We start from the raw sequence: 56,653 nt of genomic DNA on the forward strand, positions 1-56,653 counted from the left end.
TCCGGCTCGGCCTCGAAGCGGGACCACCCGCCCGTGCGCAGATGCTCGAGGAACCGGACGACCCAGTCACCCTGCACCTCCGCGGCAGTCGGACCATTGGAGAAGCCGGACGGGCTCTGCGGGCCGTAGAGGAACACCATGTTAGGGAAGCCCGAAACCGCGTAGCCGAGATGCGTGCGTGCGCCTTCGCCCCACGCGTGCGCCAGCGTCGCCCCGCCGCGCCCGCGAATGTCCATCTGCATCAGCCCTCCCGTCACTGCGTCGAAACCGGTCGCGAGCACCAGGACGTCGTGTCGGCGCTCACCGACGCTCGTGGCTATGCCGTCGGGCAGGATCCGTTCGATCGGCTCTTCCCGCAGGTCGACGAGTTCGACGTTCGGCTGGTTGAAGATGTCGTAATAAGTCTGCTCGAGCGACGGCCGCTTGACCCCGAACGGATGCGGCGGGTCGCTGGGTGCGAGCTTCTCCTGCAACGCTGGGTCGGTGATCCGCTCGCGCACCTTGTCTCGCCAGAAATCGTAGGCCAGCCGGTTGGCGCGCTCGTCCACCAGGATGTCGGCGTAGTTGCCGACCCAATAGTGGAAGCCGCCCGCCGCCCACAGCCGCTCGAACGCCGCGGTGCGCTCCTCGCTTGACACCTCGAGCGCGGACTGGTCGAGCCGCAGGATCTCGAACCCGCCGCTGCTCAGTCGGCGTTGACGGAAGATCTCGGGGTAACCGGGCTTGGCCTGCTCCTGCTCAGCCGCGGTCAATGGGCGCTGGCGCATCGGCAGAGCCAGTATAGGTGTGCGCTGGTAGATCGTCAGCTGCGCAGCCTCGCGTGCCGCCTCCTGAGCGACCTGCACACCGCTCGCGCCGGTCCCGATGATCGCGACGCGCTTGCCGCCAAAGTCGATGCCCTCCTGCGGCCAGTGGGCGGTGTGGTGGGCCGGGCCGGCAAAGCTGTCGAGTCCCGAAAGTGACGGGATGTACGCCTTGGCCGCAAAGCCGGTACACGGTAGCAGATAGCGGGTGGTCAGCCGCTCTCCATCGGCGAGTTCCACTCGCCAGAAGCCGGCATGTTCGTCGAACACGGCGGAGCGCATCCTGACGCCGAGCGTCATTGCAGGCCAGAGGTCGAGAACGTCGCAGGCATGTCGGAAATAGCGACGCAACTCGCGCCAGCCTGGGAAGCGTTCCGACCAGGTCCAGTCGCGCCACACCCGCTCGTCCGAGAACTCGTAGATCGGAACATGCGAATCGACTCGCGCGCCAGGGTAGCAGTTCCAGTACCAGATGCCGCCCGGCTCCGCCGCCGCATCCACCAGCCGAACGTTGAAGCCGTTCTCGCGCAACTTCCCGAGCAGGTAGATCCCGCTGAAGCCCGCGCCGATCACCAGCGCGTCGATGTCGGGCACGCCCGTCATCGCGCAGCGACTGCCGCGACGGCGATGTCGGTCGCCGCCTTGTAATCCGCCTTGCCGTTCGGCGCGCGCAGCGGTCGGTCCGTGACGACGATCGCTTTGGGCGTCTTGTAGCCGGCGAGCGCGGCGCGCACGTGAGCGCGCACCGCCGCCTCGTCTACTGTCGCCCCCGGTGCGGCATGGACCACCGCCGTCACCGCCTGGCCCCATTTCTCGTCGGGCACGCCGACCACAAGCGCGTCCGCGACCGCTGGATGCGTCTTCAGCACCTCCTCCACCTCTTCCGGATAGACCTTCTCACCCGCCGTGTTGATGCACACGCTGCCGCGCCCGAGCAGCGTCAGCGTCCCGTCCGCGGCGACGGTGCACCAGTCGCCAGGCATCGAGTAACGGACGCCGTTGATGGTGCGGAACGTCTTCGCGCTTTTCTCCGGATCCTTGTAGTAGCCGATCGGGATCGCGCCCTTACGCGCGATGAAACCGGGCGTGCCGCTGCCCGGCACGACCGGCCGGTCATGCTCGTCGAACACGTCGCACAGCCCGCCGATGGTGAAGCGTGCGGTCGCCGTCTCGCCCGCCGCGCTGGTGACCGACAGGCCGAACCCCAGCCCTTCCGACGCGCCGAAGCTGTCCATCAGCACGACTTGCGGGATGTGCCGGATCAACCCAGCCTTCACCTCGCGGCTCCACATCACCCCGGATGAAACGATCGTGACGAGGCTGGACGTGTCGTAGCGCCCGGGCGCGGCATCCAGCGCGGCCAGCATCGGCTTGGCGAAGGCGTCGCCGACGATCGCGATCGATTCGACGCGGTCGCGATCGACCGACCGCCACAGCTCGTCGGCATCGAACGATTCACCGCCGAGCGTCACGATGCAGCCGCCGCTCATCAGCGTGCCGATGGACGTGATGAAGCCGGTGCCGTGCATCATCGGGCAGGCGGGCATCGTACGCCGGCCCGGTCCGTCGCGCGCGGTCAGCGCCGCGGTTTCTGCAAGGTCGGCGGGCGTCGGCCCCATCAGCCGCTGCGCGTCGAGTTGCGCCTCGCGCATGTCGGTGTGCCGCCACATCACGCCCTTCGGCATCCCCGTCGTGCCGCCGGTGTAGATGAACAACTCGTCGTCGGGCGAGCGCGCGATGCCGAGCGGCGCGCCGTCGCCCTCCCGCGCGAGCGCCTCGTAGGGCAGCGCGAACGAGGCGCGCTCCGCCTCAGGACCGATCTCCACGAAGGTATGCACCTTGCCGAGCCGGCCGTGCAGCTCCTCGATGCAGGCGCGGAACTCGGCGCTGTAGACCACGACCTCGCTGTCGCTGTCGTCGAAGATGTAGAACACCTCGTCGGGCCGATAGCGGTAGTTGATGTTGACGTGGGTCAGGCGTCCCTTGAAGCACGCCGCCATCAGCTCGCCGTATTCGGGCCGGTTGCGCATATAGAAGGCGACCTTGGCGCCCGGTCCCGCGCCCCGCGCACGCAGCGCCCGCGCGATGTTGTTTGAACGGCGCGCCATCTCGGGCCAGGTGATGACCCGGTCGCCGTGGATCAGCGCGGGGGCGTCGTGGGGCATTACGGGCTCGATCGCGTCGAGGATGTCGCCCAGGTTCCACTGCGTCATGCCTGCTGCTCCTCGTCTCAGGCGGCGCGTTTGCCCCAGCCCTGCAGCGCGGCCGCCTCCGCGCGCACGATCTCCGGCCCGCCGAGCAACTGCCGGTCGAAGCCGATGCGCTTGAACCAGTAATGGAGGCCGAGCAGGTCGGTGAACCCCATCCCGCCGTGGACCTCCGTGGCGGTACGCGCGACGAATCGGCCCACCTCCCCGGTGTGAGACTTGGCATGACATGCCATCAGCAAAGCCTCATCCGGGACCGCGTCGAACGCATGCGCCGCGTACCAGACGAGCGATCGGCACGGCTCCAGCCGCGCCGCCATCTCGGCGCACATGTGCTTGACCGCCTGGAAGCTGCCGATGACGCGCCCGAACTGCTCGCGCTCCCCGGCATAATCGACCGCCCGCGCGATCATCACGTCGCCCGCGCCCACGCTGTCCGCCGCGAGCAGCACGCGGCCCGCGGCGACAAGCCGGTTGGCGGTCCCGCCGTCGTCCTCGCCGAGCGGCTCGGCCGCGACGCCGTCGAGCCGCAACTCTCCCACCGACCGCGTGAGGTCGATCGTGGACAGCGGAAGGCGTTCGAGCCCGTCCGCCTCGCCGGCGACCAGATGCAATTGGCCGCCCTGGTCGGCGATGACAAAGGCATCGGCGTCGGCGCTGTCGAGCACGAACAGCGCGGAGCCGCTGAGCGTGCCGTCCGCGGCCGTGACGCCGCCGCCGTCGCGACGGTTGACGACCTCGGTCAGCCCGACGCCGAAGCGCGCGCTGCCGTCGGCAATGCGCGGCAGCCAGCGCGCCTGCTGCGCCGGCGTGCCGGCAAGCCGCAGCGCAAGCGGGGCGAGGACGCAGCGCGCCACGAACGGCACCGGCGCCACCGCTGCGCCGAGCGCCTCCGCCACTACTAAGGCATCGAGCAGGCCCAGGCCGAGGCCGCCGTGCTCCTCGGGCACCATGATGCCGGAAAGGCCAAGCTCGGACAGCGCCGCCACCACCGCCGCACTGACGGCATGGCCGCCCTCCGCGACCTCGCGGACGTGATCGAGCGGGCAATGTTCGCGCAGCAGCCGATCGACCGCGTCGCGCAGCATCCGCTGCTCGGGGGAAAGACCGAAATCCATCTATGCCGCCCCCGCCTTGGGTGCGCGCGCGTGCTCCAGCTTCGGCTCGCGCGGCATGCCGAGCCCCCGCTCGGCGATGATGTTCTTCTGGATCTGCGCGGTGCCGCCGCCGATGATGAGGCCGAGCTGGAACATGTAGTTCCACTGCCAGCTTCCGCCCGCCCGCTCGCGCCGGCTGCCGCCGTACAGCAGGCCGAGCTCCCCCATGGCGTCGATCGCCAGCGCCGAGATCTGGTGCGCCAGTTCGCACGACTGGAGCTTGACGATCAGCTTGGCGAGGCCGCCGGGTTCGCCCTTCAGCGAATTGGACAGCAGCCGCAGGCCGTTGAACTTCATCGCCGCGACTTCGGCCTGCAGCGCCACCAGCCGGTCGCACAATGCCGCGTTGTCGATCGCGCGCACGCCGTCGATCCGTTCATCGTGCATCAGCTGCACGAGCGCGGCGAGGCGATTCTCCAGCGCCGCCGGGTCGCCCAGCATGCCACGCTCGTAACCGAGCGTGGCGTTGGCCACCATCCAGCCCTGCCCGCGCTGGCCGACGATCTGGTCCACGGGCACGCGCACGTCGGTGAAGAAGGTTTCGTTGAACTCGGCGTGGCCCGTCATCGTGCGCAGCGGGCGCACCTCGATCCCGGGTGTTTTCATGGAGAAGATGAGGTAGCTGATCCCCGCATGCTTGGGCGCGTCCGCTTCCGTCCGCACGAGGCAGAAGATCATGTCCGCCTGATGCGCGGTGCTGGTCCAGATCTTCTGCCCGTTGATGACGAACTCGCCGTTCTCCTCGCGCGCGCTGGTGCGCAGCGCCGCCAGATCAGAGCCCGCGCCCGGTTCCGAATACCCCTGGCACCAGACGATCTCGCCGCGCAGCGTCGGCGCGATCCAGCGGCGCTTCTGCTCCTCCGTGCCGAGCTCGAGCAGCGTCGGAACGAGCATCGAGATGCCCTGGTTCGACAGCCCGCCCGGCACGCCCGCCGCGGCGAACTCCTCGGCGATGATGCGCGAGGTGAGGATGTCGGGTTCGGCGCCGAAGCCGCCATATTCGCGCGGAATGGTGCGCGCGGTGTAGCCGTGTTCGAGCAGCAGCTGCTGCCACGCGACCGCGTCCGCCCCGGCGCGCTGCGCCGCGCCGGGCGCGGCCGGGGCACGGTGGCGGTTCTCGGCGATGAACGCGCGCAGCTCATCGCGGAACGCCTCGTATTCCGGGCCGTAACTCAGGTCCATCGGTTCACGCTCCTGCAGCTGGTGTGAAGACGGGCAGCCGAAACCCGTCGCCGATCGTTTCGAAGGCCAGCGCCACCGGCATGTCGAGCGCGAGCGTGGCAGGGTCGGCGCCGGTCAGCCGGGTCGCCATGCGGACGCCCTCGTCCAGCTCGACCACCGCCGCTACATACGGCACGTCGGCCGCGAAGGCGGGGTGAAGCGCCTGGTGCGTCACCGTCCAGGAAAACAGCCGCCCGCGCCCGCTGCTCGGCTCCCAGGCGAACGACGGCGAGCCGCAGCGCGCGCACATGTAGCGGGGCAGGTGGCGCCACGTCCGGCACTCGCCGCACCGTTGGAAATGGAGCGTGCCGCCCTGGCAGCGCTGCCAGAACTCCTGCTCTACCGGATCCTGCGGGTGCGGCAACGGCTTGGGCGGCGAGACGGCGGGTGCCCGCAGCTTGGGCGCAATGTCGTCGTCGTTCATGCGAACCTCCGCAGGATGGCGATGCTGCCGTCGCCCAGGTCGCCCCAGCCGGTGACGAGCCCCGTCTGTGCTCCCGGCACCTGGCGCTCGCCGCAGTCGTGCCGCAGCTGGCGCACGGCCTCGACGACGTGGTTGAGCCCCCACACGTGCGCCTCGCTCAGCAGCCCGCCATGGGTGTTGAGCGGAAAGCGCCCGCCGAGCTCGATCTGCCCGTCACGCACGAAGTCGAGCGCGCCGCCCGGCTCGCAATAGCCCATCGCCTCCAGCTGGAGCAGCACGACGTAGGTGAAGCAGTCGTAGACCTGGAGGAAATCCATCTCCTCGCGGCGCACACCGGCCATTTCGAAGGCCTTGGGCGCGGCGTAGCTCAGCCCGATCTTGAACGGATCCGGGCGCGAGGGGATATCGTCCGCGGGATAGGGATGCCCCTCGGCGGCGCCTGCGATTGTGACGGGCACATGCGGCATGTCGCGCGCGCGGTCGGTGCGCGAGACGACGACCGCGCACGCGCCGTCGGTCTCGAGGCAGCAGTCGTAGAGCCGGAACGGCTCCGACACCATCCGGGCGTCGTGGTAGGTTTCCCAGTCGAGCGGCCGGCCGTAGGTGAACGCCTTCGGATTGAGTTGCGCATGCCGTCGGCACGCCATCGCCACCGCCCCCATGGCTTCCGGACCGACGCCGTGGAGCTGCGAATGCCGGGTCGCCAGCCAGGCATACATCTGCACCGGCAGGAACACGCCATAGGGCATGTAATACCCGCGGATCGTGTTGGTCAGCGTGTTCATGTTCATCGGCCGCGTGGGCGGAGCGCCCGGCTTGGGCCGCAGCGCGGAGAAGCCGTTCCAGCCGAGCGTGACGAGCACGTGGTCGCACAGCCCCGCCGCGATCGCGATCGCCGCATGCTGGAGCGCGGTCGTCGGACTCGCGCCGCCCATGTGGACGGTCGCGGCGTAGCGCAGCACGTCGTTGCCGAGGTTCGCCGCCAGTTCCTCCGACGTGGTGTAGATGGGCGGCGGCACCATGCCGTCGATGTCGGACGGGCGCAGCCCCGCGTCCGCGATCGCGCGCCGCGACGCCTCCAGCATCATGTCCACCGCGGTGCGCTCGGTGCCCTTGACGTAATCGGTTTCCCCGACGCCGGTGATCGCCGCCTTGTCCGAGAAGGTCATATCTGTCCCTCCTGTACCAGCCGCGACCCTCAGCGGAGGCCCGCCGCGCGGCCGAGCGCGCGCTCGGCATCGGCGACGAGGTCGCGCATCACCTCGGCGGCGGGGCGCACGGCGTGGATCAGCCCCATGCCCTGCCCGGCGAAGCCCGGGATGATGTCCTTGCGCTTCGCACGGATGCCCGACGCCATCACCGGACCGGCGATCATCGACTGGTATGGCATCGGCAGCGGCTCCTTGCCCGCCGCCACCCAGGCGTCGGCCCACTTGCTGCGGATCATGCGGGCAGGCTTGCCCGTGATCGAGCGGCTTACCACGGTATCGGCATCGCCGCTGTCGACGATCGCTTCCTTCTGGAAGTCCTCGATCCCTGCCTCCTCCGTCGCAAGGAACGCGGTGCCGACCCAGGCGCCCTCGGCGCCCAGCATGAAGGCCGCGGCCACACCGCGCCCGTCGGAGATGCCGCCAGCGCCGAGCACCGGCACCCGGTCCCCCACGGCATCGACGACCTGCGGGATGAGCGAGATGGTGCCGATCGGCGAATTATGCCCGCCGCCGTCGTGCCCCTGCGCCACGATCACGTCGATGCCCGACTCCACCACCTGCAGCGCGTGCTTCACCTTGCCGACGACCGCCATGACGACCGTGCCGTTGGCGTGGAGTCGATCCATCCACGGCCCCGGATTGCCGAGCCCCGCCGCGTAGACGGGCACCTTCTCCTCGACGACGACCTCCATCTGGGCCTCGAAGAACTCCTTGGAGAACAGCGCCGCGCCGCCGTTTGCCGCACCCTCCGTGACGGCGCGGCCGGAATCACGCGCGACGATCTCCAGCCCCTCGCGCTCCATGAAGTCGCGCGTGAACGCCTGATAGTCGGCGAGCACCGCGCGCGGGTCCGCCGGCGCGGCCCCGGTTTGCGGCGCCGAGCCGCGCCGCACCGAGGCGGGCAGGAGCGTGTCGACGCCGAACGGCTTGTCGGTCAGCGCGCGCGTTTCGCGGATCCACGCGCGGAGCTGCTCGGGTGAGCACGCTGCCGCGCCGAGCACGCCCAGCCCGCCCGCGTTGGACACCGCCGCCGCCAGTCGCGGGACGCTTGCCCCGCCCATGCCGGCCAGGACGATCGGATAGTCGATGCCGAGCATCCCGCAGATTCGGCTGTTCAGGGCCATTGTCCGTCTCTCCCACATCGTTCTCGTTGCTGATCTACTCCGGCGGCTACGCCTCGAACGCCTGGGTCCAGCGCACCTTCTGATCCATCAGGTCGGGGCTGCGCCGCCCGAGATACTCCGCCGATCCCTCGACGAGCCGTTCCATCTCGCGCCGCGCCGTGACCGCGTCGCGCAGCCGCACCGCATGGACGACGCGCGCGAGGCGACGAACCTGGTTCTCGCGCTCGTGCTCGGAATAGCCGAGCTGGCGCGAAAGGTCGCGGGTCAGCAGATGCAGCGCGGACGTGAGCAACCCGAACAGCGGATTGCCGCTCGCCCATGCCAGAAGGTCGTGGAAGCGCCGGTTGGTTTCCTCGAACAGCATCGATTCCACCTGCTGCTCGAGATCGGCGAAGCAGCTTGCCAGCGCCATCAGATCCGCCGCCGTTGCGCGCCGGGCAGCGTGAGAGGCCGCCCGCGGGGCCAGCGCCTCGCGCAGCTCGATCAGCGCGCGCAGGTCGGTGCCGACGAAGTGCAGTACGAGCGCAAGCGAACTCGTGAAATCGCCAATCTGCGGCCGCGCGACCACCGGCCCGCCGCCTCGACCGGGCTGCAGGTGGAGCACGCCCTGCAGTTCCAGAAAACGCAGCGCCTCACGCAATGTGGCGCGGGCGACTTCGTACCGCGCGAGCATGTCGTGCTCCGGAGGCAGCCGGTCGCCGACCTGGCGTGCGTCGGCCTCGATGTCGTGCACGATCGCCTGCGCCACGCGAAGCGCGCGCTTGCCCCTTGCGAACGAGAGCGCCTCGCCCTGCTCATCCACGTCCGGCATCAATGAATCCTTATCATGGTTTTATGTTGCTCCACTGCTTTATCTTTGTCCAGCGGCAAATTGCTGCCGTCGCCGGCTTGCAAGGCTATTAAAAGGGTATAATGTTAAAGCGCGGGAGGGGAATTGATGACCGACAACGCAGCCTGGATGGAAACCGATGGATATATCGCCATCATCCATCTCAACCGACCCGCGGCGCGCAACGCGCTTGATCCGCAGATGCTGGTGGAACTGGCCGACTGCTGGAGCAGGGTGCGCGACGCCGCCGAGATCCGCGTCGCGGTCGTGACCGGCACCGGCGACGCCTTCTGCTCGGGTGCCGACCTCGGCCGCCTTATCCCGCTCGTCAGCGGCGGGCGACCGCCGGAGGACGAGTGGGATCGCCGCGTGCTCGCTGACCGCGATATTCTCGGCACCGCGCTGCTGCGCACATTTGACGTCGTCAAGCCGGTGATCGCCGCCATCAACGGGCATGCGATCGCAGGCGGCATGGAACTGGTCCAGGGTACAGATCTCAGGATCGCATCGAGCGCCGCGCGCTTCGGCGTGCAGGAGGTCAAATGGGCGATCTTCCCGGGCGGGGGATCGACGGTGCGACTGCCGCGCCAGCTTCCCTTTGCGCGCGCGATGGAATTGCTGCTCACCGGCGATCTGATCGATGCCGGAACCGCGCTCGACTATGGCTTCCTCAACCGCGTCGTTGCGCCGGAGGAGGTGCTGCCTGCGGCGCTCGACTTCGCGCGACGGATCGCCGCCAACGGCCCGATCGCGGTGCAGGCGATCCGCGCGTCGGCGCGCGCCTGTATCGGGCGGCCGGAGAGCGAAGGCATGAACCTCGAGTCGGGCTTCGCCGCGCCGGTGTTCCGAACTGAAGACGCGCGCGAAGGTCCGCGCGCCTTCATGGAAAAGCGTACACCCGTTTTCAAGGGACGTTGAGATGGTTGACGAGGCATCCTCGGGTATCGCGAACGGGCTGGCGGGCGCCGCATTGCAAGGCGCGCTCTCGATCGCGCCGTTCCACGCCTGGCTCGGGCTTCGCGTCGAGGACGTGACAGACGGTGTCCTTCACCTCAGCATGCCGTGGCGCGACGAGATCGTATCGAATCCGCGGATCCCGTCCGTGCATGGCGGCGTGCTCGCCAGCCTGATCGATCTCGCCGGCATGTATGTCCTGCTGACGAGGACGCGTGCGGTCAGCGCCACCGCGTCGCTCCACGTCGATTATCACCGTCCGGCAAGCGGCGGCCCGCTTCACATCCACGCGCGCGTCGTGAAGATAGGACGGACGCTGTCGGTCGCGGACAGCGAGGTGCGCTCGCCCGACGACGTGCTGCTCGCCAGCGGTCGCGGTTCGTATCTCATGCGGGACGGCGGCATCGCGACATGACCGTGCAGAGAATAGGAGAGATCATGAGCATCGAGACCGCGTCGGCGGACGCCAGGCGCACTCCGGCCGAGCCGCGACCGGCCGGCACCATCCTGCTGCTGCGGGATGTGCCCGAATATCAGGTGCTCATGGTGCGACGACACCACCAGATCGATTTCGCCTCGGGAGCGCTGGTGTTCCCGGGAGGCAAGATGCACCCCGGTGACGACGATCCGCGCTGGCGCGATCACGTAACCGGGTGGGACGAAATCGACGCGACCCAGCGCGCGCTGCGCATCGGCGCCATCCGCGAGGCGTTCGAGGAAGCGGGGATCCTGCTGGCCAACTATCCCGACGGCCGCGGCTTCTCCAGTGTATGCGACGCCGAGGCCCGCCGGAAGGTCGATACCGGGGAACTCGCCTTCCTCGATGTCGTCGCCGGATTGGGGGTGAAGCTCTCGCTGACCGCCCTGACCGTTTTCGCCCGCTGGATCACTCCAGAAATGATGCCGAAGCGGTTCGACACCTGGTTCTACGCTGCCCCCGCTCCGGCCGACCAGGTCGCGATCTGCGACGGACATGAAACGGTCGATGCCGAGTGGATCGCGCCAGAGTCGGTCCTGGACCTCGCCCGAAGCGGCGCCCGAACCGTGATCTTCCCCACCTTGATGAACGTGAAGCTGCTGGCCGAGGCCGAGAGCGCAGCGGATTGCCTCGCCCGAGCGGAGGCACGTCCGCTGGTCACCGTGCTCCCGCAGATCGAGACACGGGACGGAGAGCGCGTTCTGACCATTCCGCTCGATGCTGGCTATGGTGAAGTCACACAGAGTTTGACTGAGCTCAGGGCCTGACATCCCAGGTTCCGACTATTGCAGAACCTCCCCATGCCGCTCTGGCAAAACAGAGCGGCCTTTTCTTGGGACTTTGGCCTGACACCTGGAAGTTGCCGAAGGCCGACGTTTCGCGTCGGCTGGCGCCCGGCCAGATCGAGATCAGGATCTGCACATACCGACCGTCACATCTTGGGTGGCGGCGAGACACAATTCGAACGTGGTTTGGCCAGCGTCGGATTAGCTTCCCGACGCGACTCATTCGGGCGTCATATGTGCGACGCCCGGAATGTCTGTAGCGTTACTCTCGAGCTCCGACTATGCTACGGTTCGGTTTACATTTGACGGGACGGCAGGGTGGCTGACGATCGGGCTGAGAACCACGAAAACAAAGTGAGACATGACGACCCGGACGCGAATTTTCACCCAGAATCCAGGTCGGAGGACGGTTCCGAGGAGATGAATGGCGAAAAGAAGCCGTCGCTTCTCGAGCGCTACCCCATCATTCGCTACGTCCTCATCGCCGCGCTTGTCGCCGGCATCATCGCGGCTATCGTTTGGTACATGAATTACCGCGCGAGCGGCCAGTTCCTGCAGTCGACCAACAACGCCTATGTGCGCGCGGACTTCGTGACCGTCTCGCCGAAGGTGGGCGGCTATGTCGAGCGTGTTCTCGTCGCCGACAACCAGCCTGTCCGTCGCGGTCAGCTGCTCGCCGTGCTCGATCCTCGCGACTACCGCGCCAATGTCGAAGAGGCGCAAGCCCAGATCGCCGCAGCCGGCGCCAACATCACCACTGCGCGCCGGACACTTGATGAGCAACAGGCCACGGTCGCCCAGGCGGCCGCCCAGGTCGCGAGCGCCGAGGCTGCCGCCGCAGCGGCAGAGAACGAGGTAAGACGCTACGAACCGCTCACCCGGACAGGGGCGGAATCGCGTGAGCGGCTGGCAAGCCTGGTGCTTCAGCGTGACCGGGCTGCCGCGGAGCTGCGCGCGCAGCGAGCGGCCTACCTCGCCGCCCGTCGCAGTGTTGCAACCCAAGCGGCTCGCATCGGTCAGGCGGAGGCGCAGCGTGGCACCGCGCAGGCGCAGCTTGCGCGCGCCTCGACGGACCTCGGGGCCGTCGAGATCCGCAGCAGCATCGACGGCGTTGTCGCCGACAAGGCCGTCCGGGCTGGGCAATATGTCCAGCCGGCGACCCGGCTGATGTCGGTGGTGCCAGTCGATCAACTCTACATCGAGGCGAACTTCAAGGAAACTCAGGTCGCGCTGATGCGCGTCGGGCAGCCCGTGACCATCAAGGTGGATGCACTGGACGGTGCCGAACTGCGAGGCCGGGTCGCCAGTTTTTCTCCGGGGACGGGCGCGCAGTTTTCACTCATCCCGCCCGAGAACGCGACCGGGAACTTCACCAAGATTGTCCAGCGCGTGCCCGTGCGGATCAGCATCGAGGCGGGTCCGGAGGCGCGGCGGGTGCTGCGTCCCGGACTGTCGGTGGAGGTGACGGTCGACACGATCGGCGCCAAGGGAAGCCGGGAACGAATCAAGCAGGAAACCGAGCGGCTGAAGCGCGGCGAGACGCAGGGCGCGCGCTGATGGCGGCGGAACGCGCCGGCCTGCGCGACTGGCTTGCCGTCGCTGCAGGCACGATCGGGTCGTTCATGGCGCTTCTCGACATCTCGATCGTCAATGCGGCCCTGCCCACAATCCAGGGCGAAATCGGCGCGAGCGGCACCGAGGGCACCTGGGTCGCGACCTCCTATCTCGTGGCGGAGATCGTCATGATCCCGCTAAGCCCCTTCCTGGTGCGCCTGTTCGGTCTGCGCAACTTCCTGCTGGGCGCGGCGATCAGCTTCACCGGCTTTTCCGTCGTGTGCGGCATCTCGACGACGCTGCCGATGATGATCGCTGGCCGTGTGGGCCAGGGCTTTACCGGTGGTGCGCTGATTCCGACTGCCATGACCATCATCGCGACGCGGCTGCCCCCGTCACAGCAGCCGATCGGCACCGCCGCGTTCGGCGGCACCGCGATCCTCGGCCCGGTGCTCGGGCCGATCATCGGTGGTTGGCTCACCGACAATTACAGCTGGCATTATGCCTTCTTCCTCAACGTGCCGGTCTGTGCCGGGCTCGTCCTGCTCCTGCTGTTCGGGCTCAAGCACGAGAAGCTGCGGCTCGACCAGCTGCGCCATGCCGACTGGTTCGGGATCGCGGGGCTCGCGATCGGCTTGGGAGCGCTCACCGTCATGCTGGAGGAGGGACAGCGCGAGATGTGGTTCGAGTCCGCGATGATCGTGAAGCTCGCGATCGCAACGGTGTTCGGCTTTGCGCTCATCACGATCGGACAGGTCCGCTCCGCGCATCCGGTTCTCAAGCTGTCGCTGATCTTCAGCCGGTCGTTCGGCAGCGTCTTCGTCCTCAGCCTTGTCATCGGCGTCGTGCTCTACGGCGTGACCTTCCTGATCCCGCAATTCCTCTCGTCGATGGCGGATTACAGCGCCCTGCAATCGGGCAAGGTGGTCTTCGTCTCCGGCATCCCTGCCCTGATGCTGATGCCGTTCCTGCCGCTCGCGTTCAAATATCTCGATGTCCGGCTGGCTGTCTTCGTCGGGATGACGCTGATCGGCGTCAGTTGCGCCATGGATTGGCACCTCACCGCACAATCGGCGGGGGGCGATCTGAGGGATTCCCAGCTCGTCCGCGGCTTCGGGCAGATCTTCGCCATGATGTTCCTTAACCAGGCCGCGATCAGCGCCGTGGCGCCCGAGGATGCCGGCGACGCGTCCGCGCTGTTCAACGCGGGACGGAACCTTGGCGGATCGATCGGCCTCGCCCTGATGGCGACCCTCCAGGACCGGCAGACTTTCCTGCATTTCAATCGGCTAGGGGAGACGGTGTCGGCCAACGCGGCGACCACGCAGGAGTGGTTCGCGAAGGCCATGTCCATGCCGTCCGGCGAAGCGGGCGCCTATAGGCAGCTTGCCGGGCAGCTCCTCGAGCAAGCTACCGTCATGGCCTATAACGATCTGTTTTTCGCGCTCGGCGTCGCGATTGCGATCACTACCCCGCTGGCGCTGTTCCTCCGCCCGATCTCCTCCGACACGCAGATGGCGATGCACTGATGAAGCGACTTAGCTGGGCCATTCTGCCCGCCCTCCTGACCGGCTGCGTCGTCGGACCCAATTATGGAGGCCCGCCGGGCGTCGCGAGCGGCGAGCGTCCCGGAACGACATTTCGCCGCGCAGATCAGGTAGTCACGTCACCGCAAGCCCCTGTTGCGCGCTGGTGGGAAGGCATGGGCGATCTGCAGCTCACGACGCTGATCAACCGCGCGCTTGCCTCAAATCCCGACGTGGCGATCGCGGAGGCGCGCATCCGCAAGGCGCGCGCCAGCTTGCGCGAACAGCGCGCGAACCAGCTGCCCACCGTCTCGGCGTCGGGCACTGCGATCGTCGCCGATCTTCCCGCAGGCTCGCTCGCGCTGCCGACGCAGGGCGAGCAATCCGATCGTATCAGGGCCGAATTCTACAATGCCGGCCTTGATGCGTCGTGGGAGATCGATCTCTTCGGCGGACGGCGCCGCGCGGCCGAAGGTGCCGAGGCCCAGGCTCAGGCGGCCGAAGCCAATAGAGCTGATGCGCAAGTTCGTCTCTCGGCGGAGGTGGCCCAGAACTATGTGACCTTGCGCGAACTCCAGCAGCGCCTGATCCTGGCGCGCCGCTCCGCGCAGCTTCAGCAGCGATCACTCGCCCTGCTGCAACAGCGCGAGCAGCGCGGCGCCTCATCGCGCGACGAGGTGGTGCGTCTGAAGACCGAGCTGACTCGCACGGAGGCGGGACTGTTGCCGCTTGAGGGACAGATCGCGACCACGCTGGACCAGCTTGCCCTGCTCACCGGCGACGAGCCCGGTGCGCACGACGCGGCGCTCTCCGCGCCCGCTCCGATTCCGATGATCCCCGGGACTGTCGCGATCGGCGATCCCGCCGCCATGCTTCGGCGCCGCCCAGACATTCGCGCGGCCGAGCGGCAGCTGGCGGCATCGAACGCAAAGATTGGCGTCAACATTGCCCGGCAGTTCCCTTCGGTCAGTATCATGGGCATCATCGGCCTGGGTGGTCCCAATATTGCCGATGCGGTCGATCCTGACAGCGTAGCGGGTCTGCTGCTGCCGCGGATCAGCTGGAGCTTCCTTGACTTCGGCCGCAATCGTGCCCGGGTCGAACAGGCGCGGGCCGACCGTGACGAGGCTGAAGCACAATATCGGAAGGCTGTTCTCGGCGCGCTGTCCGATGCGGAAACCAGCCTGACCCGCTTCGGCAATCAGCGACGTAACCTGTTTTCGAGCATCGCGAGCCGGGATGGTTCCAGGCAGTCGGCGACCTACGCCAAGCAGCGATACGAGCAGGGGGCGATCCCGCTGACCACATCCATCGAGGCCGAACGCGCGGCGCTGGCTGCTGATCAGTCGGTCCTGGAAGCGACGGGTGAACTTGATCGTGCATTCATCGCCTTGCAGAAGGCGATAGGACTGGGATGGAGCCAGCAGTGACGGTCTTGCAGCCATGCCAGGGAGGGGCCTGACCGCGTGACGGCGCCGCTTCTGCCGCCACCTGCCCAGTATCTGCGTGATGACGCGATCAGGGGAGGGATGGACCTGATGTTCTTTGCTCACCGATCCCATCTGGCTCATGTCGATACCGAGCTGGCTAAGCAGAACCTCGGGCGGGCACACCACCGCGTTCTTTATTTCTTGGGGAGGCATCCCGAAATTTCCGTCAGCGAACTCCTGGACGTTCTAAGCGTCACCAAGCAATCGCTTGGCAGGGTCATGAGGGACCTCATGGATCGCGGGCTCGTCTCCGGACGGGTCGGGGAGCGCGATCGTCGTCAGAAGCTGCTTTCTTTGACCGATAAGGGACGAGCGCTAGAAAACGCGCTTTTCGAGCATCTCAGGAGCAACATGGCGAACGCTTACCAAGCGGCAGGAGAAACAGCCGTCACGGGCTACTGGATTGTTATGCAGCAGCTCATGCGCGCCGAAGCACGGGAGCAATTCCGCCGGCTGCACTCCAGACAGTGATCGCCGCAAACAGATGCCGGACCAGGTCGAAGGGGGGCTTCATCGACCTGGCCCGGCCGGTTTCACCTATCCTGCAAGCCCGGAGGGGGTAAGGGACTTGCCAGTGGTGAGCTCGTTCTCCAGCACCGGGACCGCAGTGCCGGCGACCTGCTGCAGCGCCGGATCGGTTCCATCCTGCGCGTAACCCTTGTGCACGGCCCATGCGGCCTGCTGGACCTGCGCGGACTGGGTCAGATACAGATTGTCGAACGCGCTTTTGGGCGCCTTCTGGAGCAGCTTGAGCAGGGCGGCTCGGTCGGCGGACAGGCTCGAGGGCGGCGCCTTTATCGTGCGCTGATCGTTCTTCAGCGCCGCAAGTAGCGCCTGGTGGCTGCTCTGCGTTTCCGCCAGCACGCGCTTGGCATAGGCCTTGACGTCATCCCGCTGCGCGCGTGTCGCGGCGAGCTGCGCGGCCTTGATCTGGTAAAGGTTGGCGTCGGCCGCCGCGAGCACGTAATTGGGTCCGCTCTGGCTCGCGATCGGCGAAACGCCGACGTCGGCGCTGGTCATCGTTCCCGAAGTGGCGGGCGAAACGGCCTGCGCCAACACTGGTATCGGCGCCAGGGTGAGCAACGCAGCCACTATCGCAGTCTTCATTGAGATCCTCCATTGGTGTTGTGAGGCGTTGACCGAAATCAACGAGCTGAACGATAAGGAAACGGAACGGTTCCCTTTCTCTAAACTCGTTTGGTGAACCCACTGGATGGATGGCCGCTCGGACGGCTGGAGGTGCGCGGCGATGAAGAACACGACGGCCAGGGGGACCGTTCCCGCGCCGGCAGCGTCAAAAGCTGAAGCGCCAGGCCGGACTGCCGGGTCCTTCTTGCGCAGGAGCGAAGTCTCGAGTGCCTCGATCGCATCCGTCCTGCTCTGCGTCGCCTGCCTCGCTGGCTGCGACCGAACGCCTCGCCAGGCGCCGCCGCGAGCGACGGACACGATCAACGTGCCACCGCAGACGTCCACCGTCGATGTGCCGATCGTCGCGGACCTGGACAAGCTGGCCCGAAGCCTCGAACAGGCGATTCCACGTCGCCTCTGGTCGATCGACAAGCCGGGGCAGACCTGCCTTCCGCCGAAGAAGGTCAAGATCCTCTTCGCGAAGATAAAGACGCCCGCCATCCAGTGCCGCATCACCGGCACCGTCGTCCGAGGGCCGCTGGTGCTGGAGGGCTCGGGAAAAACGATCATTGTCACCATGCCGCTTCACGCCGCGATCAGCGCGCGCGACGTGGGAGGCGTACTCAGCCGGGAAACGGCCGAGGCGGACGCCCGCGTCCGGGCTGTGATCAGGCTCGACATCGCCCGCGACTGGTCGCCGCGCGGCACGGTGTCGATCGCCTACGACTGGACCGACGAGCCCCACGTCGACTTCCTTGGCCAGCGCATCGAGTTCACCAGCAAGGCTGACGCCAAGCTCGCCGGCGTCGTCGCGCGCCTGGAGCGTTCGCTGCCGCAGGAACTCGGCAGATTGCAGCTGCGCGAGCAGGTCGCGCAGGTCTGGGGGTCGGCGTTCACCTCCGTCCAACTGAACCGGGCGAACCCGCCGGTGTGGATGCGGATCACGCCCCGGCAGTTGAGCTACGGAGGCTACACCATCTCGCGCAACCGGGTGAACCTGGCTCTAGGGCTGACGGCAGTTACGGAGACGTTCGTCGGCGACCGGCCACCTGATCCGCAGCGCCGGCCGCTCCCCGACATGACGCGCACGCAGCCCGGACCCGGCCGCATCCTGTTCGCCATACCCGTCATCGCCGACTATCGTCAGCTGGAGCCGGTCCTCGCCAAGGCATTGGTGAAGCGGTCGCGCCGCCCCTTCGAAGTGCCCGGTGTCGGGGCCGTGCGCGCGCAGTTCCACCAAGTGACCATCTACGGCACGACGGGCGGCAAGATCGCAGTCGGGCTTCGCTTCAGCGCGGCAGCCGAAGGCGGGGAGCCTTCGCGGGGCACGATCTGGCTTACCGCCACGCCGCGCAACGCCGTCAACGATCGCCGTGTCGCGTTCGACGATCTCACCGTCGCCAGTGTGACCGACTCGGTCCGGACAAGCCTGCTGCTGAAGCTTGCCAACACTCCCGGCATATCTGGCACTGTGTCAGCCGCGCTGACCCAGAATTTCGAAAAGGATTTCGACAAGCTGTTCGGCAAGATCACCCGTGCGATCGACGAGAAGCGTATCGGCGACCTGATCGTGCGCGCCCGCATCACGGACGTGCGGACGGGCCAGCTGAAGGCGGCGGGGCAAGGCGTCTACCTGCCGGTATGGGGGCGCGGCACGGCCACGATCGGCCTTGCGCCACGGCGGGCCGGAAATTGAGATCTCTGCTGCAGCCTTGACGCCTGCTTGATCGTCCCAGCGGCAACGCTGCAGCCTCTTTCGATCTTGGCAGAACTATTCAAAGGTCAAATCAAATCATCCGGCTCTGTCTCACGGTATCGTCGGACGCGCATCGCTCTGCTTGGTCGCCCGGTGGAGGGCTGTGACGCGCTTGACTTGTGCGATGCTGCAACCCGCCAGCGCCGCCGTTTTCGCTATGCTCATCCCAGCCTCACGAAGTGAGACGATGCGGCGATGATGGGCCAAGTCTGGTTTTCGACCGGTGTAGCGTCCCTCCCGCTTGGCGATCGCTATGCCTTCCCGCTGCCGCTCGCGGCGCAGTTCGTAATCATCGCGAGCGGTCTGAAGCGCAACCCTCAGTAACATGTCTTGAATTGCCTCTAGGACGATGCGCGTCACCCCGCCATTGTCCTCGGCAAGATCGGTAAGATCCACGATTCCTGGTACGGCTAGCCTCGCTCCCTTGTCGCGGATAGCGGTGACGAGCCTCTCCGCCTCAGCCAGCGGCAGGCGACTGATCCGATCGATCTTTTCGGCGATAACCACTTCGCCCATTTGCAGGTCGGCTATCATGCGAAGCAACTCGGGCCTGTCAGGACGCGCGCCGGAAGCCTTCTCGCGATAAACAGCTGCGACATAATACCCCGCGGCACGCGAGGACACGACCATCGCCTCTTGTCGTTCAAGATCCTGCTCGTCGGTGCTGACGCGCAGGTACACGCGAGCAGCGCGGACTGTCGTACTCATGTTGGCTCCGTTGGGTACACCCATGTGAGCCACCACTGCGGCAACCGGCTCGGAATAGCAAACGCCGATCCTGTCGAGCCTAGCTCAGCAAGCCAGGTCTAAGTAGCTAATGGCGCTGATATGAACGACGACTGATCACCAAACGCGCTGAAGTGCGCTGCTTCGCGCTATCCGTCAGCGCCAATATCCGGTATGATCCGAGAGTTGGGTCAGCCAAGCGAGTTCAGTGCAGATGGAAGCACAGAGGGTCAAGATCGTGGACGGTGGTAAACTCGTGATCCCGGCGGCCATGCGCCGTGAGCTCGGGATCACCACGGGTGATACCGTTCTCGTCGATGTCGACGATGGCGAGCTACGGGTACGTTCCGTGCCTAAGGCGCTCGAAAGGGCTCGCGCGATCCTTCGCAAATATGTGCCCGAAGGCGTCGGTTTGGCTGACGAGCTGATCGCAGAGCGCCGGCGCGAGGCGGAGCGTGAGTAGCAAGGTCGTACTCGACGCCTCCGCCCTGCTCTGCCTTCTGAACGACGAACCTGGGGCGGATCGGGTAGTCGACGTCCTGACCCGCAGCATTATCGGAACGACCAACCTCGCCGAGGTCGTCTCCAAGCTTCGGGACCGAGGATTGCCGCTCGACGAGGTACGTGAGGCTCTTGGCGGGCTGCACCTCGATGTACGGCCGCTCTCTCCTGCCCAGGCGCTCATCATAGGCGACCTGCGACCGTCGACGAAGGCGCTTGGACTTTCGCTTGGTGACCGAGCGTGTCTTGCCTTGGCGATTGACCTACAAGCGGAGATGTTCACGACGGACGGGCCGCTGGCGAGCGCTGAGGTCGGCGTCACCATCACCAACGTACGGCCGCTGGCCGATTAGCCGCACATTCGTGCTTTTGGGTACGGTACGCTCAGGCAGGCGAGTTGTGGCGGAACAGAGCGGCTGCCGTCCACTGTTTCGGGCGCAGATCCACTCTTTTCAGCTGCTGCTGTAGGTAGGATGGCGTCCACCATTTTAGGGAAACCTACAGCGGTTCGGCTACGGATTCTGCCCGAAACGTGAGACCAGTCTCACGCCCGTGCAACGAGTCTCAATCCCGATGACGAACGAAACGGCCGATGGTCACCGACGATGAGATTCCTGTCACCGCTGGTGAGACTGGCGAGCAAGGCGACGCGCTGGCTGGCGACCGTGTACCGGCTGATCCCGACGCGCTGGCCGACCTCGACGCGATCGTCAGCGGCGCGCTCACGGTCCTCGATCGGGCCGAGCCGCAGGACCTCTACCTTCCCGAGCTCGCGCCCAGCGACCAGGAGCGCGTCGACGGCTTCGCCCAGCGCGGCCGCGCGCCGGCGACGCTCCAGTCCTACAAGTCCGACTGGGACCTCTTCGTCGCCTGGTGCCTCGAAGGCGTCACCTCAAGGTTTGTTCGCCAGACAACGATTTCTCGGACATAAGCGGAACATGGGCTACGCTACACGCTTCAACCGCGCCATTGGCTCGTTGAGTGGGTGGAATTCACCTGCTGGAAGTCGCCTGGCCTGCTCCCAGAGGTAATCGCCGGTCAGACTGATGTGCGCCCAGCCCATCGGAGAAAGGTGCGCAAGCAGTGCCGCATCGAACGTCGTGCCGACAGCGTTGAGGTGCTGGGCGGCCCGGTCGAGATAGACCGTGTTCCAGTAGGAAATCGCCGCAATCAGCAGGTTCAGCCCAGATGCGCGAAATTCCTGATTTTCCAGCGAGCGATCGGTGAACCGACCCTGCCGGTTGGTATAGATGGCGGCGGCAAGCGTGTGCCTCGCCTCGCCTTTGTTGAGACCGGCCTGACAGGCACGTCGCAGTTCCGGTTGTTCAAGCCAATCGAGCGTGAACAAAGTGCGCTCGATACGGCCCAGTTCAGCCAATGCAAAATCCAGCCTGTTCTGGCGTTTGTAGGCGGCAAGTTTTCGCAAGATTACTGACGGCGCCACCGTGCCATCCTTGATTGAGGCGACAATCCTGACGATGTCATCCCAATCGGCCTCGATCGCTGCCGTTTTGATGGTGCGGCCCATCAGATTTTCGATGCCCTTGTATGTCGATGGCGCAGCGATCGAACCCAGCTTGCGGTCGCCAATATCGCGCAGCCGTGGCGCGAAGCGGAACCCGAGTAGGTGGCAGAGTGCGAAAACATGATCGGTGGCGCCGCCGGTATCGGTATAGTGCTCATGCAACGGAAGGTTGCCGGCGCCCAGGACAAGCCCGTCGAGCACGTAAGGCGCTTCACCTGCCGTCGCGGACATGATCCGTGATCCGAATGATGCGAAGTGATCGGAAAGGTGAGAATAGATTTTCACGCCAGGTTCGGCGCCATATTTGGCATTGACGTCCGCCGCCCCTGAACGGCTCCGCCCCGACCGGAAGAACTGGCCATCGGACGACGAACTGGTGCCAGCGCCCCAATGCCGCGCGAAGGGTAATTCGTGATGGGCTGAGATGATCATGGCCAGCGCGGCCTGATAGTTCTCGGGTGAAAGATACCAGTTGTGGGTCCATGCGAGTTGGGCATAGCTGACGCCTTCGCTGGCATTGGCCATCCGCTCCAGCCCGAGGTTGGTGCCATCAGCCAGAATTGCGGCGAGTACCGTGCTGGGGTTGTCGTGCTCCTTGCCTGAGCGCAGGTCACGGAATGCGTTCAAAAAACCAGTGCGTTCGGCGACTTCAAGCAGCAGCTCGGTGATGCGCACGCGGGGAAGCAGGGTATCGAGCTTGCGATCGAGGGCTTCAGCTTCCGGTGGGGTGACAGGCGGCATTTGCTGAAGCTTGAGCCGGTCTCGTTCGAGCGACACTCCCTCAAGCTTGTTTGTTTTCAACTGCTTGGCAAATCGGCGCAGCCGCCAGTCAAGATTTCGTGCCCGGTCAGCGAGGTAGGATGCAGCATTTGAATCGAACGGAAGCACATCCGCCACTTTGGCGGCGTCGCGCCGACCCAGCAAATAGGCATCGAAGCGCTGATAGTTGCGGGTTCCCTCGATCCATACATCACCGGCGCGCAAACGATCACGCAAGGTTGCCATGATCGCAATTTCATAACGTCGGCGGTCGATACGGCCGCTTTCGGTGATGAGACGCTTCCACTGCCGATTGGGGAATGGCAGTGGAACGCCATCGGGAAGGTCGCGCGACTTTCGTGTGTTCGCATCGCGAATGACATCGATGGCTTTGATCAGTGCCGTCCCTGTTCCAGACGCCTTGAAGGTGAAGGCGTCCAGAAATGCCGGGCTGAAACGCCGTAGCGTGGCGTAACGCTCGGTTGCCGTTACCAGTGCGTCCTCGCCGGCAAGATCAGCAAGGGCATCTACTTGGGCCTTTGCCGCAACAAGCCGGTGCCAGCCCACCGCTTCGTCAATCAATTCGAGCGGATCGCCGCCATTCTGGACAGCCTCATCAAGTGCTGTAATCGTGGCGCCAAACAGCCGCATGAGTTGCCCCACCGACTGAATACTATCTTGGTAGCGACGCTCGCGCCCACGCCGCGCGCGCGTGAACATGCCGCCGATAAGTCGGTCAAACATTTGGATCGCGGCATCGGCAAGTCTGGCCTCAAGGTCGATCACTGCGGCCGTCAACGTCGCCCGCCTGCGATTGACGCTGTAATCCGAAAGCAGGAATGCCGGTGCCACGCCGCCCTCGCGGACAAATTGGGCAAAGCGGAATTCCGGAATGGCGCCCCCAACTACCGGGTGGATACCTATGCCGCGAACATAGCGCAGGCGCTCAAGCAAGCCATTGATATTGGCCGCAGTCGGGGCTTCTTCGAAATTACGCAACCACGCCAGCGGTGTCATGCCGAAATCCGGGTTGTTGATTACGAGTTCGTCTAGCCGTGTCAGTTCAGCAGAGCTGAGGCCTTCGACGATTGCGGCTGCGGCAGCTTTGCGTGCGCGTGCCCGGCCAGCAAGACCGGCGCGTTCCAGTGTGTCGCCTGACGGAAGAATGAACCGCTCACCCTTCAGGCCAACCATGAGGGCGCGAACAATCGGTTCACCTCTGTCTGTATACTCGGCGGCTTGCGCGGCAAGATTCAGGGCAAGTGCCAGGTCGCCGCGTCGAAACGGGCGTATGCCAAGATAACGCGCCACGAGATCGGCATGATCGGTACGGGTTTGCGCGCGCTGACCATATGCAGAGAAGGAGGAAGGATCGACGAATAACTGTGCCGCGAGGTACTGAAGAATGACGTCGGGAAGCCCGATCTCGGGTTGCAGACCAAAGCCGGGATGTCGCATCAAAGCGATTTGTGCAGCCAGACCGAGGCGATTTGCTGGACCATAGCGGCGCCCAACCAATTCAACATCTTCCGCAGAAAGGGTATAATGCCCAATGATCGCGGTTTCTTGGACAGGAGGATCGAACAGGCGCCGGCGCTCGTCTCCGGTCAGAAGTCGGCGTCGTGCCATTTTGCTCTCCCGCTGAGGCGAATAACAAAATTGACACCAAAGCGGCTTGCACTGGAGGGAGGCCATTCGTTGCCGGTTGATCCCCGAGCAATCACCCGGCGCAGCAAGACAGTTTGGCGACATCCTTATCAAACGTTTGGGCCGCCAGTTTGAGGCCTTCCACAGTGGTCAGGTAAGGAAATATCGTTGCACCCAATTCCAGGGTGGTCATGCCGTGTTTGATCGCCAGCACCAGTGTCTGGATCGAATCCGCGCCTTCGGGTGCCATGATCTGGCCGCCCAGCAAACGGTCGTTCGCCTTGTCGGCAATCAGTTTGATGAGACCCCGCGTATCGCGTGCTGCCAGTGCCCTTGGCACAGCATCGAGCGGGAGCAGCGAAACCTTGATGTCCAGGCCTTGCGCCCGTGCTGTCGTTTCAGTGAGGCCGGCGCTGGCGACTTGCGGGTCGGTGAAGACGACGGATGGCATGGAGGAATTGTCGTAGCGGTATTGGTTGCCCGTCACCGCGTTGCGCGCGGCCAGTTTTGCGCCATAGGCGGCCATGTAGACGAACTGGTCCCGTCCCGTTACATCGCCCGCCGCGTAAATGCCTGGAACCGACGTTTCGAGGTGGTCATCGACGACGATTCCACCATTACGGGCAAGCACTATGCCGCGCTCCTCCAGCCCAAGCCCGTCGCTATTGGGTCGGCGTCCGGTGGCGATGAGCACCTGTTCCGCCGCGACGGTGTCACAATGCCCCTCGCAGGTCAATTCGACCCCGCTCTGTGTTTGGGCGATACGCTGATAGCCGACACCTGCGCAAACCCGCACGCCCTCGGCTTCCAAATAGTTTTTCAGCGCGGCACTCACTTCCGGGTCCATTTCGGGGAGCAGGCGGCTTCGGCAGCAGATGGTGACATCAACGCCCAGACGCGAAAACATCTGTCCCAGTTCTACCCCGATCACCCCGCCACCGATCACCAGCAGCGATTTGGGCAAGCGATCCAGCGCCAGCGCCGATGTGCTGGTTAGGTAGGGCACGCTGTCCATCCCCGGAATCGGCGGCACGGCGGCGTGCGCACCCATCGCCAATATGACCTTGCCGACCTTCATGGGCGCATCGCCGACAATCAGCGCACCATCGGCAAAGCGTGCCTTGCCCTCGATATAGCTCACACCGTCATAGGCGGGCAGCAGATCGACATATTTTTTTTGGCGCAGCGTCGTGACAAGATCGTCCTTCGACGCCGCCAATACGGACCAGTCATCCATCTGGACAGCGCCCCCAAGGCCGGGAAAGCGCGCGGCGGCAAGCCCACCATGCACCGCTTCGGCGGCGCGGATCAGCGTCTTGGAAGGAACGCAGCCAACATTGACACAGGTGCCGCCAATCGTGCCGTGACCGACGAGCGCCACTTTCGCGCCCAGATCGGCAGCGGCGATCGCGGCGGAGAACCCGGCAGAACCCGCGCCGATGACGGCCACGTCAAATCCTTCCTGCCCGGGGCGGTTGCAACAGTCGTTCATTGCTTATCGCTTTCTTGAGGCGCTGGCGGCGCCCCGCTCAGTTTTGAATAGCGCGCGCCGGATAACCCGCGTTGGTTGATGCAGCGGCAATCGCAGCAGCATTGGTGCGGCGCGGGTTATAGGTTGCGCGCGCGGTCTTGGCTGCGAAATCGACCGTGACCGCCGTTACCCCGGCGACGCCTTCCATCGCCTTCTTCACGGTGATCGGGCAGGTGGCGCAGGTCATGTTCTCTATGGCAAAGGTGGTTTGCTTCTGAGCGGTTGCGGTAGCCGCGGGGCGATCTTGCGCCGTGCCACTAACTGCATAGGCGACCCCGCCGCCAGCCATAGCCAGCACGGCCATAGCGATACATACTGTCTTTTTCATGGGTATTTCCTTTCAATAGAACCAGGGTGCCCACCAGTCGATGGTGAGCGCCAGGATGGCGACGGCAAGGCCCAGCCACAGCACCGCCTTGGTGGTCCAAGCCGATTGTGGACGAGCGCAGTAGGAACCGTCTTCACAGGGCGGTTTCGGCTTGAAATAGACATGCCAGAAGCCGTAGCCGAGCAGCGCGAGCGTTACGCCTGCGACATAGGGCTTGTAAGGTTCGAGCGCCGTCAGGTTGGCGATCCACGCGCCGGAAATTCCGAGCATAACCAACAGTAGCGGGACGACGCAGCAAGCCGAGGCGAGCCCCGCGCCGATCAATGCGCCCGCCGCAACCCAGTTTGCCTGCTTCGGCTCGTGGTTTTCGGTGAGGGCTGGCTGTCCCGCTTCCGGCGTTGAGACCATGGCTTGAATCCCTTGTTCCAACTGAGTGATTCGCAGTGTAGGCTCTGTAGCCACTACAGACTCAAGAGGTATTTTCATGGAGCAACAGGTCGGCATCTTGCGTGCCCAGCTTGCCCGGAAAACAGGCTGCAATCTCGAAACCATCCGCTATTACGAGAAGGTGGGATTGCTGCCGGGGCCGCCTCGCAGTTCCAACGGCTACCGCGTCTATTCGCCGGAACTGGTGCAAAGGTTGCAGTTCATCCTGCGCGCGCGCGACCTTGGCTATGCAATGGATGAGATACGGTCATTGTTGTCGCTCACCGATACCGGTGCACAAACCTGCGCGGAGGTTATGGCGAGAACCGAACTCCACCTTGAAGATGTCCGCCGCCGCATTGCAGATTTGCAGAAGATAGAGGTGACGCTGGCGACCACGTTAGCCAGATGCACTGGAGATGACGTTGCCGAATGTCCCATCCTGGAAGCACTCCAGTTTTTACCCCATCAAGGCAATTGACGCCATCTTTGAGGGATTTGATTTTGTGATGTCAGCTTGGAGTATAGCCTAACCGGACGTCAGGGCGCTACCGCGGTTTCTGTCAGATTAGGGTACTAAACGGAATTTGTTGACGAATGTCGTTGCGTATCATAGATTTCAACCTGACATTTTGATGGAGAGAGTGCGCAGTGAAGGGGCAACGGATCGGCTATGTCCGGGTCAGCACGTTCGATCAGAATGTGGATCGCCAATTGGAAGGTCAGTCGCTCGATCGGACCTTCACCGACAAGGCATCGGGCAAGGACGTCAACCGCCCCCAGCTTGAGGCTCTGCTCACTTTCGCCCGCGAAGGCGATACCGTCGTCGTCCACAGCATGGATCGGTTGGCCCGCAATCTGGATGACCTGCGCAAGCTGGTCCAGGGCCTCACCAAGCGAGGTATCCGGATCGAGTTTGAGAAGGAAAGCCTGTCCTTCTCGGGGGAGGACTCCCCGATGGCCAATCTGATGCTCTCGGTCATGGGTGCGTTTGCTGAGTTCGAGCGCGCCCTGATCCGCGAACGGCAACGCGAAGGCATTGCGATCGCTCGGCAGCGCGGCGCCTATCGGGGGCGGAAACGGTCGCTCTCGGATGAGATGATTGCCGATCTGCACCGCCGCGTTGCCGCCGGTGAACGCAAGGCGACCATCGCGCGCGACATGGGCATCAGCCGCGAAACCCTCTACCAGTACCTTCGCGCCGCTGCCTGACACCAATGTTCACATTATGTCCGGAAAATCGTTGTTCAGCGTACAAAGCTTGAGGTGACGCCTAGCGCGGCCGACGCCCCTTAGGGCGTCGGGTGCCGCGCTTGGCGGACCACACGGGGCCGTCTATTTTCCTTCGGGAACGAAAGGGCAGCAGCCCTGGTGTTCCCCGCGCTGGCGGGCCTCCGGGGGAAGGCCGCGGCGCCGAGAACCAAGATCCGCGCATCTGCGCGGGCAGCAGGTGTGCCACGTGGCACACCTTCACGCGAGGATCGTCACCCGTATGGGCCGAGACGCCGGCACGGTGGCTCGGTCGGCCGTTCGGCCGATAGAGCCGTGCCCGGCAGGGTCGCGCCCGCTTGGCTTGTGTCAGCCCGGCGCATCCATTTGCCGGGTAGATATTAGGTTAAGGCGCTGGCCCTGACCGACGTGAGCGCATCGATCAATTTGCATTCGGCGATCGTGGAGGCATCGCATTGGCTGCCCCATCGCACCAGCTCGCTTCGTAAGACGGTAAGGTCTGCCAGCTTGCGGTCGATTTCCTGGATGTGAAGTTCGGCTATTGCATCGACCTCATCGCATGATCCCCGCGGATCGTCCGCAAGGCGGAGCAGGTCACGGACCTGATCGAGCGTGAAACCCAGGTCTCGTGCCCGCTTGATGAAGGAAAGTCGGTTTAGGTGCGTGCTGTTGTAGAGGCGGTAATTGCCTCCACTGCGCTCCGGCGGGGCGATCAACCCCTCTGTTTCGTAGAAGCGCACCGTCTCGATCTTGAGGCCGGTTTGCCTGGCGATCTCGCCGATCTTCATAAGTGCTTGACCCTCTAGTGGGATGAGGGTTCATATAAGGGGTCCGAACGGCGAATCGAGTAGGACATGGCCGACCATTGTTGCTCAGCAAAGCGCGACACGATCGCTGAACTAGGCCGCAAGGCCAGCCAGCGGCGCGTGCTGATCGCGGTCATGCTCATCAATCTTGCCATGTTCGTTGCCGAGTTCGGCGGCGGGCTTGTGGCCCGGTCGTCGGCGCTGATGGCGGATTCGGTCGACATGTTCGGCGACGCGGTCGTCTATGCGCTCAGTCTCTACGCGCTGAACCGCGGCGCTCGCTGGGAAGCGGGCGCGGCGCTCGCCAAGGGCGGCATTATCCTTGTCTTCGGTCTGGCGGTGATCGTGGAGATTGGCGATAAAATCGTGAACGGCGTGCCTCCGTCATCGTCGCTGATGCTGACCTTCGGCGGGATCGCGCTCGCCGCCAACCTCATCTGTCTCGCGCTGCTGTGGCGGTTTCGGGCTGAGAATGTGAATATGTTGAGCACGTTCGAGTGCTCTCGCAACGATGTCGCCTCCAATCTCGGCGTGCTGGTGGCAGCGGGTCTGGTCGGCCTGACCGGATCGGCCTGGCCCGACATCGCAATCGGCGGGATCATCGCCCTGATCTTCCTACGGTCCGCGTGGCGGGTGCTAGGTGAAGCGATTCCCGCGTGGCGCGATGCTCGCCCGCTGCCCGCTGAGGTCTTGCGGTGACATCTCGGTTGATCTCGCGTAAGGGCATGGTCGCAATGCAGCGTCTGTTGTCCCTCTTCCTCGTGCTGATCGCGTCATCGCTGGTGATGTCGGCGACCGTGCACGCGCGCGAGCTGCCGGGTGTGACGACGATCGAATGCAGCGGCGCGGTGCATGAGGACGGCGACGCCGATCAGTCGCAAGGCGACAGTGACAAGGCGATGCCGCATCATCACGGCACCTGTCACAGCTCGGCAATGCAGATACCGTCAACCGACGAGCTGCCGCCCTCGCTGGACGGTGCCCGGATGAGTCCGCAGGCGGGTGCCGATCAGGTTCTCGCGTCCAGCACGGTCGCGCCAGGACTAAGGCCGCCGAACGCCTGACGAACGCCGCTGGCCGGATTCCGGCCTGATGCTGTTTGTCAGGATGATCCATAATGAAAATGTTGCTCGCGGCCCTATTCGCCGCGGCGTCGTGCGCCACCGTCGCGCACGCGCAAACGGGGGTGCCGGTGCCGAGTGCGCCGGTAGGCCCGATCTACACGCTCGACGACGCCGTACTCGCGGCGGGCGGGTCGGCACCGGCGTCCGAAGCCGCGACGGCGGCGATCGACGCGGCACGCCAGGGCCGCACGGTTGCGGGGCTTCGCCCCAATCCGCAGGTGCAGGGGCAGATTGAGAATATCGCCGGCACGGGGCCGTATAGCGGCCTCAGGAGCGCGGAGACGACGGTCGGGGTCGCGTTCCCGATCGAGCTGGGCGGCAAGCGCAGCGCGCGCGTAGCTGTCGCAAACGCGCAGCTCAGCCGCGCCGAGCTTCAGGCGGCGATCGTCGCGGCTGACGTGCGGGTGCAGGTGACGCAGCTCTACGTCGAGGCCATCGCGGCCGAACGACGCCTCATCACCGCACGCGATCAGGTGCGGATCGCGAGCGAAGCCCTGCGCGCGGCATCGGTCCGGGTCCAGGCCGGTCGGGCGTCGCCGCTCGAAGAGCAGCGCGCCAATGTCGCCAAGGTCAACGCGGATGCCAATGCCGAGCGATCGGCGCGGCTCGCGGAAACGGCTCGTGCGAACCTTGCGCGCCGGATCGGACGTCCGATCGATGGCAGTCTCGATGTGGGGCTGCTGGATCGCCTGCCGCAGGCGGTGATCGGCCCGGTGGCGCCGGTGCGCGCGATCGGAACGCTGGCGCTGGCGGCGGCCGATGCGGATCTCGCGATTGCCGACGCCGGCGTTCGGCTCGCGCGCGCCAATCGCGTGCCGGACCTCAATGTCGGGCCGGCGCTGCGCCGGTTGGAAGCGACCAACGACACCGCAGCGGTGTTCACCGTGTCGATCCCCATCCCGATCTTCAACAACGGGCGTGCGGCGGTCGCACAGGCCCGCGCGCAGCGGACGCAGGCCGAGGCGCTGCGTCGCGTGACCGCGCTCGATGTCGAGCAGGCGATCAGCGAGGCCGAGACGGAAGCCGCGAACGCGGCGACCACCGCGCGGACAGCTGCCGGTCCTGCGCTGGCGGCGGCACAGGAAGCCGCCCGCATTGCACGAATCGGCTACCGCGAAGGCAAGTTCGGGCAGCTCGACTTGCTCGATGCCGAACGCACGCTCGCAGACACCCGGCTCGCGGCGATCGACGCGCTCGCCAACTACCAAAATGCGCAAGCACGGCTCGGACGGCTGACTGCCCCGGTGCCGACACCCACGACGGGGGGAAATCGCTGATGAAGAAGATCCATCTCGCGGGCGCGGCGTCGCTCGCGCTCCTGCTGGCCGCGTGTGGCGGCGGCACAGACGCCGGCAACGATGCCGCGCCGACGAACGAAGCTGCCGGTGCTGAAGGCGAGGCACACGCCGATGAGGGCGCGGTGACGCTCACTGCCGAACAGATTGCGGCGGCGGGCGTCCAGCTCGGCCGCCCGATCGTCGGCGGCGCCGGCACGATCGAGCTGCCGGCGACGATCGAGGGTGATCCGCAGGGGACGCAGGTCGTCTCGGCGGCGATCGCGGGGCGCGTGGTCGCACTCACCCGCAACCTCGGCCAATCGGTCGGGCGCGGGCAGACGATCGCGATCATCGAGAGCCGCGAGGCGGCGCAGCTCAAGGGCGATGTCGAGGCCGCGCGCGCGCGCCTCCAGCTCGCCAATTCCAATCTCGCACGCGAGCAGCGGCTGTTCTCGCAGCGCGTCTCGCCCGAGCAGGATCTGATCGCCGCGCGGACGGCCGCGACGGAAGCGCGCATCGCACTGACGCAGGCGCAGAGCCAAGTGTCGGCGGCGGGTGTGAGCGGGGGCGGGCTCAACCGCCTCGGCATCGTCGCGCCGATCGGCGGCCAGGTGATCGCGCGACCGGTCACGCTCGGACAGACCGTCACCGCCGATGCCGAACTCTACCGCATCGCCAATCTCAGTCAGGTGTCGTTGTCGCTGAACCTTCAGCCTGCCGATGCAAGCCGGGTTCGACCCGGCAATACCGTGATGGTCACGGCGACGGGGCGGCAGGCATCCGCGCGCATCACCTTCGTATCTCCCGCGCTCGATCCGCAAACGCGGCTCGTGCCGGTCATCGCGACGCTCGACAATCGCGGCGGAACATGGCGTGTCGGCGAGCCTGTTACGGCTGCGGTGCAGTTGACCGGCAGCGGCGGATCATCATCGATCCGCGTGCCCACCACGGCGATCCAGACCAATGAGGGCAAGTCGGTCGTCTTCGTGCGGACGCCCAAGGGCTTCCAGGCGACCCCGGTCGTCCTCGGCGACGCCTCGGGCGACACCGTGATCGTGCGTTCGGGCCTCACCGGCAACGAACAGATCGCCACCACTGGCAGCTTCACGCTCAAGGCCGAACTCGGCAAGGGCGAAGCGACGCACGAGGATTAAGCCATGATCGCCCGCATCGTCACATGGGCGGTCGAGAAGCGCTGGCTTGTCCTGCTCCTCACCGCCATCGCCGCCGTGATCGGCGCCTATTCGCTCTACCGGCTCCCGATCGACGCAGTGCCGGACATCACCAACAACCAGGTCCAGATCAACGTCCGCGCCCCTGCGCTCTCGCCCGAGCTGGTCGAGAAGCAGGTGTCGTTCCCGATCGAAACCGCACTCGCCGGCGTTCCGGGCCTCGAATATACCCGGTCCCTCAGCCGCAACGGCTTCGCGCAGGTGACGGCGGTCTTCTCGGACTCGACCGACATCTTCTTCGCCCGCCAGCAGGTCGGCGAGCGGCTGCAGGGCGTGCAGGAGAACTTGCCCGATGGCGTGAACCCCGAGATGGGGCCGATCGCGACCGGGCTGGGCGAGGTGTATATGTACACCGTCCATCTCCAACATCGCGCGGATGACAAACACAAGCCGGGCGAGCCCGGCGTGCAGCCAGATGGCAGCTACATCACGCCGGAAGGCGAGCGGCTGACGAGTGATGAGGACAAGGCGACCTATCTGCGCACCGCGCAGGACTGGATCGTCGCACCGCTGCTCAAGAACACGCCTGGGCTTGCCGGCATCGACTCGATCGGCGGCTATGTGAAGCAATTCCTTGTCGTCCCCGACGTCCAGAAGCTCGCCTCGCTTGGCATCACGCTGACCGATCTCGGCACGGCGCTGGAGCGTAACAACACCAGCGTCGGCGGTGGGTTCGTCAACCGCAACGGCGAGGGATTGGCGGTCCGCTCGGACGCGCTGATCCGCAACGCGGCCGAGCTGGGTCGCACCGTGGTCGCCACCCGCGAAGGCGTGCCGATCACGCTCGATCAGGTCGCGAGGGTCCAGACGGGTCAGGCGATCCGGATGGGTTCGGCGTCGGAGAACGGCACCGAAGTCGTGGTCGGCACCGCGATCATGCGCATCGGCGAGAACAGCCGCACCGTTGCGACCGCGGTGGCCGATCGGCTGAAGGAGATCAATGCTTCGCTGCCGCCCGACGTGGCGATTCAGCCGGTGCTGAACCGCACCGAGCTGGTCAACTCGACGATCAAGACGGTGGCGAAGAACCTCAGCGAAGGTGCGCTGCTCGTCATCGTCGTGCTGTTCCTGCTGCTCGGCAACTTCCGCGCGGCACTGATCGCCGCGCTGGTCATCCCCATCACCATGATGCTGACCGGGTTCGGGATGCTGCGGGCCGGGGTGTCGGCGAACCTGATGAGCCTCGGCGCGCTCGACTTCGGCCTGATCGTCGACGGTGCAGTCATCATCGTCGAAAATGCGCTCCGGCGCATTGCCGAGTTCCAGCATCACGAAGGTCGGCTGCTGACGGTCAAGGAACGGCTGCAAACGGTCGCATCGGCCGCGCGCGAGATGATCCGTCCCTCGGTCTATGGGCAGGCGATCATCATCCTCGTCTATGTGCCGCTGCTCACGCTCACGGGCGTGGAGGGCAAGACGTTCGTGCCGATGGCGCTCACCGTCATCATCGCGCTCGCCTTCGCCTTCGTGCTGTCGCTCACCTTCGTGCCGGCGCTGATCGCCATCTGGCTGTCGAAGAAGGTCGAGGAGAAGGACGGCCGCATCATCACCTGGCTGAAGAAGCGCTACGAACCCAGCCTCGACAAGGCGATGGCACGCCCGACGATCACGATCGGGGCGGGTGTGGCGAGCCTCGGGGTGGCGGCGCTTGCCTTCACGACGCTCGGTTCGGTGTTCCTGCCGCAGCTCGATGAGGGCGACTTGCTCATCCAGGCGCTGCGCATCCCCGCCACCTCTGTCCAGCAGAGCCAAGCGATGCAGGTGCCGATCGAGAGGATGATGTCGAGGCAACCGGAGGTGCAGTTCGTCTTCTCCAAGACCGGCACGGCCGAGCTGGCCTCGGACCCGATGCCGCCCAATGCGACCGACATGTTCGTCATTCTGAAGCCGCGTGACGCATGGCCCGACCCGAAACTGGCGAAGGAGGATTTGGTCAGCCGGATCGAAACGCACCTCGCGAAGATCCCGGGCAATGCCTACGAGATCACGCAGCCGATCCAGATGCGCTTCAACGAGCTGATCGCCGGCGTGCGCGGCGACATCGCGGTCAAGGTGTTCGGCGACGACTTCACGGCGATGAACCGGACGGCGGAGCAAATCGCCGCGATCCTGCGCAAGACGGAAGGCGCAGCGGACGTGAAGGTCGAACAGACGACGGGCCTTCCGATGCTCGACATCCGGGTCAATCGCGACGCGATGGCGCGATTGGGCGTCACCGCGCAGGACGTGCAGGACACAATCACCGCCACGCTCGGCGGGCGAACGTCCGGCATGATCTTCGAGGGCGATCGGCGCTTCCCCGTCGTCATCCGCCTGTCGGAGGCGGAGCGCGCCGACCTGGGCCAGTTGCAACAGGTCCAGGTGCCCGTGGCGGGGGGTGGCTACGTGCCGCTCGCCAGCGTCGCCGACGTGAGCGTGACGGACGGTCCGAACCAGATCAGCCGCGAGAACGGCAAGCGGCGCGTCGTCGTCCAGGCCAATGTTCGCGGCCGGGACGTCGGATCGGTCGTGGCCGATGCGCAAGGAGCGATCGGCAGCCAGGTCCGCTTGCCTGCCGGGACCTACCTCGAATGGGGCGGCCAGTTCGAGAACCTGCAATCAGCGAGCGAGCGGCTGCAGCTGGTCATCCCGGCCTGCTTCATCCTGATCCTGCTGCTGCTCTACGGGGCGCTCGGATCGGTGCGCGATGCCGCGATCGTGTTCACCGGCGTGCCGTTCGCGCTGGTCGGCGGCGTGCTGCTGCTGTTCGTGCGAGGCATGGACTTCTCGATCTCGGCGGCGGTGGGCTTCATCGCGCTGTCGGGGATCGCGGTCCTCAACGGCCTCGTCATGGTCAGCTCGATCCAGGACCTGATCCGGTCGGGCATGAGCCGCGAGGAAGCCGCGCATGTCGGCGCGATGCAGCGACTGCGCCCCGTCGTGATGACGGCGCTGGTCGCGAGCCTGGGCTTCGTGCCGATGGCGTTCGCCAGCGGCGCGGGCGCGGAAGTGCAGAAGCCGTTGGCGACCGTCGTCATCGGCGGCCTCATCTCGGCGACGCTGCTGACGCTGTTCGTACTGCCGACCCTCTACGCCCGGTTCGGGCAGAAGGAGATCGCGCAGGCCGAGCATTACAACGAGGAGCATGAGGGCGACGATTGCCGTCACCCCCAAGCCGAACCGGCCTGACCGCCCCCGGGGCGGCCTCGGCCGCCCCGGCTGACGTGAGGATGATCCATGCCTCAGACACGCAACACGGTGACGCTGCACGGGACGCCGCTTCGCATCTGGTCGGCGCTGGTCGATCGCGATCAGCGCCGCGCCTGGGGCCCGCTGATCGAGCTGGATACCACCGATCGGCTTGGGAAGACGGAGAGTTCGTTCTTCGTGAATGGCTGGTCGCGCCCGATCAGGACGCCAGCTTCAGTCGACCGCCTCGACAAGCCGCGATGCTTCGCATGGTCGTGCGGGCTCCGGTTCGTTTTCGAGTTGGAAGAGCGCTTCGAGCTGTCGGGTGACGATGGCGGCACGCTGATGACGCATAGCGTCGCCGTGAAGGGAGCACTCGGCTACCTGTTCGCCTCGTTCATGCTGGGTCGCCTGCGCGTGCTGGTGATCGAGGCGGACGACAGGTTCGCGACCTACCTGCGCTGGCGGGTCGGCCGCTCTGCGCCCGGCAACGCGTCCGCTGCCTGGACGCGCCGCGGCAAAAGGAAGGCGCGATGATCCGCGCACCGGCGATGGGGCTCCTGGCTGCAGCCGCGGCGCTGATCGGCTGCGGGGAGCGCCGCGACCCCGGCCCACCGACCGAACAGGAAATCCATGCCGGCGACAGCGGCGACGGCTCGGGGGTACAGGGCCGGCATCCCTACCGCTGCAACGATGGGACACGGCTGCTGGTCGACTTCAAGGATCAGGGGCTCCAGCTCATCCTTCGGACGTCGGCCAACGCACAACCGATCGAACTGACCGCTCCGATGCAGGGGCTGCAATATGTCGGCGACAGGATCACCGCGACCTTCTCCGGGTCTGATCTTATCGTCCAACGTGGAGACGATCGGCGACTCTCCTGCGTGCGGGAGACGGCCCGATGAAGGGGCTGGGCGGCTCTCGCCGACTTCTCCGGGCGTGGGTCGTTCTGGCTTGCGCAATCATCACGCCGGGGCTCGCGCTGGGCGCCTGCAAGGAGGCGGATCGCGTCGACGAAGGCGGGCTCCACGACAAGGCCGAGCTGCCGAGCAGGATCGGGCAGCGCGTCGTGTTCTGCGACGACGGATCACGGGCCGACGTCGACTATCTCGGGGACGGGCTGAGCATGGCCGTCACCTGGCTGCCACGCGGAAAGACTGAGATCCTGCGGTCGAAGGCGACCGGACAGGACTTCCGCGGTCCGACCATGAGGGCAACCATCGCCGGCGGCTCGATCGCCTTCACGTCGAAGGCTGGCCCGGTCCGCATCTGCCACCGCACCGATGAGAGGGGCTGAGCCATGCAGGCGCTGATCTACACGCTGGCCCCGGTCACAGCGGTCATTCTCGGCGCCGTCGTGGCTACGCGAACGACGCTCAAGCCGGGAATGGTCAGCGCGCTCCAGCATCTGGCGGCAGGCGTGGTGTTCGCCGCGGCAGCGACCGAGATCCTGCCCCAGGTGAAGCACGAGGCATCGCCCGCCGCGACCCTGATCGGCGGCGCGGCGGGCGTCGCGACCATGCTCGCACTCAAGGGATTCGAGACGCGGTTCAAGGGGCCGCTGGCGCTGCTCGCGGCGGTCGGCATCGACATCCTGGTGGATGGCGTTGTGCTGGGACTTGCCTTCGTGGCGGGCGAGCGGGCGGGATTCCTGCTGACGATCGCGCTCACGCTGGAGGTGCTGTTCCTCGGCTTGTCGCTGACTGGTGAGTTGGCGGAAGCCTATCGTTCGCGCTTGCGCATCGTCGCGATCGTCGCGGCGCTGGCATTGCTGCTGCCGATCGGCGCGCTTGCGGCGATCCCGGTTGCCACCCTGTCGCCGGTGATGATCGCCGGTTTCTTGAGTTTCGGCCTCATGGCGCTGCTCTACCTCGTCACCGAGGAGCTGCTGGTCGAGGCGCATGAAAAGCCGGACAGCCCCCTTATCAGCGCGATGTTCTTCATCGGCTTCCTCGCGCTGCTCACGCTCGAGGAAATCATGGGATGACGAAGCGCAGCGCTCCTGACGAGCGGCGCACGCTATGGATCGTGCTGCTGCTAAACGCCGCTATTGCGGCCGGCTTCTTCGTGACCGGCCTGCTCGGGGATTCAAGCGCGCTCATCGCCAACGGCGTCGACAACCTGTCGGACACGGCGGTCTATGCGCTGAGCCTGGTGGCGCTGACGCACGGAAAGACGTGGAAGACGCGCGCGGCGACGGCATCCGGCGTGATGCTGCTGATCTTCGCGGGCGGCATTCTGCTCGACGTCGCCCGCCGCTATTTCCAAGGCAGCGAACCGATCGGTCCGACGATGATGGTCATGTCGGCCATCGCCGGCGTCGTGAACTACATCTGCCTGAGGCTGCTCCAGCGCCTCAAGGCGCCCGACGTCAACCTGCGCGCCGCGACCACCTTCAGCTTCAACGACTTCATCTCCAACGGCGGCATCATCGTCGCCGGCCTGCTGGTCATGTGGCTCGGCAGCAACTGGCCCGACCTCGTGGTGGGGCTCGCGACCGCCCTCATCGCGATCAAGGGCGGCATCGAAATCCTGCGTGACGCGCGCGCCGAAACCAAGACCGACAAGGACGATCCCGATGACCGATAAGCTCGAACTCGACATCCCCGTCTTGCTTCCCGAAGTGCCCGACGCGGCGGATGCCTGCGTCGGGCGGCTCGTCTCGACGCTCAGCGCCAAGCCCGGGGTCGATCGGGCGCATGTTGTCGCGGGGGAGGGGGACGCCCCGGCGAAGCTGTGCATCCACTTCGATGCGCAGGCGCTGCCGCTCCCGCGCGTGCGCGAGATGGTGCGCGCTGCCGGCGCTGCGATCAGCGGGCGCTACGGTCACGCCGTCTGGCAGGTGAAGGGGATCAGCCACGAACGGCGGGCGCGGACGGTCGGGGAAACGCTTTGCGCTATTCCCGGCGTCCTCCAGGCTGATGCCAGCGCCTCGGGCGCGGTCAGGGTCGAGTTCGACCGCGAGCGCGTCAGCGAGGCGGGGATCGTCGAGGCGTTGGCCGGTCTCGGCTTGAAGCGGACGCGGCAGGTCCAGGTGGACGATCATGCAGGGCACGACCACGGTCCCGGTGGACACGCGGCGGGCGAAGAGAAGCATGGTCCGGGTGACGGGCACGATCATTCCCATGCCGACTTTCTCGGCCCCAATACCGAGCTGATCTTCGCGCTTGCCTGCGGTGCTATGCTGGGGATCGGCTTCGCGATCGAAAAGCTGATCGCCGGCGTGCCGGAGTGGGTGCCGACCGCCTGTTACATCGCCGCCTATGTCTTCGGCGGCTTCTTCACGCTGCGCGAGGCGATCGACAATCTCAAGCTGCGCAAGTTCGAAATCGATACGCTGATGCTGGTCGCGGCGGCCGGGGCTGCGGCGCTGGGAGCGTTTGCGGAAGGTGCGCTGCTGCTGTTCCTGTTCAGCCTGGGCCATGCCCTCGAACATTATGCGATGGGCCGCGCCAAGCGCGCCATCGAGGCGCTGGCCGAGCTTGCGCCTGAAAGCGCCACGGTGCGACGCGACGGGCAGACGGTAGAGATCCCCGTCGAGGAGCTGGTGGTCGGCGACGTCGCCATCGTCCGTCCCAATGAGCGGCTTCCTGCCGACGGCTTCGTCATCAAGGGGTCAAGCGCGATCAACCAGGCTCCCGTCACCGGCGAGAGCATCCCGGTCGACAAAGCGCCGGTGGCTGATCTTGAGGCGGCACGTGCGAAGCCCGATGCGGTCGATGCGGCGAGCCGTGTGTTCGCCGGCACGATCAATGGCGGCGCTGCGATTGAGATCGAGGTGACGCGGCGGTCGAATGAAACCGCGCTCGCCAAGGTCGTAAAGATGGTGAGCGAGGCGGAGACGCAGAAATCGCCCACACAGCGTTTCACGGATCGGTTCGAGCGCGTGTTTGTGCCCGCGGTGCTGGCGCTCTCCGTGGCGCTGCTGTTCTCGTGGGTGGTTATCGACGAGCCGTTCCGTGACAGCTTCTACCGCGCGATGGCGGTGCTGGTCGCGGCAAGCCCGTGTGCGCTCGCCATCGCCACGCCGAGCGCGGTGTTGTCCGGCGTTGCGCGCGCTGCGCGCGGCGGAGTGCTGGTCAAGGGCGGCGCCCCGCTCGAAAACCTCGGCTCGCTGAAGGCGATTGCCTTCGACAAGACCGGCACGCTGACGGAGGGACGGCCGCGCATCACCGACGTGGTGCCCGTTGATGGTGCGAGCGAAACCGAGCTGATGGCGCTGGCCGTCGCGGTCGAGGGATTGAGCGATCACCCGCTCGCGCAGGCGATCGTCAAGGACGGGCGCGAACGCCTGGGTGGGACCGAACCGCCTGCGGCGAGCGACCTCAAAAGCCTGACCGGGCGCGGCGTCACCGCCCGCGTCGACGGCGAGACGGTATGGATCGGCAAGGCGGAGATGTTCGGCGCTGACGACATTCCGGCGCTGGGTGCCGCGGCGGTCAAGGCGATCGAGACCCTGCGGGAGGGTGGCCGCACGACGATGGTCGTCCGCAAGGGGAACCGCGACCTAGGCGCCATCGGGCTCATGGATACGCCCCGCGAAGCGGCCAGGACCGCCCTCAAGCGCCTGCACGACATGGGTATCGAGCGGATGATTATGATCTCCGGCGATCACCAGCGGGTCGCGGAGGCCATCGCGAAGGATGTCGGGATCGACGAGGCATGGGGCGACCTGATGCCGGAGGACAAGGTCGTCTCGATCAAGAAGCTCGCTGGCCAGGACAAGGTGGCGATGGTCGGCGATGGCGTGAACGACGCGCCGGCGATGGCGAGCGCCACGGTCGGCATCGCGATGGGGGCGGCGGGCTCGGACGTTGCGCTGGAAACCGCTGATGTCGCGCTGATGGCGGATGACCTGGCGCACCTTCCGTTCGCGGTCGGCCTAAGCCGCCGCACCAGGGGCATCATTCGACAGAATGTGTTCGTGAGCCTCGGCGTCGTCGCGCTGTTGGTGCCGGCGACGATCTTCGGCTTGGGGATCGGCCCTGCGGTCGCGATGCATGAGGGGTCGACGCTGCTCGTCGTCGTAAATGCGCTCCGACTGCTCGCCTATCGCGATCCGGCAGGGCAAACGGCATGAAATGGCTGATTGTCTTCGACCTCGACGGGACGCTGACCGAGAGCAAGCGCTCGCTGTCGGCCGAGATGGCAGGAACGCTCGCGCGTCTCCTCGCGGTCGTGGACGTGGCGGTCATCTCAGGCGGGGACTGGCCCCAATTCGATCGGCAGGTGGCCTCGCGCCTGCCCGAAGATGCTGCTCGCGATCGGCTGTGGCTGATGCCGACCACCGGGACGAAGCTCTATCGCTTCGTCGATGGTGGATGGCGCGCGATCTATGCCGAGCTGTTCGACGATGCGGAAAAGGCGGCGATCCGGACAGCGTTCGATCGAGCGCTGGCGGACGCCGGGCTTGCCAATGAGCGTATATGGGGCGAGCGGATCGAGGATCGCGGAAGCCAGATCACCTATTCCGGCTTGGGCCAGGACGCACCGCTCAAGGCGAAGGAAACATGGGATGCCGACCGCGCCAAGCGGACCGCGCTTCAGAAGACATTGCGAGAGGCCCTGCCGGGCCTCTCGATCAACCTGGGCGGCACCACGTCGATCGACGTCACGCGTGCCGGCATCGATAAGGGCTATGGATTGAAGCGGCTGAGCGAGGAGAGCGGCGTGCCGCTCGACGGGATGCTGTTCATCGGCGATGCGATCTATCCCGGCGGCAACGACTATCCCGCCGCGGAAATCGGGGTGGATACGGTGAAGGTGCGTGACGTCGCCGAAACCGGGGCCGTGGTGGCGGCGATCATCGCCTGCTTGAAACGCTAAGCGGACGATAGCCCCGAACCCATTAAGAGGGAGCGGTATTTACCTTCAAGGCGATCGAAGACATCGGCCGCAGCCCTTGTCCGTCTAGCGTCAGCATCAGCGATGCCGCGGGCGATTGAGGCGTCCAGCGCTGCAAGCTGTGCTTTCCGGTTCTCACCCTGGCGCATCCCTCTACGCATTCATCTCACTCCCCATTCGCGCTTGTACGAGCCGAGCAAGGTCGCGTTCGGCATACTGGTATAGATTCGCAATTATCATCAGCATGGTCTAAGCGGAACATACTCGCGGCCTCCCTACGAGTGTCCGTTTCCCGTGAGGGAACTACCGGCCGGGGCCGCCCCGCAAGGGCGGCCCTTGGCTTATCCAGCTTCCGGCTGTGCCACGTGGCACACCTATTCCCCGCATCGTCGCCACGATGGTATCCGAAAGCACGAACCCAGCAACCGGCACAGGCGCTTGCCCCGCAAACGGTTGCCGAAAGCACGAATCCGCGGCCTCTGAAGGCCACGGAAGGGCTGGATGAGGGCCAAGGATACCCCAAGTTCGTGCTTTCGCGGACCGTCTTCGTGCTTTCGGCAACCGTTTGGCCGCTCGGACCTTTGCCTGGGTGTGCGATCTAGCTTGGCGCAGACAACGAGCCGCAGCATAAAGGTGCGGTTTCGTGAAAGCCCGCGAGACGACCGGTGCCCGTCGAGCTGCTACTCGGCGGGAACAAACTTCATCCGAGACTGCTGCCGGACCACTGATCACCAGAAGCGAGCAACCCGCTCAATTCATCGGTTGGACCTGCTGGCCTCAATGTTGACCGTGCAACGAACAACTTCGTGGGTTCTGTCCGCCCGCTCGCGACACGCCTCCAGCGCCTTCCGGTTGGCGGTGACGATCCGATCGCCGGCCGCGATGTTGGCGAAAGCCTCCGGTGCCGCAGCCCGCATCATACGTTGCCCCCCTTCCCACATCGGCATGTCGAGCGTCCGCGCCGTCATGCGCTCGGGCCACTGCCAGTTCGCCGGCGCAATCTCGCGCGCGACGACGCCGGGAACGATCGCCCATGCGAGGATGCCGATCGCCATCCCGCCCAGCCCGAACCATAGCTGCCGGTTCTTCTGGTCGGCCCGCGTCCATGCCGATCCGGCGATGGCGCGAAGCTCGGCCATGACGCGGGCCTTGTCCTCGCCCGCCTTAGCCAACGCCGCCTGATCCTCGCGCCGGGCGGCGTTGCCCGCTTCGGCAATGCGCTGCGCCATCTGCTCGGGCGTCATCGCCAGCGCCGGACTCCGCGCGATCACGTCGTTGATGACCGCGACCCGGTCGGCCGTGGCGTCCACGCCCTGTTGTATCCGCCCCAACGTCTCGGAATAGTCCGGCACGTCGATATGCGCCCGCTCGGCCGCCAGACCCTCCACGGCGCGGCGTAGCAGCGCCAGCTCGCGGTCCTGGCCTTCTATCACGGCGCGCAACCGGTCGAACGCCTCCGCCGGATCGTCGCCTTCTGGAATATCGTCGTCCATCGTCACCTACCGGCTCATGCCACGGTCGCGGTCACGCCCGATGCTGACCGACTGCGCCAGTTCCTGCCCGATCGACCGGCCGCGCTCCATTTTCAGTTCCAGCTCGGGCGCGCGACGCCGCAACACGGATTCGAGCTGCGGGTCGCGGTGCAACCCGCCCGCGATGCTCTCCATGCGCTTGCCCAGCTTCTCCGCGCCCGCACGATCACCGGCACGCTCCATGCCGGCGCGCGCCTCCTTCATGCCCTGCCACTGCTCCACGAACCGGCCTGCGCGCTTCTCCGGGTCGATACGAACCTGACGCTCCGTCTCCATCGCCTTCGCCGCGCCGCCCGTGTTCCCCCCGGCCGCGTCGCGTGCGAGCCGGGGGTCGCGCTCGATCGCACTGGCGAGATCGCGGCTCCCAAGCGGACGCACCTGGTCGAGCGCGTCGCCGGCTTGTCGCAACGCCTGTTCCTGGTGCGCCAGCACCGGCAACCCCTTCTCCTTCATCCGGCCTATATCCGCTGCGGCACGGCCATAGCGTTCGATCGCGCGGGCCTGCGAGGTCGCCAGCGGCCGATCGGCTGCGACCCGCTCCGGTGACGTCGGTCTCTCGGTCACCGGGTTCGGCCGGAAGCCGGCGAACATGCCCCGCGCCTTGTCGCGCACCTTCTCGACCACCTGGCGCGCGAGTTCCGGGAACCGAATCTCGCGCCGATCGGCGAAGGCGCGGGCGTGGTCATGGTCGCTGCGATCGGGCGCATAGTCGCCTGCCATGTCCTTGCCCCGGTCACGCGACAGCACGCGCGCGAGCTTGCTCTGATCGGCGAAGTCGTCGTGGCCGTAGTGGAGCTGCACGCCATCGCGGTGCCGCGACAGCCCGACATAGCCGCTGTGGCGGTCCATGCCCGGCGTGGCGAGGACGTGGGCGCGATCGACGGTGACGCCCTGCGATTTGTGGAAGGTGGCGGCATAGCCGTGATCGACCGCGGCATAGTCCCTGGCCGCGAACGTCACCTCGCGCCCGCCGTCGAGCCGCACCGTCATGCCCTCGGGCGAAACCTTCTCGATCGTCCCCAGCGTGCCGTTCTTGACCCCCAGCGACCGCTCGTTCCGCAGGAACATCAGGCGGTCGCCCGCCGCGAAGTCGCGGCGGCCCCGGTCGGCCGCGAACGCCACGTCCTCGCCCAGCTCACCGTTGGCGCGCAGCCGGTCACGCGCCTCCCCGTTCAGCTCACGGACCTCGGCATTGGTGTGGGTGAGGATGATACGCGATTGATCGGGTTCGACGCGGCGCTGGCGATCCCACCCGTCCACCAGCTCGGCACGCGCAGCGTCGCGCGTGTCGGCAGCGCGCACCATGCCGTGCGCGGCATAGGCGTCCAGCGCCTCGCCGGTGCGCCCCGTGGCAAGCGCCCTGGTTGCGTCTTTCTGCCAGTCTTCCCGCTGCCGGCGGACCTCGGTGATCTCCGCCGCGCCGTGCCGTTCGGCGATCGACCGGAACGCCGCGCCGGCTTCGATCGCCTGCAACTGCTCGGGGTCGCCGACCAGCACAACCTTCGCGCCGGCATCGCGGGCATGGGACAGCACCCGCTCCATCTGACGGGTGCCGATCATGCCGGCCTCGTCCACCACCAGCACGTCCTTCGGCCCGAGCTGGTCGCGACCCTGCGCCCAGCCATGCTCAAGGCTGGCGATGGTGCGCGACGCTATCTTCGATCCGCCCTCCAGATTCTCGGCCGCGATCCCCGACAGCGCCGCGCCGCGCACCTGGTAGCCCTCGCGTTCCCACGCCTCCCGCGCGACGCCCAGCATCGCCGACTTGCCGGTGCCGGCATAGCCAACGACGGACGCCAGCTCCTGTTTGCCGGTGATATGGTCGAAGGCGTCGCGCTGCTCGCCGGACAGTGTAAGTCCCCGCCCCTCGGCCGCCTCCAGCGCGCCCGCCCGCTGCCGGTCGGACACGCCATGATCGCAACGGCGCGACAGCTCGTCGCCGGCCTTCTCCAGCCGCGCTTCCGTCGCGATCATCTCGCGGGAAGTGAACCGCTCCTGGTCGCGTCCATCCTTCCCCAATGCGACCAGCTCGGGGGATGCGCGGACCGCCGACATCACCCGGTCGAACTGATCCTTGCCGTCCGAATGGCGGAACGCGAACACGGCGAGGTCGCGGGTAGTAAAGGTCGATTGCTGCCGGGTGATGCCGTCCAGCGCGTGGCGCGGATCGGCGATGATCTTATCGCCGTTCTCACGGGCGATGCGCGTGTGATCCTCGATCCGTTCAGCCTCAAGTCCCTGCTCCGGTCGCCGCGATGCTGCCGGGCCGATCTTGTGCTGCGGCTCCAGCCCTATCCCCTGCGCCTCATTGGAACGATGGTCGATCCGGCCCTCAAGCCCCAGCTCGGCCATGCGCTGGTTGACATGAGCGCTCCACGCCTCGCGCCAATCCTTCAACAGCTCGGTGCTGTTCCAATCGCGGTTCTTCTTCCCGAACCCCTCCGGCCCCACGTCGCGCATCGTCATCATGACGTGCGCGTGCGGTTTGGGAGTGCCGTCCTTGGCCTTGTCCCAATGCACGTTCAGGTCCGCGACCATCCCGCGATCGACAAACTGCTTCTTCACGAAATCGCGCGCGAGCTGAACGCCCTGCTTCTCATTCATCTCGCGCGGGATCGAGAACTCCACCTCGCGGGCAAGCTGCGCGTCCTTGCGCTTTTCGCCTGCCTCCACCTCGTTCCATAGCGTGGTGCGACCGTTTAAACGCTCCGGCGCGCCCTCCGGCAACATCACTTCTGAGTGGATGACGCCGGTCTTGTTGCTGAAATTGTGATCGCGCCCGAGCCGGTCGTCATGCAGCTCGGATGCGGAGCGATAGGCCGCAGCCGCAACGGCGCTCGATCCGTTCGCACGGCTCACAACCTTGGCGCTGAAATGGTAGATCGCCATGATGTCCGCGATACTGCCTCACTTCGCGCACGTCGGCAACGACGTATAAACGCGCACTCACAATCCGCTGCGCTCCTCGTGATTGACTTAGCGACATTTCTAGGTCGGTTGAGCTTGCCCCTGACTACCGGTGCGCTAGGATGCTTCTCGTTAGGAGGCTGGCCGATGCGGAAGGTGCGGGATTACGACGCGGAGCTGAAGGCGCTCGGCCACAAGGCGCGGCAGCTCAAGGCGAAGCGGGTCGAACAACTCGGCGCGCTCGTCACCGCGACCGGGGCCGATGCACTTGATGCGGAGACGCTGGCCGGCGTTCTGCTCGATGCGGTCGCGTCCAGCGATGCCGGTGAGAAGGAGGCGTGGCGAGCGAGGGGGGCCGCCTTCTTTCAACGGCGCGGGCGCAAAGGTGGCGGCGCTGCTGCAATCGATGAATCGGGCTCTGCGGCTGAACCAGGCGGCGACGCTGCGGGCGGAAGCGGCGCAACGGCGAACGAATAGCAGGGGCTGGGTCGTGCAACGTCGCGAACGAACGCGCCACCTGATCGAGCTGGGCGGGCTGGTCCAGAAAGCCGGCCTGATCGAACTGACCGACGACGATCGCGTGACGCTCTACGGTGCGCTGCTCGATCTGGCCGGGCGCGCTCAAGGCGACGATGCCGGCGACGTGCTGGCGCTATGGAAGCGGCGCGGCAAGCGAGCGTTCGAGGCGGAAGCGGAGACGACGGAGGCGAGCTGATGGCAGGCGACGATATCTCGGAATGGCTGATGCGCGGGTCAGCGTCCGCAACGGTGATCTACAATGATCCGGTCTGGTCCGAACAGGAATATGCCATGCAGCGCGGGGAGCGGACGCGGGGCGACTTCGACCCGCCCGTCCCTGGTCACTATGCCGAGCGGGTGCGCTCCCGCTGGGACCTGGCGAACGCGCTCCAGGATCGCATGGCGGCGGAAGGGCGCGACGCCCTGCCCGACGAAGCAGACCCGCAAGCCTGGACAGCAGTCGATGGCGATATGCTCATCGCCGGCCGCTACGCCGATTGGCGCGGTATCCGCTGGGTGCCGGCGACGCTTATGGGCGAGTATCGGGTGCTCCTGGCCACCCCCCTGCCCGGCTCGGCCGATCTGGAGAGGGCGTGATGGCGGATTTCGATGTTGAGGCGATCCGCGCCCAAATCCGGCAAATGGATTTCGTGCGCGGCACGCCGGAGGAAGCGGATATGTGGCGCGAGGACGACGCGGACTCACGCGCCAACCTCGCGATCGAGGGCATGGCGCTGGAAACCGACGAGCACGCGTTGTTCGACATGCTGCGCGACGAGGCCGTACCCCCTCCCCTCGCCACGCAAATCCTGCTGCGGCTGCTCGATCATCCCGACGCCGATCGGTCCTTGCCGATCACGCCGATCGCCGCGGTGCGCTGATGGCGGGGCCGGTCATCGGCAACAGGCGTCCGCCCGTCAACTGGGTCTTCGCGATTATCGTCGCGTTCGTCGCCGCCTATGCGACCGCCCGCTGGCTTGAAGGCATCTTCGGGGTCGGGCAGATTTCCGGCACGGTGTCGTTCCTCGTCCTGGTCGGCCTGATCGGTGCAACCTGGTGGATCAACCGCCGTGCGTCCTCCGGCCGGAACGAGCTGCTGGGGTCCGCCCGGTTCGGCGACCGCGCCGACGTGCGAAAGCTGGAAGCCTCCGGGGATCTCCTGATCGGCCGTTCGGCGAAGTCGGGCAAGCTGCTCCGCTATGACGGCGCGGCGCATCTGCTGACGATGGCCCCGACCCGCTCGGGCAAGGGCGTCGGCACGATCATCCCGAACCTGCTGCTGCTCGATCGCTCGATCATCTGCGTCGATCCCAAGGGCGAGAACGCGCGCGTCAGCGCCCGCGCGCGTTCCGCCAAGGGCAAGGTCTGGTGCCTCGATCCGTTCGGCGTCTCCGGCCAGCCTCCTGCCCGCTACAATCCGCTCGATCGGCTCGATCCCGCCAGCCTCGATCTTGCGGAGGACGCCAACACGCTCGCCGACGCGCTGGTGCATGATGCGCCAGGGCAATCGGGCGAAGCGCATTGGAATGAGGAAGCCAAGGCGCTCATCGCCGGGCTGATCCTGCACACCGTCGTCCACGAGCCCGCCGATCGCCGCGTGCTCGCGACGGTGCGCGACAAGCTGACGCTCGCCCCCGCCGGCTTTGCCGCGCTGCTGGCCGACATGCAGGACAGCGCCGGCGCCGGTGGCCTGATCGCCCGCGCCGCCAACCGCCAGCTCGGCAAGTCCGATCGCGAAGCCGCCGGCGTGCTGTCCTCGGCGCAGCGCCACACCCACTTTCTCGACAGCCCGCGCATCGTCGCCAGCACCGCCGCGTCCGATTTCACCTTCGCGGGATTGAAGGACACGACCGCCACCGTATTTCTGTGCCTGCCGCCCGACCGGCTCGATACCTATGCACGCTGGCTGCGCCTTCTCGTATCGCAGGCCGTCACCGACATGGCGCGCTCGCCGGCAAAGCCCGCGCGCCCGGTCCTGTTCCTGCTCGACGAGTTCGCCGCGCTCGGCCGACTGGAGCCGGTCGAGCGCGCGATGGGGCTGATGGCGGGCTATGGCCTCCAGCTCTGGCCGATTCTCCAAGACATGCACCAACTCAAGGCGATCTATGGTGAGCGGGCCGGCACGTTCATGTCCAACGCGGGCGTGATCCAGACGTTCGGGGTCAACGATCATGCCACCGCCGACATGCTCTCGCGCACGATCGGCGACACCACGATCGAATATGATACGGTCAGCACGTCGCGTGGGCTTGGCTGGGGCGACAACCGCGCCGGTCCATCGGAAAGTGTCAGTGCCCACGTCACCGCCCGCCGGCTCGCCCATCCCGACGAGATCATGCGGATGCGGCCGGATTCACTGTTGCTGCTGCGCCAGGGCGAACACCCGCTCGCGGTCGAGAAAATCCGCTACTATGACCAGCGCGAGTTCGCCGGCCTGTTCGATCCCGCCTGAACGGTCCGCGAAGCACGGAGTCCACACACCGCCGCTTGTTGCCGCTCTCAAAAGACGAACCCGCCACGGGTAGCAGCCGCGGCGGGTTCGATGATCGCGATCGTCAAGTTGGGTGATCCAGCTATGGGCTCGCCCGCCCGCTTCATGGGGCCGGCAACTTCGAAACCGAGCATCAGCGCAACCTCGTCCGCGAGGTCTGCACAGCCGTGCAGACGAGCCGGCTGATCGTCGTCTCCGGCCTGGTTGGATCGGGCAAGACGCATCTGCTGCGCCGCATCGAGGACGAACTGGTCAGGGTCGGCAAGGTCGCCATCGCCAAGTCGCTCGCGGTCGACAAGCGTCGGACCTCGCTGCCATCGCTGATCGAGGCGCTGTTCTACGACCTGTCGCCCGGCGACCGCGCTCAGGTGAAGATCCCTAAGCAGGCCGAACGGCACGAGCGCGACCTGCGCGACATCATGCGCAAGGGCAAGCGACCGGTCGTGCTGGTGGTCGACGAGGCGCACGACCTCCACCACAAGACACTGACCGGCCTCAAGCGGCTGATGGAAGTGGTGGCAGATGCCCGCGTGCTGCTGTCGGTCCTGCTCGTCGGCCATCCCCGGCTCCGCAACGACCTGCGCCGTCCGCAGATGGAGGAGATCGGCTATCGCACCACGACGTTCGACTATGAGGGTATCGGTGCCGAGCGACGCGACTATGTCGCCTGGCTGCTCGGCGCCTGCGCAGCGAGGGCGTCAAGGTCGCCGACCTGATGGAGGAAGACGCGATCGACCTCATCGCCGAGCGTCTGCGCACCCCGCTCCAGATAGAGATGCACCTGACCCTCGCCTTCGAGCAGGGCTTCCGGCTTGCCGCCAAGCCGGTCACGGTCGGGATCGTCGAGCAGGTGCTGTCGCGGGTGATCGACGATCTTGAACCCACACTGACGCGCAACGGTTACGACGCGGGTGCACTCGCCAGCCAGCTCAACACCCGGCCGTCCGACGTGCGCGCTTTCCTCGCCGGAACGCTGGACGCGGAGCACACCCGCGAACTGACGGAGCGGCTCCGCGAAGCCGGGGTGCCAATATGATGGTGTCGCAAGCATTTGCACGACATCGATACCTTCTACAGGTGTGCTTCATCGCGGCAGCAACCACGGTCTGCGTATTGGTGACAGACGCGCTTGCGTTCAGGTCACCGGCCAATTTGGCCTGGATGATCGGACTACCCGTTGCAGTCGGGATGGCCGGCAACGTCGGTTGGGGGCGACGGTGCTTCATGGCCATGGCACTATTGGCGTTTCGGTGATCGTCGGGACGTTGGTCGGCGTGAACTTCACCAGCTATGGCTGATGTTCGTCATCGCCATTCCTCGGAATGGCAGAAAGCGTGAGCAGGCCGATTACGATTGCGAGCAGGCGCGGATGATGGCGAGCACATCGTCATTTAGCACGAGCAGCCCAGCCCGCCCGCGGTCAGCCAATCTGAGCAGGAATTCGCTCTGTTTTGCGAGCAGAGACTGCTACGATTGCAAGCGCCTACATCTAACGACGCGATCCTGCTCGGCGTGCTGCCGCGTAGCGCTCATGACGATCCCACGATTGGGGATTAGATCTCGATCGCCACTTCAGCCGCGATCTGCGTTGTCACTTCCGCATACAATTCGGTGCCCGGTGCCGCGCGGATGCTGGCGATGAGGCTGTAGCGGACCGCCTCGTGGACATGGCCTTGGGCGACATTCTCCCGCCACCAACCGCCCGTCGGATAGACGATGATGGCATCCCGGGCGGCAAGCTCAGTCGCGGTCCCTTCCCAGATATCCGCGTGGAGCGACCCTCTGTTGCGCAGCTGCGGCCCCACAGCCCAGCCGGTGTCCGACGCAGGACGCTTCGGGGGTCGAGCGCCCGCTTCCGAGGTGCGTCGACGCAGGAAGGTGTCGAGCGAGTCATCGGCGTGCTTCAGGTCGAAGCGCAGACCGTGGCTAGCATAGACATGCCGGCGCGATAGACCGCGCTCGCCCGGATTGGGCTCGATGAAGTAGCTCAAGGTTATCCGCAGCTGGACGAGCGCTGCAGGATCAAGCGCCAGCAGTGCCTCGCGCGGCCACGGCAGCTGATGAACCGCCAGCTCGTCCGTGACGGCTGCTCCGCTCTTCATCTTGAACGGCATGATCTCGTCCTCAGTGACCAAGGTCACGTCATGATCGAGGCTGCCGAGCGCACGCACCAGTGACGGTACGCCAAAGCCGTAGCGCCGCATCAGAGCGGGCTTGCCGATGGCGCCCTGATGCGCGCGCATGGCGGGCGTCCACTCTGCAGAATGCACGATGAGGCCGCGGACGGTTTCGGGCCACAAAGCGGGCTTCTCGGCCATGATCTGTGCCGCCATCCTTGCGGCCAGCGCGGTCGCCGCACTGGTGTCGCCCGTCGTCGTAAACGGGCGCTCGGCCACCGTGCGATAGGTGGTCAGCAAGGCAAGATCGTCGACATCGTCCCCATGGCCCGTTGCCGGATCGTGACCGATGTTGCCGCCTTCGAAGACGACATCGGGCTTGAGCGGCCACTCGCGGATCCAGCTGACGGAGGTGCGGCTGCGCGGCATGATGTCGCCGGCCGCCCCGAGCGCGCTCCAGCCGGCATAGGTCGGATCTGTGATCAGCGCGCGCTCGGTAAAGGCGCCCACCGTCAGTACGTTCCAGGCCTGGGCCGGGCTCTCGATCGGCATCGCGTCGTTGCGCGCGGGATAGTCGGCCGCGACGATCGCCTCGCGGATATTGCCCGCGGCGACCGCGATGAAGCGCTGCACCTCGTCGCGGCCGAAAGCGATCGCGTCGAGCTTCGCTGACCAGGCCGATGGTCTCCCTCGACCATGATCGCCGAGACTCGTGACGGCGAGGCAGATCGCCCTTGGCCGGTTCGGCGCCGCGATCTCGGCACGCGCAATAGCCTGTGCCGTAACCGCTCCGTACAGATCGGGGTCGTTGGCGCCATGATCCGGCAGGATCTTGACGGACTCGAGCCGGTGCCGGACGGTCACAGGCCCTGTCCCGTCGAGCACGTCCATGAGGTCGCCGTACAGCAGCGTCCCCGACATCTGCGTGCCATGTCCGCCATGAGCCTGCGTGCTTACATCCTCCACGTTCCAGGCGGCGTCAAACGCGTGCTGGTCTCCGGGCGCCAGATAGGGCGCAATGAGCGGATGGCCGATGGTCGTTCCGGAATCGAGCAGGCAGACGGCGGGCACCTCGCCGTCGATCGGCACGAGCCGGTCGGCGAGGTCCGCGCTCCACGTCCGCTGCTCGGCGCCGTCCATGCCCATGTACAGCGAGGGCGTATCGCGTGCGAGGCGGAGCTCCGCGACGCTGTCGGTGTTGGCGATGACCCGGCCGAGCTGTTCCGGCGTGCCTTTTGCGACGACGACATCACGCTCAGCGAATTCGAGGCTATGTTCGCGCGTCGCCATGCCGAGCGCCTGTGCAGCCTTGTCGAACGACCCTTTCGTGCCCTTGCGGACCCAGACCTCCCACCAGGCCTCGATGCCCGGCGCAGGGAAGAGATCTGCCTGGTCGGTGTAGAAGGACCGGGCGACCGCCAGTCGTGCCGTTTCGAGCGAGGCGACGAGGCGCTGGTTCTTCGGCTTGCGAACCTCCACGGTCGAGCCATCGTCGAGCGTCTTCTGCCTGACCGTGTCTTCGTCGCGATAGGCTGCGACCTTTTTGAGGTAATAGTCCTTCTGCCTCTCCGGCACGAAGACGGTTGCCGAGACGAGACCCTCATCGGCAGCGTGCACGTTCACCAGCTCGATGGGAAAACGCCCGCGTCGGTTCTCCAGCTTGTCGACGATGTCCGCCTGGTCCGCGGGCAGCGTGAATTCGACGTAGAAGCCCTTCTCGCCCGCCGCCACAGCGGGCTCGCGGTTCGCAAGGATCGTCTCCCCCTGCTGCACCACCTGCGTCAGGGCCTGGGTTAGGGCGTTTGCGTGACCGGCCCTGTCGCGCTGCGGCGGTCCTCCGTCCCCATCGCCGCCCGCCTGATAGGCTGTGTACCCCTGGCGCGCCCCTGTTCCCTGCAGGTAGATATGCGGATGCGGCCGCGCTTCCTCGTCTGCCATCGTTATCGTCGGGCCGCTGCCCTTCGCTCGGCGATCGCCGCGAGAAGATCCGCTGTCTCCACGCGCTCACGCCCCGCGAGCAAGGTCCGCTTCGCCGATTCATCCGCAATCCGAGCGAGATCCGCCTGACTCAGTCCCTCGATCTCTCCGGTCGCTTGCTCCCATGAGACCGAGGCCGTGTCGAAGGCCGACAGCCGGCCCTCCAGGATCGCTCGGGCGACAACTACGTCCGGCAGGGCATATTCGATCACGTCGTCGAAGCGCCGGAAAAGCGCAGGATCAAGCAGCTCAGGATGATTGGTCGCCGCGACGATCAGGCCCTCGCTGTCATCCTCTTCGAGGAACTGTAGGAAGGAGTTGAGGACGCGGCGGATCTCACCCACGTCGTTGCGCTCGCTGCGGCGGGCACCGATCGCGTCGAACTCATCGAAGAAATAAACGCCTCGGGTCTCGGTCATCGCCGAGAACACCGCGCGAAGCTTGGAGGCGGTTTCGCCCATGAATTTGGTCAGCAGCCCGTCGAGAAGGACCGAAAACAGGGGCAGCTTCAGCTCGCCAGCGATGGCGGCCGCCGTCATCGTCTTGCCCGCGCCAGGCGGTCCGATGAGCAGCAGCTTGCGGCGCGGCTGCAGGCCATGCTGGCGCAGACGATGCGCCTGCCGCTGCTCGACGATCACGCGCTGCAGCCGATCGCGCAGCGCCTCGGGAAGCACCATGCTCGAGAGCCGCGTATCGACATATTTGGCCGCGACCAGGTTCGCCAATTCGCCGCGTGGCTGCACCATCGGGACGGCGCGCGCTCGCCCCTTGACCTTACCGCGGGCACGGGCATCATCGACCATGTCGCGCAGTTGCTGGGCGACCTTGCCATGGCCGAGCCGCGCCTCGTTCGCGGCAGCCTGCATGGCAACCGTCAGGAACTGCTCTTCATCGCCGTCGATGTGACTTTGCAGCAACGCGACAAGGTGGGTGGCCTTTGTCACCGCAGATCGTCTGTTCTATCGTTTCTCATGCACTCATCTCGCGCTGTCTGTTGTGGCAACGCTCGGAAGACGCGCTTTGATCGACTGCCCCCAAGTCGTTGTCCGTTCTATCGTCGTTCCATCCTTCTGACAACGAAATCCACAAACCGGGCGCTGAGCCAGGAGCGCTTCTTGGACGGTCGTCCAAGGCCGCCCTACTCATCATTCGAGCCTTTTCGCGAGCCGGCCGACGGCCCCGGCTTCGGCCGCCATGTTCCGATTGTAGGCAAGGGGCATTCGCGGGCTCTTCCACCGAAGCGCGTCCATGATCCCGGCCAAGTCCTCTCCGCTCGCAAAAAGGTCCTGATTGAGCCCGATGCGCGTCGAGTGCGCACTGATCCCCTTGAGCAGCCGCGCTAGGTCTTCGGCGGAGAGATCGGGTAGCGCGCCACGCTCGAAGGCCCGTTGGATCATCGCTCGATAGATCGGCCCGACCGAGCCGGGGTGGAGAGCACTGGCGCCCACATCATATTCGATGCGCGCGGGCACGGCCGGCTTGGGTAATGTCTTGCGCAGGTCCCATCTCTCCCGACCCGAAATGCTGTCGATCGAGCGACCCTTCACGGCGGATCGTGCCTTGTAGCGCCGTACCTGAACCCGCCGAAACAGCGGCCCTTTGTCAATCCGTGCCGCTTCGCGCCAGGCGGCGATCGCCGAAACGGTGCGAGGGCTGAGAAAGGCGGTCGCCCCCTCCCCTTCCTGGTCGCCCTTATGCCGCGAGATCTGCAGCAGCCGCGCGTCGGGGTCGATCGCCTCTTCGATATGCTCGACGGCGATCCCAACCAGTTCGGAGGCGCGCAGCCCCGTGTCATATGCTGTCGATAGCAAGGCACGGTCCCGAAGGCCTGGAAGATCGTCCGGGCAGCTCTCGAGCAGCGCACGCAGGTTCAAGCCGCGCGGACGATCGCGCTCTATGTCGCGAACCGGCCCCTTGAACCGCAGCGGGCGCGCCTGTTTCTGCGCAGTGCCCTTTTCACGGCGGATCGCGGAAAGGCGCAGCTTTACCAAGGGCGCCTGCGTCGGGTCCTTGAGATCGAGCAGTTGGTGGATCTTGGCGATCGACGCTCTGTAGCGCCCGAGCGATGCCGGCCTGCTACCCTTCGCGGCGCGGTTATCGAGATAGTCGGCAATCGTCTCGGGTGTCGCCGGGAGCGCCGTCCGTCGCGACCGTCGACACCAGAGGTCGAAGGCCTCGAGGTCGGATTTGAGCGCTCGGATGCTGTGTGCCGATGATGCGGCCTGATATGCCGCGATGAGCGCTTCATCGACTGTGATCCGCTGCCCCGCCTGCATCTGAACGACGGTCCAGGCAAGATCGACCGAGGGAAGCACCGCACCAGGCATCTGGCCTGCTGCAATCGGCGCAGGCGTGTCGAGCAACTGATCGCTCATCGATCAGCGCTTCGCCATCTCGAGGATTTCCTCGAGCGTATAGGGGTCCTGGCCGTAGACAGCCGCCAACCCGTTGAACGCATCGACGGCGACCTGCTGCAGCGCCTCACGATCGATCGCGGTCAGCGTCGTCGCATATTCGTAAGATGGCTGGACCGCAGCGAAACCATCGTCGCGAAAGCCGAAAGGACCGAGCGGCCACCAGGAGTCCGCAAGGCCGTTTACGCCCATCCTCACATGGATCGGCAGAGAGCCACCGTGCACAAGGGCGAGCTTCGTATTGCGCTCCAGGAAATCGAGCCAATGGCGAAAGAAGTAGCCCGTCGACAGCGTGCGCCGCCCTTCCCGCTCGAAGAGAAAGCCGCCAGCGACGCCCCAGAACTCCCCGGTCTTTTCGAACCACTGCGTCACCGCGACGGTCTCGGCCACGCCATCCTTCTCCTGCTGAGGCCAGTAGATCGCCGTCCCGCCCCGGCTTGTGCCGTGGCTGATCGAGCGCGCGTCAGCCATCAGATCCGGATGCCCCTGCCCGCTCGCCAGCGATTGCTTGGCGCCCGGCTTTGCCTCCCATTTGGAGGGGATAAGCCGCGCATAGCCGGGGAAATGATCCTTCCAGCGATACTTGCTCGATCCTTGGCTCGGATGGGTGACGATCTGGGGCTCGTAGCGATCGAACCAGAGGTCCGGATCGCCCTCGAAGTGTGGTTGCCAGTGAACGGCCTCGGGCGGTGGCGGCGGGAGCTGGTCGAGCGCAAGGCGCAGATGATCAGCAAGGCGCTTCGCAAGATCGGCGCGTACCTTCCGCAGATCCTCGCGCTCGGCGCCTACGGGTAAGTTGAAGGCGATCGGCCCGCGCCGGCCCCTCATGTCGAAGGGCAGCTTCTCGAGCGTGGCGCCTTCGAAGGCCGTGTTCCAGACCTGCAGGACGCGATGCTCGGTGAGTGCCCTGTTGGCGTAGCCAAGCTCGATCAGCACATTCGGGTTGGCGCAGGCCTTGCCGCTGGACGAGACGGCGATCGGTGTCACGTCGCCGACGAACACCGCTGCCTCGTCGATTTTACGCAGGATGGTGGCGACGATGTCGGGCGTGCCGGAAACGCCCTGCGTGTCCGAGGTCAGGTTCGGCCGATCGGCCTCGTCGAGATCGGCGGCGATCATGCCGATCGCCTGGTCGAGGGCGGAGCGGGTCAGGTCGCGTGTCACCCGCGCATCAAGGTCGCTCTGCCATGACCAAAATACTGTCCGTTCCATGCGTCTCCGCCCTAGCCATCGGCTTGAAGCCGTAGCGCACTCTATAAGGACGGGTCAAACACGCTTGTGTGATAACTGTAATTATCGCTTGTACATGTTAAGATAGGGAAGCTTGAGGTAACCAACTGCTGACTTTGGTTTCTCGGCATGGCATTGCTGTCCTCGATGATCCGTGGCAACGACCCTCGTGCTGATGACCCCCTTCTGCTGCTCGGGCGACTTGACGGCCGTCTGCAGGGCAGCACATGCGCGGACATCTTCCTCGCACGCTCGCGCCTCGAGGGCGCCTGTGCTCTTGCCGCACTCGCCGGGGTCCCAATCGCAGTGAGGGACCTTCAGGAGTGGATCGCCGGCCGTACGCCCCCTCCCCGCTTCACCGAGGGGCTCAACGATCCGATCTCGGTGGCGGCCATCTTCCACATCGCGCTCAGCCGCGATGAGGGCCTCAGCGACCCACTCGCCCAAGCGACCCTCAATGCGCTGCGGTCTGTCCTGGACGACCGCGCTGAAGCGGAAGCCTATGCCTCCTCAGACCTTGCCCATTTCGGTCCACTTTGGCGGCACGTGCAAGCTGCGGCAGACGCTCCCTCCCAAACCGGCGACCTCTTGAGCATAGCGCGCCGCGTCTTCGAACTGGCGTCCCTCACCGAGGCGGCGAGCACTGGCAGTTGGGATGTCGTCAGCGTCGATGGCCGAACGCTCAACCTTCCACC

General features: G+C 65.9%; 54 protein-coding genes (1 of these 54 cut by a window edge). 33 read left to right on the top strand and 21 right to left on the bottom strand.

What is annotated here, in order from left to right; translation table 11 throughout:
- From AX702_RS18935 to AX702_RS18970, 8 genes are all read right to left on the bottom strand, one after another.
- Window positions 1-1,397, bottom strand: a 1,397-nt coding sequence (locus AX702_RS18935; RefSeq protein ID WP_231731944.1) for a flavin-containing monooxygenase, incomplete at its 3' end; no start/stop codon positions are given.
- A 5-nt stretch (window positions 1,398-1,402) separates the two neighbouring features.
- Window positions 1,403-3,016: an acyl-CoA synthetase gene (locus AX702_RS18940; protein ID WP_046408739.1), complete on the bottom strand. Its 1,614-nt coding sequence runs from the start codon at window positions 3,014-3,016 to the stop codon at window positions 1,403-1,405.
- A gap of 17 nt (window positions 3,017-3,033) precedes the next feature.
- Window positions 3,034-4,128, bottom strand: a complete 1,095-nt coding sequence (locus AX702_RS18945; protein ID WP_066781966.1) for an acyl-CoA dehydrogenase family protein — start codon at window positions 4,126-4,128, stop codon at window positions 3,034-3,036.
- Window positions 4,129-5,349, bottom strand: coding sequence for an acyl-CoA dehydrogenase family protein (locus AX702_RS18950; protein ID WP_066781967.1), 1,221 nt, complete (start codon window positions 5,347-5,349; stop codon window positions 4,129-4,131).
- Between the two features lie 4 nt (window positions 5,350-5,353).
- Window positions 5,354-5,812, bottom strand: a complete 459-nt coding sequence (locus AX702_RS18955) for a Zn-ribbon domain-containing OB-fold protein (protein ID WP_046408743.1) — start codon at window positions 5,810-5,812, stop codon at window positions 5,354-5,356.
- Complete coding sequence (locus AX702_RS18960) at window positions 5,809-6,981, bottom strand: thiolase C-terminal domain-containing protein (protein WP_046408744.1); 1,173 nt, start codon at window positions 6,979-6,981, stop codon at window positions 5,809-5,811. The genes AX702_RS18955 and AX702_RS18960 overlap by 4 nt, the downstream gene beginning before the upstream one ends.
- A 29-nt stretch (window positions 6,982-7,010) precedes the next feature.
- Window positions 7,011-8,147 carry an NAD(P)H-dependent flavin oxidoreductase gene (locus tag AX702_RS18965; RefSeq protein WP_046408745.1) on the bottom strand — a complete coding sequence of 379 codons (1,137 nt, stop codon included), beginning with the start codon at window positions 8,145-8,147 and terminating at the stop codon, window positions 7,011-7,013.
- Window positions 8,148-8,193: 46 nt separating this feature from the next.
- Window positions 8,194-8,895: a FadR/GntR family transcriptional regulator gene (locus AX702_RS18970; protein WP_231731945.1), complete on the bottom strand. Its 702-nt coding sequence runs from the start codon at window positions 8,893-8,895 to the stop codon at window positions 8,194-8,196.
- Between the two features lie 189 nt (window positions 8,896-9,084).
- Here AX702_RS18970 and AX702_RS18975 point away from each other — a divergent pair, with 189 nt between their 5' ends.
- The 7 genes from AX702_RS18975 to AX702_RS19005 all read left to right on the top strand — a co-directional run bounded on the left by AX702_RS18975 (window position 9,085) and on the right by AX702_RS19005 (window position 16,234).
- Window positions 9,085-9,894, top strand: coding sequence for an enoyl-CoA hydratase-related protein (locus AX702_RS18975; protein ID WP_046408802.1), 810 nt, complete (start codon window positions 9,085-9,087; stop codon window positions 9,892-9,894).
- A gap of 1 nt (window position 9,895) precedes the next feature.
- The gene (locus AX702_RS18980; RefSeq protein ID WP_046408747.1) at window positions 9,896-10,345 is read left to right on the top strand and encodes a PaaI family thioesterase; all 450 of its coding nucleotides are present in this window, start codon (window positions 9,896-9,898) and stop codon (window positions 10,343-10,345) included.
- Between the two features lie 23 nt (window positions 10,346-10,368).
- Window positions 10,369-11,175 (top strand): NUDIX hydrolase, encoded by an 807-nt coding sequence (locus tag AX702_RS18985; RefSeq protein WP_046408748.1) that lies wholly within the window; start codon window positions 10,369-10,371, stop codon window positions 11,173-11,175.
- A 438-nt stretch (window positions 11,176-11,613) separates the two neighbouring features.
- Window positions 11,614-12,750: an HlyD family secretion protein gene (locus AX702_RS18990; RefSeq protein ID WP_046408749.1), complete on the top strand. Its 1,137-nt coding sequence runs from the start codon at window positions 11,614-11,616 to the stop codon at window positions 12,748-12,750.
- Window positions 12,750-14,276 carry a DHA2 family efflux MFS transporter permease subunit gene (locus AX702_RS18995; protein ID WP_046408750.1) on the top strand — a complete coding sequence of 509 codons (1,527 nt, stop codon included), beginning with the start codon at window positions 12,750-12,752 and terminating at the stop codon, window positions 14,274-14,276. The genes AX702_RS18990 and AX702_RS18995 overlap by 1 nt, the downstream gene beginning before the upstream one ends.
- Window positions 14,276-15,703 (top strand): efflux transporter outer membrane subunit, encoded by a 1,428-nt coding sequence (locus AX702_RS19000; RefSeq protein WP_046408751.1) that lies wholly within the window; start codon window positions 14,276-14,278, stop codon window positions 15,701-15,703. The genes AX702_RS18995 and AX702_RS19000 overlap by 1 nt, the downstream gene beginning before the upstream one ends.
- Window positions 15,704-15,739: 36 nt before the next feature.
- On the top strand, window positions 15,740-16,234 hold the full coding sequence (locus AX702_RS19005; RefSeq protein WP_046408752.1) for a MarR family transcriptional regulator: 495 nt from the start codon (window positions 15,740-15,742) through the stop codon (window positions 16,232-16,234).
- 66 nt (window positions 16,235-16,300) lie between these two features.
- Here the strand turns inward: AX702_RS19005 and AX702_RS19010 are convergent, their stop codons facing one another.
- Window positions 16,301-16,870, bottom strand: coding sequence for a DUF4142 domain-containing protein (locus AX702_RS19010; RefSeq protein ID WP_046408753.1), 570 nt, complete (start codon window positions 16,868-16,870; stop codon window positions 16,301-16,303).
- Between the two features lie 346 nt (window positions 16,871-17,216).
- On the opposite strand from AX702_RS19010, the gene AX702_RS19015 reads away from it, so the two are divergent.
- Window positions 17,217-18,587 (top strand): DUF4403 family protein, encoded by a 1,371-nt coding sequence (locus AX702_RS19015; protein WP_231023657.1) that lies wholly within the window; start codon window positions 17,217-17,219, stop codon window positions 18,585-18,587.
- 111 nt (window positions 18,588-18,698) lie between these two features.
- Here the strand turns inward: AX702_RS19015 and AX702_RS19020 are convergent, their stop codons facing one another.
- Window positions 18,699-19,379, bottom strand: coding sequence for a recombinase family protein (locus tag AX702_RS19020; RefSeq protein ID WP_443026314.1), 681 nt, complete (start codon window positions 19,377-19,379; stop codon window positions 18,699-18,701).
- Between the two features lie 208 nt (window positions 19,380-19,587).
- Here AX702_RS19020 and AX702_RS19025 point away from each other — a divergent pair, with 208 nt between their 5' ends.
- The 3 genes from AX702_RS19025 to AX702_RS19035 all read left to right on the top strand — a co-directional run bounded on the left by AX702_RS19025 (window position 19,588) and on the right by AX702_RS19035 (window position 20,805).
- Window positions 19,588-19,836 (top strand): AbrB/MazE/SpoVT family DNA-binding domain-containing protein, encoded by a 249-nt coding sequence (locus AX702_RS19025; RefSeq protein WP_018251286.1) that lies wholly within the window; start codon window positions 19,588-19,590, stop codon window positions 19,834-19,836.
- Window positions 19,829-20,227, top strand: coding sequence for a type II toxin-antitoxin system VapC family toxin (locus AX702_RS19030; RefSeq protein WP_066781968.1), 399 nt, complete (start codon window positions 19,829-19,831; stop codon window positions 20,225-20,227). Before AX702_RS19025 ends, AX702_RS19030 begins: the two co-directional genes overlap by 8 nt.
- 239 nt (window positions 20,228-20,466) lie before the next feature.
- On the top strand, window positions 20,467-20,805 hold the full coding sequence (locus AX702_RS19035; protein ID WP_066781969.1) for a hypothetical protein: 339 nt from the start codon (window positions 20,467-20,469) through the stop codon (window positions 20,803-20,805).
- Window positions 20,806-20,817: 12 nt separating this feature from the next.
- Here the strand turns inward: AX702_RS19035 and AX702_RS19040 are convergent, their stop codons facing one another.
- The 4 genes from AX702_RS19040 to AX702_RS19055 form a co-directional block, all read right to left on the bottom strand.
- Window positions 20,818-23,787 carry a Tn3 family transposase gene (locus tag AX702_RS19040; RefSeq protein ID WP_014072601.1) on the bottom strand — a complete coding sequence of 990 codons (2,970 nt, stop codon included), beginning with the start codon at window positions 23,785-23,787 and terminating at the stop codon, window positions 20,818-20,820.
- A gap of 91 nt (window positions 23,788-23,878) precedes the next feature.
- Complete coding sequence (gene merA / locus AX702_RS19045) at window positions 23,879-25,255, bottom strand: mercury(II) reductase (RefSeq protein WP_021222959.1); 1,377 nt, start codon at window positions 25,253-25,255, stop codon at window positions 23,879-23,881.
- Window positions 25,256-25,334: 79 nt separating this feature from the next.
- Window positions 25,335-25,664, bottom strand: coding sequence for a heavy-metal-associated domain-containing protein (locus AX702_RS21835; protein WP_004213249.1), 330 nt, complete (start codon window positions 25,662-25,664; stop codon window positions 25,335-25,337).
- Between the two features lie 12 nt (window positions 25,665-25,676).
- Window positions 25,677-26,072, bottom strand: coding sequence for a mercuric transporter MerT family protein (locus AX702_RS19055; protein ID WP_014072602.1), 396 nt, complete (start codon window positions 26,070-26,072; stop codon window positions 25,677-25,679).
- 76 nt (window positions 26,073-26,148) lie between these two features.
- On the opposite strand from AX702_RS19055, the gene AX702_RS19060 reads away from it, so the two are divergent.
- Window positions 26,149-26,571, top strand: coding sequence for a MerR family transcriptional regulator (locus tag AX702_RS19060; RefSeq protein ID WP_014072603.1), 423 nt, complete (start codon window positions 26,149-26,151; stop codon window positions 26,569-26,571).
- A gap of 170 nt (window positions 26,572-26,741) precedes the next feature.
- The gene (locus AX702_RS19065) at window positions 26,742-27,302 is read left to right on the top strand and encodes a recombinase family protein (RefSeq protein ID WP_004213255.1); all 561 of its coding nucleotides are present in this window, start codon (window positions 26,742-26,744) and stop codon (window positions 27,300-27,302) included.
- A 398-nt stretch (window positions 27,303-27,700) separates the two neighbouring features.
- Here AX702_RS19065 and AX702_RS19070 read toward each other — a convergent pair whose 3' ends face one another.
- On the bottom strand, window positions 27,701-28,108 hold the full coding sequence (locus AX702_RS19070) for a MerR family transcriptional regulator (RefSeq protein ID WP_066781970.1): 408 nt from the start codon (window positions 28,106-28,108) through the stop codon (window positions 27,701-27,703).
- Between the two features lie 66 nt (window positions 28,109-28,174).
- Between AX702_RS19070 and AX702_RS19075 the strand changes: the two genes are divergently transcribed.
- From AX702_RS19075 to AX702_RS19130, 12 genes are read left to right on the top strand one after another with little or no spacing between them, the layout of a single operon-like run.
- Window positions 28,175-28,825 carry a cation transporter gene (locus AX702_RS19075; RefSeq protein WP_066781971.1) on the top strand — a complete coding sequence of 217 codons (651 nt, stop codon included), beginning with the start codon at window positions 28,175-28,177 and terminating at the stop codon, window positions 28,823-28,825.
- A gap of 26 nt (window positions 28,826-28,851) precedes the next feature.
- Entirely contained in the window at window positions 28,852-29,190 is a 339-nt protein-coding gene (locus AX702_RS19080) for a hypothetical protein (RefSeq protein ID WP_231731946.1), read from the top strand.
- A 53-nt stretch (window positions 29,191-29,243) separates the two neighbouring features.
- Complete coding sequence (locus AX702_RS19085) at window positions 29,244-30,527, top strand: TolC family protein (protein WP_066781972.1); 1,284 nt, start codon at window positions 29,244-29,246, stop codon at window positions 30,525-30,527.
- On the top strand, window positions 30,527-31,681 hold the full coding sequence (locus AX702_RS19090; protein WP_066781973.1) for an efflux RND transporter periplasmic adaptor subunit: 1,155 nt from the start codon (window positions 30,527-30,529) through the stop codon (window positions 31,679-31,681). Before AX702_RS19085 ends, AX702_RS19090 begins: the two co-directional genes overlap by 1 nt.
- A gap of 3 nt (window positions 31,682-31,684) precedes the next feature.
- Window positions 31,685-34,927, top strand: a complete 3,243-nt coding sequence (locus AX702_RS19095) for an efflux RND transporter permease subunit (protein WP_066781974.1) — start codon at window positions 31,685-31,687, stop codon at window positions 34,925-34,927.
- A gap of 48 nt (window positions 34,928-34,975) precedes the next feature.
- Window positions 34,976-35,464 (top strand): polyketide cyclase, encoded by a 489-nt coding sequence (locus AX702_RS19100; protein ID WP_066781975.1) that lies wholly within the window; start codon window positions 34,976-34,978, stop codon window positions 35,462-35,464.
- Window positions 35,461-35,832: a hypothetical protein gene (locus AX702_RS19105; RefSeq protein WP_066781976.1), complete on the top strand. Its 372-nt coding sequence runs from the start codon at window positions 35,461-35,463 to the stop codon at window positions 35,830-35,832. The genes AX702_RS19100 and AX702_RS19105 overlap by 4 nt, the downstream gene beginning before the upstream one ends.
- Window positions 35,829-36,224, top strand: coding sequence for a hypothetical protein (locus tag AX702_RS23035; RefSeq protein WP_066781977.1), 396 nt, complete (start codon window positions 35,829-35,831; stop codon window positions 36,222-36,224). The genes AX702_RS19105 and AX702_RS23035 overlap by 4 nt, the downstream gene beginning before the upstream one ends.
- Before the next feature lie 3 nt (window positions 36,225-36,227).
- Window positions 36,228-36,914 (top strand): transporter, encoded by a 687-nt coding sequence (locus AX702_RS19115; protein ID WP_066781978.1) that lies wholly within the window; start codon window positions 36,228-36,230, stop codon window positions 36,912-36,914.
- Window positions 36,911-37,516, top strand: a complete 606-nt coding sequence (locus AX702_RS19120; protein ID WP_066781979.1) for a cation diffusion facilitator family transporter — start codon at window positions 36,911-36,913, stop codon at window positions 37,514-37,516. The genes AX702_RS19115 and AX702_RS19120 overlap by 4 nt, the downstream gene beginning before the upstream one ends.
- The gene (locus AX702_RS19125; RefSeq protein ID WP_066781980.1) at window positions 37,506-40,007 is read left to right on the top strand and encodes a heavy metal translocating P-type ATPase; all 2,502 of its coding nucleotides are present in this window, start codon (window positions 37,506-37,508) and stop codon (window positions 40,005-40,007) included. The genes AX702_RS19120 and AX702_RS19125 overlap by 11 nt, the downstream gene beginning before the upstream one ends.
- A complete protein-coding gene (locus AX702_RS19130) occupies window positions 40,004-40,753 on the top strand; it encodes an HAD-IIB family hydrolase (protein WP_066781981.1) in 750 nt (249 codons plus the stop codon). The genes AX702_RS19125 and AX702_RS19130 overlap by 4 nt, the downstream gene beginning before the upstream one ends.
- Before the next feature lie 773 nt (window positions 40,754-41,526).
- Here AX702_RS19130 and AX702_RS19135 read toward each other — a convergent pair.
- Entirely contained in the window at window positions 41,527-42,264 is a 738-nt protein-coding gene (locus AX702_RS19135; RefSeq protein WP_156455601.1) for a DUF6118 family protein, read from the bottom strand.
- A gap of 6 nt (window positions 42,265-42,270) precedes the next feature.
- The gene (gene traA, locus AX702_RS19140; protein ID WP_066781982.1) at window positions 42,271-45,192 is read right to left on the bottom strand and encodes a Ti-type conjugative transfer relaxase TraA; all 2,922 of its coding nucleotides are present in this window, start codon (window positions 45,190-45,192) and stop codon (window positions 42,271-42,273) included.
- Between the two features lie 165 nt (window positions 45,193-45,357).
- Between traA and AX702_RS19145 the strand changes: the two genes are divergently transcribed.
- From AX702_RS19145 to AX702_RS23045, 7 genes are all read left to right on the top strand, one after another.
- Complete coding sequence (locus AX702_RS19145; protein ID WP_066781983.1) at window positions 45,358-45,687, top strand: conjugal transfer protein TraD; 330 nt, start codon at window positions 45,358-45,360, stop codon at window positions 45,685-45,687.
- Window positions 45,688-45,700: 13 nt separating this feature from the next.
- Complete coding sequence (locus AX702_RS19150; RefSeq protein ID WP_066781984.1) at window positions 45,701-45,925, top strand: conjugal transfer protein TraD; 225 nt, start codon at window positions 45,701-45,703, stop codon at window positions 45,923-45,925.
- Complete coding sequence (locus AX702_RS19155) at window positions 45,925-46,326, top strand: hypothetical protein (protein ID WP_066781985.1); 402 nt, start codon at window positions 45,925-45,927, stop codon at window positions 46,324-46,326. The genes AX702_RS19150 and AX702_RS19155 overlap by 1 nt, the downstream gene beginning before the upstream one ends.
- Window positions 46,326-46,610, top strand: coding sequence for a hypothetical protein (locus tag AX702_RS19160; RefSeq protein WP_066781986.1), 285 nt, complete (start codon window positions 46,326-46,328; stop codon window positions 46,608-46,610). Before AX702_RS19155 ends, AX702_RS19160 begins: the two co-directional genes overlap by 1 nt.
- Window positions 46,610-48,181 (top strand): type IV secretory system conjugative DNA transfer family protein, encoded by a 1,572-nt coding sequence (locus AX702_RS19165; protein WP_082746364.1) that lies wholly within the window; start codon window positions 46,610-46,612, stop codon window positions 48,179-48,181. The genes AX702_RS19160 and AX702_RS19165 overlap by 1 nt, the downstream gene beginning before the upstream one ends.
- 206 nt (window positions 48,182-48,387) lie before the next feature.
- Complete coding sequence (locus tag AX702_RS23040; RefSeq protein ID WP_231731947.1) at window positions 48,388-48,936, top strand: AAA family ATPase; 549 nt, start codon at window positions 48,388-48,390, stop codon at window positions 48,934-48,936.
- A complete protein-coding gene (locus AX702_RS23045; protein ID WP_231731950.1) occupies window positions 48,936-49,256 on the top strand; it encodes a hypothetical protein in 321 nt (106 codons plus the stop codon). Before AX702_RS23040 ends, AX702_RS23045 begins: the two co-directional genes overlap by 1 nt.
- A 517-nt stretch (window positions 49,257-49,773) precedes the next feature.
- On the opposite strand, the gene AX702_RS19175 is transcribed toward AX702_RS23045, so the two are convergent.
- The 4 genes from AX702_RS19175 to AX702_RS19190 all read right to left on the bottom strand — a co-directional run bounded on the left by AX702_RS19175 (window position 49,774) and on the right by AX702_RS19190 (window position 55,940).
- Window positions 49,774-52,275: a S8 family peptidase gene (locus AX702_RS19175; RefSeq protein ID WP_066781987.1), complete on the bottom strand. Its 2,502-nt coding sequence runs from the start codon at window positions 52,273-52,275 to the stop codon at window positions 49,774-49,776.
- Window positions 52,276-52,277: 2 nt separating this feature from the next.
- Window positions 52,278-53,258, bottom strand: coding sequence for an AAA family ATPase (locus AX702_RS19180; protein ID WP_066781988.1), 981 nt, complete (start codon window positions 53,256-53,258; stop codon window positions 52,278-52,280).
- A 201-nt stretch (window positions 53,259-53,459) separates the two neighbouring features.
- Window positions 53,460-54,689 (bottom strand): site-specific integrase, encoded by a 1,230-nt coding sequence (locus AX702_RS19185; protein WP_082746365.1) that lies wholly within the window; start codon window positions 54,687-54,689, stop codon window positions 53,460-53,462.
- Between the two features lie 3 nt (window positions 54,690-54,692).
- On the bottom strand, window positions 54,693-55,940 hold the full coding sequence (locus tag AX702_RS19190; RefSeq protein ID WP_066781989.1) for a hypothetical protein: 1,248 nt from the start codon (window positions 55,938-55,940) through the stop codon (window positions 54,693-54,695).
- A gap of 147 nt (window positions 55,941-56,087) precedes the next feature.
- On the opposite strand from AX702_RS19190, the gene AX702_RS19195 reads away from it, so the two are divergent.
- Window positions 56,088-56,653: the 5' portion of a hypothetical protein gene (locus AX702_RS19195; RefSeq protein ID WP_231731952.1), read on the top strand. Its footprint extends 379 nt past the window's final position; 566 of the gene's 945 nt are visible here — the first part of the coding sequence; it begins with the start codon at window positions 56,088-56,090; its stop codon lies off the right edge, out of view.

It is taken from the genome of Sphingomonas sp. CCH5-D11 (assembly GCF_001557395.1).
In the GTDB taxonomy this organism is placed as follows: domain Bacteria; phylum Pseudomonadota; class Alphaproteobacteria; order Sphingomonadales; family Sphingomonadaceae; genus Sphingomonas.

Bases quoted from the DNA above. Each gene is read 5' to 3' on its own strand.
- AX702_RS18980 (WP_046408747.1), top strand. From the start codon at position 9,896: ATGGTTGACGAGGCATCCTCGGGTATCGCGAACGGGCTGGCGGGCGCC.
- AX702_RS19000 (WP_046408751.1), top strand. From the start codon at position 14,276: ATGAAGCGACTTAGCTGGGCCATTCTGCCCGCCCTCCTGACCGGCTGC.
- AX702_RS19100 (WP_066781975.1), top strand. From the start codon at position 34,976: ATGCCTCAGACACGCAACACGGTGACGCTGCACGGGACGCCGCTTCGC.
- AX702_RS19080 (WP_231731946.1), top strand. From the start codon at position 28,852: ATGGTCGCAATGCAGCGTCTGTTGTCCCTCTTCCTCGTGCTGATCGCG.
- AX702_RS19040 (WP_014072601.1), bottom strand. From the start codon at position 23,787: ATGGCACGACGCCGACTTCTGACCGGAGACGAGCGCCGGCGCCTGTTC.
- AX702_RS21835 (WP_004213249.1), bottom strand. From the start codon at position 25,664: ATGAAAAAGACAGTATGTATCGCTATGGCCGTGCTGGCTATGGCTGGC.
- AX702_RS19055 (WP_014072602.1), bottom strand. From the start codon at position 26,072: ATGGTCTCAACGCCGGAAGCGGGACAGCCAGCCCTCACCGAAAACCAC.
- AX702_RS19070 (WP_066781970.1), bottom strand. From the start codon at position 28,108: ATGAAGATCGGCGAGATCGCCAGGCAAACCGGCCTCAAGATCGAGACG.
- AX702_RS18945 (WP_066781966.1), bottom strand. From the start codon at position 4,128: ATGGATTTCGGTCTTTCCCCCGAGCAGCGGATGCTGCGCGACGCGGTC.
- AX702_RS23045 (WP_231731950.1), top strand. From the start codon at position 48,936: ATGGAGGAAGACGCGATCGACCTCATCGCCGAGCGTCTGCGCACCCCG.
- AX702_RS18960 (WP_046408744.1), bottom strand. From the start codon at position 6,981: ATGACCTTCTCGGACAAGGCGGCGATCACCGGCGTCGGGGAAACCGAT.
- AX702_RS18995 (WP_046408750.1), top strand. From the start codon at position 12,750: ATGGCGGCGGAACGCGCCGGCCTGCGCGACTGGCTTGCCGTCGCTGCA.
- AX702_RS19125 (WP_066781980.1), top strand. From the start codon at position 37,506: ATGACCGATAAGCTCGAACTCGACATCCCCGTCTTGCTTCCCGAAGTG.
- AX702_RS19185 (WP_082746365.1), bottom strand. From the start codon at position 54,689: ATGAGCGATCAGTTGCTCGACACGCCTGCGCCGATTGCAGCAGGCCAG.
- traA (WP_066781982.1), bottom strand. From the start codon at position 45,192: ATGGCGATCTACCATTTCAGCGCCAAGGTTGTGAGCCGTGCGAACGGA.
- AX702_RS19165 (WP_082746364.1), top strand. From the start codon at position 46,610: ATGGCGGGGCCGGTCATCGGCAACAGGCGTCCGCCCGTCAACTGGGTC.
- AX702_RS19085 (WP_066781972.1), top strand. From the start codon at position 29,244: ATGAAAATGTTGCTCGCGGCCCTATTCGCCGCGGCGTCGTGCGCCACC.
- AX702_RS19145 (WP_066781983.1), top strand. From the start codon at position 45,358: ATGCGGAAGGTGCGGGATTACGACGCGGAGCTGAAGGCGCTCGGCCAC.
- AX702_RS19115 (WP_066781978.1), top strand. From the start codon at position 36,228: ATGCAGGCGCTGATCTACACGCTGGCCCCGGTCACAGCGGTCATTCTC.
- AX702_RS18940 (WP_046408739.1), bottom strand. From the start codon at position 3,016: ATGACGCAGTGGAACCTGGGCGACATCCTCGACGCGATCGAGCCCGTA.
- AX702_RS19190 (WP_066781989.1), bottom strand. From the start codon at position 55,940: ATGGAACGGACAGTATTTTGGTCATGGCAGAGCGACCTTGATGCGCGG.
- AX702_RS18955 (WP_046408743.1), bottom strand. From the start codon at position 5,812: ATGAACGACGACGACATTGCGCCCAAGCTGCGGGCACCCGCCGTCTCG.
- AX702_RS19090 (WP_066781973.1), top strand. From the start codon at position 30,527: ATGAAGAAGATCCATCTCGCGGGCGCGGCGTCGCTCGCGCTCCTGCTG.
- AX702_RS18975 (WP_046408802.1), top strand. From the start codon at position 9,085: ATGACCGACAACGCAGCCTGGATGGAAACCGATGGATATATCGCCATC.
- AX702_RS23035 (WP_066781977.1), top strand. From the start codon at position 35,829: ATGAAGGGGCTGGGCGGCTCTCGCCGACTTCTCCGGGCGTGGGTCGTT.
- AX702_RS19075 (WP_066781971.1), top strand. From the start codon at position 28,175: ATGGCCGACCATTGTTGCTCAGCAAAGCGCGACACGATCGCTGAACTA.
- AX702_RS18985 (WP_046408748.1), top strand. From the start codon at position 10,369: ATGAGCATCGAGACCGCGTCGGCGGACGCCAGGCGCACTCCGGCCGAG.
- AX702_RS19025 (WP_018251286.1), top strand. From the start codon at position 19,588: ATGGAAGCACAGAGGGTCAAGATCGTGGACGGTGGTAAACTCGTGATC.
- AX702_RS19010 (WP_046408753.1), bottom strand. From the start codon at position 16,870: ATGAAGACTGCGATAGTGGCTGCGTTGCTCACCCTGGCGCCGATACCA.
- AX702_RS19035 (WP_066781969.1), top strand. From the start codon at position 20,467: ATGGTCACCGACGATGAGATTCCTGTCACCGCTGGTGAGACTGGCGAG.
- AX702_RS19060 (WP_014072603.1), top strand. From the start codon at position 26,149: ATGGAGCAACAGGTCGGCATCTTGCGTGCCCAGCTTGCCCGGAAAACA.
- AX702_RS18990 (WP_046408749.1), top strand. From the start codon at position 11,614: ATGAATGGCGAAAAGAAGCCGTCGCTTCTCGAGCGCTACCCCATCATT.
- AX702_RS19155 (WP_066781985.1), top strand. From the start codon at position 45,925: ATGGCAGGCGACGATATCTCGGAATGGCTGATGCGCGGGTCAGCGTCC.
- AX702_RS18950 (WP_066781967.1), bottom strand. From the start codon at position 5,349: ATGGACCTGAGTTACGGCCCGGAATACGAGGCGTTCCGCGATGAGCTG.
- AX702_RS18965 (WP_046408745.1), bottom strand. From the start codon at position 8,147: ATGGCCCTGAACAGCCGAATCTGCGGGATGCTCGGCATCGACTATCCG.
- AX702_RS19130 (WP_066781981.1), top strand. From the start codon at position 40,004: ATGAAATGGCTGATTGTCTTCGACCTCGACGGGACGCTGACCGAGAGC.
- AX702_RS19020 (WP_443026314.1), bottom strand. From the start codon at position 19,379: ATGGGTGTACCCAACGGAGCCAACATGAGTACGACAGTCCGCGCTGCT.
- AX702_RS19095 (WP_066781974.1), top strand. From the start codon at position 31,685: ATGATCGCCCGCATCGTCACATGGGCGGTCGAGAAGCGCTGGCTTGTC.
- AX702_RS19135 (WP_156455601.1), bottom strand. From the start codon at position 42,264: ATGGACGACGATATTCCAGAAGGCGACGATCCGGCGGAGGCGTTCGAC.
- AX702_RS19175 (WP_066781987.1), bottom strand. From the start codon at position 52,275: ATGGCAGACGAGGAAGCGCGGCCGCATCCGCATATCTACCTGCAGGGA.
- AX702_RS19105 (WP_066781976.1), top strand. From the start codon at position 35,461: ATGATCCGCGCACCGGCGATGGGGCTCCTGGCTGCAGCCGCGGCGCTG.
- AX702_RS19160 (WP_066781986.1), top strand. From the start codon at position 46,326: ATGGCGGATTTCGATGTTGAGGCGATCCGCGCCCAAATCCGGCAAATG.
- AX702_RS19120 (WP_066781979.1), top strand. From the start codon at position 36,911: ATGACGAAGCGCAGCGCTCCTGACGAGCGGCGCACGCTATGGATCGTG.